This is a genomic window from Arthrobacter sp. YA7-1, from assembly GCF_025960325.1.
Taxonomy (GTDB): domain Bacteria; phylum Actinomycetota; class Actinomycetes; order Actinomycetales; family Micrococcaceae; genus Arthrobacter; species Arthrobacter bambusae_A.
Genome location: NZ_CP110114.1, coordinates 1,257,257 through 1,314,927, shown reverse-complemented (window position 1 = coordinate 1,314,927; position 57,671 = coordinate 1,257,257). Strand labels below are relative to the sequence as shown.

The 57,671-nt window shown below is 64.6% G+C and carries 39 protein-coding genes and 1 tRNA gene (1 of these 40 cut by a window edge); 10 read left to right on the top strand and 30 right to left on the bottom strand.

What is annotated here, in order from left to right:
- Nucleotides 1-57: 57 nt before the first annotated feature.
- Nucleotides 58-2,712 carry a LuxR C-terminal-related transcriptional regulator gene (locus tag OIT41_RS06120; RefSeq protein ID WP_241707968.1) on the bottom strand — a complete coding sequence of 885 codons (2,655 nt, stop codon included), beginning with the start codon at nt 2,710-2,712 and terminating at the stop codon, nt 58-60.
- A 433-nt stretch (nt 2,713-3,145) separates the two neighbouring features.
- Here OIT41_RS06120 and OIT41_RS06115 point away from each other — a divergent pair, with 433 nt between their 5' ends.
- Nucleotides 3,146-4,330 carry a hypothetical protein gene (locus OIT41_RS06115; RefSeq protein WP_241707969.1) on the top strand — a complete coding sequence of 395 codons (1,185 nt, stop codon included), beginning with the start codon at nt 3,146-3,148 and terminating at the stop codon, nt 4,328-4,330.
- A gap of 137 nt (nt 4,331-4,467) precedes the next feature.
- Here OIT41_RS06115 and OIT41_RS06110 read toward each other — a convergent pair whose 3' ends face one another.
- The gene (locus OIT41_RS06110; protein WP_372489635.1) at nt 4,468-5,847 is read right to left on the bottom strand and encodes a glycosyltransferase family 2 protein; all 1,380 of its coding nucleotides are present in this window, start codon (nt 5,845-5,847) and stop codon (nt 4,468-4,470) included.
- The gene (locus OIT41_RS06105; RefSeq protein WP_241707971.1) at nt 5,844-7,235 is read right to left on the bottom strand and encodes a polysaccharide deacetylase family protein; all 1,392 of its coding nucleotides are present in this window, start codon (nt 7,233-7,235) and stop codon (nt 5,844-5,846) included. Before OIT41_RS06105 ends, OIT41_RS06110 begins: the two co-directional genes overlap by 4 nt.
- A 538-nt stretch (nt 7,236-7,773) precedes the next feature.
- On the opposite strand from OIT41_RS06105, the gene OIT41_RS06100 reads away from it, so the two are divergent.
- Complete coding sequence (locus OIT41_RS06100; protein WP_241707972.1) at nt 7,774-8,937, top strand: chitinase; 1,164 nt, start codon at nt 7,774-7,776, stop codon at nt 8,935-8,937.
- Nucleotides 8,938-9,165: 228 nt separating this feature from the next.
- On the opposite strand, the gene OIT41_RS06095 is transcribed toward OIT41_RS06100, so the two are convergent.
- The 13 genes from OIT41_RS06095 to OIT41_RS06035 all read right to left on the bottom strand — a co-directional run bounded on the left by OIT41_RS06095 (nt 9,166) and on the right by OIT41_RS06035 (nt 30,727).
- Complete coding sequence (locus tag OIT41_RS06095) at nt 9,166-9,609, bottom strand: hypothetical protein (RefSeq protein WP_241707973.1); 444 nt, start codon at nt 9,607-9,609, stop codon at nt 9,166-9,168.
- A gap of 449 nt (nt 9,610-10,058) precedes the next feature.
- Nucleotides 10,059-11,906, bottom strand: a complete 1,848-nt coding sequence (locus OIT41_RS06090) for an S-layer homology domain-containing protein (RefSeq protein ID WP_264637581.1) — start codon at nt 11,904-11,906, stop codon at nt 10,059-10,061.
- Between the two features lie 196 nt (nt 11,907-12,102).
- A complete protein-coding gene (locus OIT41_RS06085) occupies nt 12,103-13,107 on the bottom strand; it encodes a dTDP-glucose 4,6-dehydratase (RefSeq protein WP_078105892.1) in 1,005 nt (334 codons plus the stop codon).
- 32 nt (nt 13,108-13,139) lie between these two features.
- A complete protein-coding gene (locus OIT41_RS06080; protein WP_264637580.1) occupies nt 13,140-14,522 on the bottom strand; it encodes a nucleotide sugar dehydrogenase in 1,383 nt (460 codons plus the stop codon).
- 482 nt (nt 14,523-15,004) lie between these two features.
- Nucleotides 15,005-17,686 (bottom strand): helix-turn-helix transcriptional regulator, encoded by a 2,682-nt coding sequence (locus OIT41_RS06075; protein ID WP_264637579.1) that lies wholly within the window; start codon nt 17,684-17,686, stop codon nt 15,005-15,007.
- Complete coding sequence (locus OIT41_RS06070; RefSeq protein WP_264637578.1) at nt 17,683-20,469, bottom strand: helix-turn-helix transcriptional regulator; 2,787 nt, start codon at nt 20,467-20,469, stop codon at nt 17,683-17,685. The genes OIT41_RS06075 and OIT41_RS06070 overlap by 4 nt, the downstream gene beginning before the upstream one ends.
- Before the next feature lie 212 nt (nt 20,470-20,681).
- Nucleotides 20,682-23,435: a LuxR C-terminal-related transcriptional regulator gene (locus OIT41_RS06065; RefSeq protein WP_264637577.1), complete on the bottom strand. Its 2,754-nt coding sequence runs from the start codon at nt 23,433-23,435 to the stop codon at nt 20,682-20,684.
- Entirely contained in the window at nt 23,413-25,977 is a 2,565-nt protein-coding gene (locus OIT41_RS06060) for a helix-turn-helix transcriptional regulator (RefSeq protein WP_264637576.1), read from the bottom strand. The genes OIT41_RS06065 and OIT41_RS06060 overlap by 23 nt, the downstream gene beginning before the upstream one ends.
- Before the next feature lie 434 nt (nt 25,978-26,411).
- On the bottom strand, nt 26,412-26,996 hold the full coding sequence (gene pth / locus OIT41_RS06055; protein ID WP_264637575.1) for an aminoacyl-tRNA hydrolase: 585 nt from the start codon (nt 26,994-26,996) through the stop codon (nt 26,412-26,414).
- Nucleotides 26,997-27,102: 106 nt separating this feature from the next.
- Nucleotides 27,103-27,675, bottom strand: coding sequence for a 50S ribosomal protein L25/general stress protein Ctc (locus OIT41_RS06050; protein ID WP_241707981.1), 573 nt, complete (start codon nt 27,673-27,675; stop codon nt 27,103-27,105).
- Nucleotides 27,676-28,015: 340 nt separating this feature from the next.
- Complete coding sequence (locus OIT41_RS06045) at nt 28,016-28,996, bottom strand: ribose-phosphate diphosphokinase (RefSeq protein ID WP_078105900.1); 981 nt, start codon at nt 28,994-28,996, stop codon at nt 28,016-28,018.
- The gene (gene glmU, locus OIT41_RS06040) at nt 28,993-30,501 is read right to left on the bottom strand and encodes a bifunctional UDP-N-acetylglucosamine diphosphorylase/glucosamine-1-phosphate N-acetyltransferase GlmU (protein ID WP_078105901.1); all 1,509 of its coding nucleotides are present in this window, start codon (nt 30,499-30,501) and stop codon (nt 28,993-28,995) included. Before glmU ends, OIT41_RS06045 begins: the two co-directional genes overlap by 4 nt.
- A gap of 154 nt (nt 30,502-30,655) precedes the next feature.
- Nucleotides 30,656-30,727, bottom strand: a tRNA-Gln gene (locus OIT41_RS06035).
- A gap of 186 nt (nt 30,728-30,913) precedes the next feature.
- Here OIT41_RS06035 and OIT41_RS06030 point away from each other — a divergent pair.
- The gene (locus OIT41_RS06030) at nt 30,914-31,600 is read left to right on the top strand and encodes a TetR/AcrR family transcriptional regulator (protein WP_413542312.1); all 687 of its coding nucleotides are present in this window, start codon (nt 30,914-30,916) and stop codon (nt 31,598-31,600) included.
- A 458-nt stretch (nt 31,601-32,058) separates the two neighbouring features.
- Here OIT41_RS06030 and OIT41_RS06025 read toward each other — a convergent pair whose 3' ends face one another.
- From OIT41_RS06025 to rsmA, 3 genes are read right to left on the bottom strand one after another with little or no spacing between them, the layout of a single operon-like run.
- Nucleotides 32,059-33,906, bottom strand: a complete 1,848-nt coding sequence (locus OIT41_RS06025) for an ABC-F family ATP-binding cassette domain-containing protein (RefSeq protein ID WP_241707982.1) — start codon at nt 33,904-33,906, stop codon at nt 32,059-32,061.
- Between the two features lie 39 nt (nt 33,907-33,945).
- Nucleotides 33,946-34,923 (bottom strand): 4-(cytidine 5'-diphospho)-2-C-methyl-D-erythritol kinase, encoded by a 978-nt coding sequence (locus OIT41_RS06020; protein ID WP_078105903.1) that lies wholly within the window; start codon nt 34,921-34,923, stop codon nt 33,946-33,948.
- Nucleotides 34,920-35,801, bottom strand: coding sequence for a 16S rRNA (adenine(1518)-N(6)/adenine(1519)-N(6))-dimethyltransferase RsmA (gene rsmA / locus OIT41_RS06015; RefSeq protein WP_241707983.1), 882 nt, complete (start codon nt 35,799-35,801; stop codon nt 34,920-34,922). The genes OIT41_RS06020 and rsmA overlap by 4 nt, the downstream gene beginning before the upstream one ends.
- A 137-nt stretch (nt 35,802-35,938) precedes the next feature.
- Between rsmA and OIT41_RS06010 the strand changes: the two genes are divergently transcribed.
- Together OIT41_RS06010 and OIT41_RS06005 are read left to right on the top strand one after the other, a co-directional pair.
- Nucleotides 35,939-36,427, top strand: a complete 489-nt coding sequence (locus OIT41_RS06010; RefSeq protein WP_241711087.1) for a helix-turn-helix domain-containing protein — start codon at nt 35,939-35,941, stop codon at nt 36,425-36,427.
- 44 nt (nt 36,428-36,471) lie between these two features.
- Nucleotides 36,472-37,278, top strand: a complete 807-nt coding sequence (locus OIT41_RS06005) for an IS3 family transposase (RefSeq protein ID WP_241711084.1) — start codon at nt 36,472-36,474, stop codon at nt 37,276-37,278.
- Nucleotides 37,279-37,347: 69 nt separating this feature from the next.
- Here the strand turns inward: OIT41_RS06005 and OIT41_RS06000 are convergent, their stop codons facing one another.
- Both OIT41_RS06000 and OIT41_RS05995 read right to left on the bottom strand, forming a co-directional pair.
- Nucleotides 37,348-38,499, bottom strand: a complete 1,152-nt coding sequence (locus OIT41_RS06000) for a resuscitation-promoting factor (RefSeq protein WP_241709521.1) — start codon at nt 38,497-38,499, stop codon at nt 37,348-37,350.
- Nucleotides 38,500-38,764: 265 nt separating this feature from the next.
- Nucleotides 38,765-39,649 (bottom strand): TatD family hydrolase, encoded by an 885-nt coding sequence (locus OIT41_RS05995; RefSeq protein ID WP_241709520.1) that lies wholly within the window; start codon nt 39,647-39,649, stop codon nt 38,765-38,767.
- A 187-nt stretch (nt 39,650-39,836) separates the two neighbouring features.
- Here OIT41_RS05995 and OIT41_RS05990 point away from each other — a divergent pair, with 187 nt between their 5' ends.
- From OIT41_RS05990 to OIT41_RS05980, 3 genes are all read left to right on the top strand, one after another.
- On the top strand, nt 39,837-40,913 hold the full coding sequence (locus tag OIT41_RS05990) for an AAA family ATPase (protein WP_264637574.1): 1,077 nt from the start codon (nt 39,837-39,839) through the stop codon (nt 40,911-40,913).
- Between the two features lie 22 nt (nt 40,914-40,935).
- Entirely contained in the window at nt 40,936-42,357 is a 1,422-nt protein-coding gene (locus OIT41_RS05985; RefSeq protein WP_264637573.1) for a DUF58 domain-containing protein, read from the top strand.
- 134 nt (nt 42,358-42,491) lie between these two features.
- Entirely contained in the window at nt 42,492-44,846 is a 2,355-nt protein-coding gene (locus tag OIT41_RS05980) for a DUF3488 and DUF4129 domain-containing transglutaminase family protein (RefSeq protein WP_264637572.1), read from the top strand.
- A gap of 166 nt (nt 44,847-45,012) precedes the next feature.
- On the opposite strand, the gene OIT41_RS05975 is transcribed toward OIT41_RS05980, so the two are convergent.
- Both OIT41_RS05975 and rsmI read right to left on the bottom strand, forming a co-directional pair.
- Nucleotides 45,013-46,494 carry an NAD-dependent succinate-semialdehyde dehydrogenase gene (locus tag OIT41_RS05975; RefSeq protein ID WP_241709516.1) on the bottom strand — a complete coding sequence of 494 codons (1,482 nt, stop codon included), beginning with the start codon at nt 46,492-46,494 and terminating at the stop codon, nt 45,013-45,015.
- 210 nt (nt 46,495-46,704) lie between these two features.
- Entirely contained in the window at nt 46,705-47,628 is a 924-nt protein-coding gene (gene rsmI, locus OIT41_RS05970) for a 16S rRNA (cytidine(1402)-2'-O)-methyltransferase (RefSeq protein ID WP_413542311.1), read from the bottom strand.
- Between the two features lie 68 nt (nt 47,629-47,696).
- Between rsmI and OIT41_RS05965 the strand changes: the two genes are divergently transcribed.
- Complete coding sequence (locus OIT41_RS05965) at nt 47,697-49,343, top strand: dolichyl-phosphate-mannose--protein mannosyltransferase (protein WP_264637571.1); 1,647 nt, start codon at nt 47,697-47,699, stop codon at nt 49,341-49,343.
- A 95-nt stretch (nt 49,344-49,438) separates the two neighbouring features.
- Here the strand turns inward: OIT41_RS05965 and OIT41_RS05960 are convergent, their stop codons facing one another.
- Nucleotides 49,439-50,554, bottom strand: a complete 1,116-nt coding sequence (locus tag OIT41_RS05960; protein ID WP_264637570.1) for a TIGR01906 family membrane protein — start codon at nt 50,552-50,554, stop codon at nt 49,439-49,441.
- A gap of 146 nt (nt 50,555-50,700) precedes the next feature.
- Nucleotides 50,701-51,693: a stage II sporulation protein M gene (locus OIT41_RS05955; protein WP_241709513.1), complete on the bottom strand. Its 993-nt coding sequence runs from the start codon at nt 51,691-51,693 to the stop codon at nt 50,701-50,703.
- Between the two features lie 139 nt (nt 51,694-51,832).
- Here OIT41_RS05955 and OIT41_RS05950 point away from each other — a divergent pair, with 139 nt between their 5' ends.
- Complete coding sequence (locus tag OIT41_RS05950; protein WP_241709512.1) at nt 51,833-52,633, top strand: RDD family protein; 801 nt, start codon at nt 51,833-51,835, stop codon at nt 52,631-52,633.
- Nucleotides 52,634-52,697: 64 nt separating this feature from the next.
- On the opposite strand, the gene OIT41_RS05945 is transcribed toward OIT41_RS05950, so the two are convergent.
- The 5 genes from OIT41_RS05945 to OIT41_RS05925 all read right to left on the bottom strand — a co-directional run.
- On the bottom strand, nt 52,698-53,930 hold the full coding sequence (locus OIT41_RS05945) for a L,D-transpeptidase (RefSeq protein ID WP_241709511.1): 1,233 nt from the start codon (nt 53,928-53,930) through the stop codon (nt 52,698-52,700).
- A gap of 116 nt (nt 53,931-54,046) precedes the next feature.
- Nucleotides 54,047-55,378, bottom strand: coding sequence for a L,D-transpeptidase (locus OIT41_RS05940; RefSeq protein ID WP_241709510.1), 1,332 nt, complete (start codon nt 55,376-55,378; stop codon nt 54,047-54,049).
- 119 nt (nt 55,379-55,497) lie between these two features.
- Entirely contained in the window at nt 55,498-56,991 is a 1,494-nt protein-coding gene (gene ahcY / locus OIT41_RS05935) for an adenosylhomocysteinase (RefSeq protein ID WP_264637569.1), read from the bottom strand.
- Nucleotides 56,992-57,033: 42 nt separating this feature from the next.
- Nucleotides 57,034-57,273, bottom strand: a complete 240-nt coding sequence (locus OIT41_RS05930; RefSeq protein WP_264637568.1) for a Trm112 family protein — start codon at nt 57,271-57,273, stop codon at nt 57,034-57,036.
- Between the two features lie 180 nt (nt 57,274-57,453).
- Nucleotides 57,454-57,671, bottom strand: partial view of a DUF3499 domain-containing protein gene (locus tag OIT41_RS05925; protein ID WP_171983396.1) — the 3' portion only. It continues 160 nt past the right edge of the window; only the last 218 of its 378 coding nucleotides appear in the window; its start codon lies beyond the right edge, outside the window; the stop codon is at nt 57,454-57,456.

Sequence of the window (57,671 nt, the reverse complement as noted above, 5' to 3'; positions counted from 1 at the left end):
CACCTTGTAATTGTCCCACCAATCGGCTTCGCTGCCTTCATCCCGGGAGCAACGGCCCTACTCCTCCGGCTTCGCCAACTCGTCCCACAGTTCGGAAAGCTTCTGCCTGCGCGAAACTCCGAGCTTGCCGTAAACCCGCTGCAGATGGGCGTTGACCGTGTTCACGGCGATCCCCAATCGGGCAGCGACTTCCGCACTGCTCAGCCCGGAGGCCACCAACGCAGTCACTTCGCGTTCACGCTGGGAAAGCTTCACGACGCCGGGAAGAACCGAGGATCCGGCCTCCGGGCCCGCCTGGTGGGGCTCGTCAAAAACGAAAGCCTCCTCATGGTCGGTCGCTTGCTGGGCTTCTCCCATGCTTACCTGTCCTGTTCCCATTTCCTGTCCCGCTTCCTGTCCGGACGGCATGCCGGACTCCACACTCCACACCAGCTCGGACACTCCCGCCCCCAGCTGCCGGTATCCCCGGCTGCCGGTGCGGGCGGCCAGGCCGAGATTCAACATTTCAAGCGCCCGGTGTCCCTTCTTGGCCGCGGAACCGGCAAGTTGGAGCAGCTTCCGGTGCGAGTGTTCCGTACCAACCAGCACTGACCGTGCGGCGGACGAATAGCTTTCGGCGAGCTGCGAAGCAAGATAGTTGCCGCCACTGGCCCGCGAATCGTAGGCCGCCAGGGCGCGACGCACCTGGTTGACATCGCCCAGCAACCACGCAGCCGCGGCAAGTCCTCCGAGGGCCGGTGGCAGGAGTCCGTCAGGGTCGGCTTCATCCAGGCGTGCCTTGGCCTGGCGGAACTGTTCGCACGCCAGCTCCAGGCTCCCCTGCCGGGCAAGGACGAGTGCCCTGTAGAGATGCGCAGACCCGCCGAAGTAGCTCATCCGGTTGCTGTAGCTGGAACTGCCGGCGCAGAACATTTCGGGGCCGCCCCATTGCCCGCGCCAGATCAGATTGGACCCGTGGATGGTCAGCACGGTCGAGTGGAAGTCCACGGGGCACCGCGGCAACCGCCCGAGGGACTCGAGGGCCAGCGTCGAGAGCGCGACGGCGTCCGCGAACCGTCCGCTGACGGCCATCCCTTGCGAGACGAGCGCCATCAACAGCACGCCGGCCTGGGTCGGCGGCGGTGGATGGCCCTCCGTACGCAATCCAGGGTCGACCAACTGGCTGTGGCAAAGCCTTTGGAACAGCTCGCCATTGCCTGAAGGCCAGCTGCCGTTCTGGGCGTCCAGATACAGCTGGAGGACGTCCAGTTCGTCCCGGACGGCCGCATAGTCCGCATGGGCCGGCTCGCCCTTCTGGAGGCCGACGGCGGCAGCCTCCAGCCGCCGTCGGGCATCCTGGAGGACCGCCTGCAGCACGTTGGCCCCGGGCGACGTCGGCAAGAGCGCATGCAGGAGAAGCCACACCGCGTGGGCGAAATCCACAGTCAGGACGCCGGGGGTGTTTGCCACCAAGCCCTTGAGGATTGTCACGGCTCCGGGGAAATCCCTGGTCTGGTAGAGCGCCCTTGCCAGTTCCACACCTGCAAGCAGTGCGAGCTCGGGCGCCTTCACGGCCTCGGCGGCCCGCCGCGCCCTTCGGTTGTCGTGAATATCGTTTGCGGCGATGGCCACCGCCAGAAGATCGGCATCGGGGACCGGCATGCCACTTGCCTGTTCGAGATCCACGCGACGGAACAACGCCCAGATCGAGTCCTCGGCGGCGGGTGCGGACGCTGCGTAGATGCTCCGGTGAAGTTCGAGGATCCGCGCGGATCCCAGCTGTTGCCGGGCCAGTCTCCCCTCGATGGCGTGGCTGAGCGTCGCGGTCTCCTGGCTGTCTTTTTGGATACGGATCGTTCCGTCGGCACGCAGCGCGTCGATCGCGCGCTTTTGGACAAGTTGCTCAAGGACCGCCAGCGGTATCGGCTCTCCCACGGCGAGAAGGTCCACTACCTGCCTCTGTGGCACGGAATAGCCCTCAAGGCGGTGGCGGGTCAGTTCGAGCGCCTGCGAACCGTCCAGGCGTATCGGTCCGGACAACATCAAGGAATCGGCCTGCTCCACGATCTCGCCGCGAGCTGCGGCTTCGTCCAAAAGCAATTTCGCGGTCTGCAGGTTGCCGCCGGTGAGGGCATGGATGTCCCGGACGAGGCTGCGGGCGGCGTGGCCGCCGAGGCGATCATCGAGGAATTCGCGAAGTTGCTCCTCTGTGAGATCGTCCAGCGTCACAACGGCCAGCTGCCGCGAAACCACGGACTCCATGAGTTCCATCCTCAGGGGCCGGTCCGAGCGGTGGGTGGCAATCAGGCGGATGTCCGGTTCGACAAGCAGTTGGCTCAAGAGCCAAAGGGACATGTCATCCAGGAAATCGAGGTTGTCCAGCACCAGCAAGGCAGGGGATCCGGGGGTCGCAGCGCCACGCACGGCCTTCCGGCAGGCCGCCACGATGGAACCGGGCCACACTTTGGCCCTGGCCGGCAGGTCCGGAACAAGCGCCATGGCGATTCCGAAAGGAATATCCGCGAAAGACTCCGAGACGTTGTGGGCGATCACGCTGAAGGATCCGCCCAGCACTGAGGCCGCCGCGTCCAAGAGGGTGGTCATTCCTGAGCCGCCCGGTCCCGAGATGATCATCCCGGCCGGTTCCGGCCCTGACAAGCCAACGACAATCTCCTGGAGCTCGGCTGCCCGAATGATCGGGGGCGAGGTGTGGGTCCCTTCGGTATCGTCCATGGTCCTGTCTCATCTTCGGGCCGCCGGACACACGTTCCTGACGGCTGTGGCACGGACCGGTGTCATTTCCACACGTTACCTCCGGGTTTCAGTCCTGGATTGAGTGGTAACTACTTGGTTTTCCGGGGTTACTTGCATGAAATATTCCCGCTCCACGCGGCCCTCGACGACGGCTGCGAGGCCGCTAAACAGAGCCTCCGCGCGGCCTGCCACGGAGCCTCCCGGCGAGCGCCGGCGGAGCCTCCCGGCAGGGTGCCGAAGGAGCCTCCCGGCAGGGTGCCGAAGCATCGTTTCCAGCCCGTGTCTTCCCCCGGATGTGCATCCGCTGTTATCGCCCTGTGATCTGACTGTGTAAGCTGGTGCCGCAAGAGTAAGTTCCGGCTGGCTACTTCTGGGGAGTTGAAGCGCAGCCGATTCCCGTAACAACTCTGTCGTGACACACCATTTGGCCGTGTACGACGCTGCGGCATTTTCGCCTGCAGATCGCCTTATCCATGCCCAGGTCTCGTATGTCTATGTCCCCAACAGATATGTCACCCAAAATATGAAACACCTGATCACAGCACTTGTCGCCGTGGCGCTCCTTGCCTTCGGCGGGTTCGCCACCATCTCCGCTGTCCAGTCCTCGCACAAATCCGCCTACCAGGCCGGAGACCGCTCTTCGAGCACGAGCACGCGGGCAACCCCCGCACCTTCCGCCACCTCCACCCCCAAGGCCACGCCGGCGCCGACGCCGACGCCCAGCAATGTTCCGGCCTCGACGCCGTCGAGCAAGCCCGCCCCGGCGACGCCCGCGCCGGCCACCACAGCCGCGAGCGCGCCCGCCCCGACGGCGGCGCCGCTGCCCGTCACCGGGACCTACCCGCTGCACACCAACATCGTGAGCACCACCTTCTGGGTGGGCGAGATCTTCAATGCCAGCCTTTCGGACGGCTCCCAGGTGTGCTCCACCTACAACGGCCAGTGGGCTTTGCAGCACACCGGCGTCAACATGGGAACCACTCCTTCCAGCGCGAGCGGTTGCCCCGGCAGCACGTACGGCGGTTGTGACGGAGTCAGCTCCGGCACCGGCACGAACTTCACCTGCGCCACGGAACAACGCGTGGCCAGCAATGGATACTTCCCGCTGCACCAGCCCAAGCCTTTGCAGAACCCGTTCTACCTGGATCTGCCATACGACGACGTCAATGACAGCGTCGCGTTCGCCCAGCGTTGCAATGTGATTCCCTGGGCCGCCGCGGACAACGCCAAAACAGGCGTCAACCACTGCGCGGACTCGAGCTACAGCTACATGAAGAACGCTTGGGTCCAGATCACCGGCCCCAATGGCGGCGTGTGCTACGGACAAGTTGAAGATGCCGGTCCCTCCAGCGGCTCCCTGTACCACGATTCCGCCTACGTATTCGGCGCGAACAACGCCCGTCCGGCCAACAAGTCCTTCTCCGGCGACCCGAGCCAGGGTGCGGGCATGGATGTGTCTCCTGCCCTGAACGGTTGCCTGGGCTTCGCTGAGCTGAACGGCGACAATGACCACGTCTCGTGGCGCTTCGTTGACCGCGCCAGTGTCCCGGCTGGTCCGTGGCTCAATGTTGTCACCACGTCCGGAGTCACCAACTAGCGCAACACGCGTTCCCGGGGCCCTTAAGGTCGGCAAGACACTGCGGACTCCGGAAATGTCAGACGCCCATGCCGCACAGCCGCAAAGGCTGTGTGGCATGGGCGTCCGCGTGTCCGCTCACTGGGCGCGGCAGCGTCTTAGCCGGTCCGCACGACGGAAGGCCCCGGCGTCGCGATCTCCTGGGATTGGCGTTGGATTCTCCGGACCGGGCTGACCCAGACTCCCGATGAACTCGACGAGTACGCCCTGGGCAAGACCTGGAGGCAGATCACTGCGTCCAGGATCCGCATCAGCGGAAACAAGGGAGCCATCAACAAAAAGCGCGGGTTGCGCATCGAAACTGCGGCAAGGACCGTCAGGAAAAGATCAGGCAGGAAGACGCCGATCAGGACGTCCTGGGGCCGCAGGACACCCGACAGGAAGACAAAGACGTCCGATCGATTTCCAAAGATCCACACCTCGATGGCCGCGAGGGACGACAGCAGGAAAGCCGGCACCAGAAGCACGAAGAAGAGGCAGCTGGCCACGAGCTCAACAATGTACAGCCCGAGCACAAACCAGAATCTGCTGAATTGCAGGCCGTGCCGGCGGACGGTCTGCCAGAAGCCGAGGATCCATCGACGCACTTGCTTGATGTAGTCCTTCAGGTTGTCCGGATCCTGGGTGTACGCAACGGCGGCAGAGGGATGGAATGCAATCCGTCCCAGTTTTTTTGCATGGATCTCAAACGTCATGTTGAAGTCTTCGATCACCAGTCCGGGCGCCAGGACCTCGATTTTCGCGAGCGCACTGGTTCTGTACATGCTGGCGAATCCAGGCACGATGGAGACGACATTGGCTCCGCGGGCTGCCTGCCCGTATTTGAGCAGCAATTGGACCACGATGTACAAGCGCTCCCGGTAGGCCACCAGGAAGCGGCCGATCGCCGTCGGAGGCGCCGGGCTCATGATCGACTTGGCGCGTCCCGCGACGGCAACCACGGTGGGATCATCAAACAGCGGGAGCCCTGTTTCGAGGTAATCCGGCGTCGGGCGGGTGTCCGCGTCCAGGAGCATGACCACCTTGAACCGCTTGCAGAGATCGAAATGGGCGATGCCCGCTGCGAGCGCGCCAGCCTTGCCACGGTTCGGTTCAAGGTCCAGGACCTTCACCCCGGCGGCCCGGGCAATGGCCGCGGTGTCGTCAGTGGACATGTCCGAAACGACGTGGATGTTGCGTCGGGGAACCAGCGCGGAGGCGGCGAGGATTGTGTCCTTGATGACCAAGGCCTCGTTGTGGGCGGCCACGAGGACCGCGACATTCGACGGGGAGACACGCACTCCCTTCGAACGATGGCGGGCCCGTTGACGTCGAGGGATCGGCGCCTTGCGGCCGCGCAGCATGGCTATCCACCCGAGGATCCGGTAAGTCAAGCCCCGGGCACGCCACGACTCCTCACCCGCCAAACGGATCAGACCGGCAAGCGACCAAAAGATCGTGCTTACCCCCAGAACCAAAAAGATCGAAAGAACTATCACGGCGACGGAGCTCCAACTGTGTCGTACATTTCGTAGTCATCGGTAGCAAGCTGGCCATCGCTGAAGAGGTTCATTCCAAAGCTGATGGCCTCGGCTCCTGCCGGCACGGGCGGCGTTTCCCAGACCGCCTGCTCGTAACTGGTGTTGGCCGCGAACCACGGACTGGCTGTCCAATAGGTCCACGTGCCCAGCTTGTTGCGGTAATACACTTCAAATTGGGTCTTCGCGGTGGACTGGTACCAAGCCCTCAGCGAATAGCTGTGGCCAGTGCTCACGCTCGGAGCGCAGGCGCCGAGGTCGAGGACGGGAAGCAGTTTGGCGTCACCGGAGGAGTATTCGGTCACGTCCAGGCGTCGGGCCACCGCGCCGGTGTGTCCCGGGGTCAAAGTGCTCAGGACCACGGCGTTCCTGCCGTAGGACGACACCTGCCAGCATTGCGGCAAGCCATACTTTCCAGCGATCTCCAGCCCCGGATTCCGAATGGCGTTCTGTCCTGGTGCTGCCGGCGCGGCCACGGGACCGTTCACCACCGGTTTCGCCACGCCGCCGATCACGTCATGTATCGTGCGCACGGCCATGGTCCCTTGTTGGGTCTTGGCCGCCAGCCATGTGGCGAACTGCTCGAACAAAGCCGGGCTGATGGAGCGGGGACTGCCGCTGTTATCGATGTCGTAGAAGGTGAGCTGCAACCAGCCTCCGGCCTTTTCGGCCTGCGCCACGGTCGCCTCAAGGTCTGCCAGCGTCCAGTTGCTGCCGACCTCCGATGTTGCCCGTGTCCGGAAGGGGTCGGCGGGGCGGACGGTTTCTGCTGCCGCGCAACCCACGCAGTCAACGGGGGTGGTGATCTCGCCGAGGCCCCGCGCGCTGTTGTAGCCGCATGCGGCCACCAATTCCTCCGACTTCGGCGTCGACGCCGCAAACGGATAGGCAAAGGAAGTGACCTTGAAGCCCCAGTCGGTAAGGTTCGCCCGATCGTTGCAGATCTGCCTCGACGCTTCGTCCGGTTCCACCGACGTCACATCGGCAAGGGTGACGGTATGGCCGCCGATTTCATTCTGGTCCGCGGCCAGGGTGTGGAGATTGTCTACCGTCATGTAGTCGGGTGCGCCGACAAAGCCCGAATCGATGAAGAAGGTTCCCCGGAGGCCGTGCTCCTTCAGGATCTTGGCCGCATCCATCTGGCTTGCCCGGCCCGCATCGAACGTCAAGCTGACGGACGAGAGCGGGTCGGCAGAAGATGTGGGGCTGCTGTTCGCGGAGCCGCCGGCAGGAACTTTGTTTCCGTTGATCAGCGAGGTGGCGCCCGTCAGCAGGAGCAGTACCGACACCCAGGAGACAGCCCATAAGCCCGCCCGTTTCCTCGACGTGCGAACCGGGCCGGATGCCATGCCCTTCCCCCGGGCACTCATCGCCAACCCGCGCTGCCGGTTTTCCTGAAGGGGCCGGTGGCGACTGGGGGAAGCCTCGGTCTCAAAGGCTTATTCACCACCGGCCCCCGTTCAGGGGCCCTCTCTGCGAGGGCGCACTGCCGTCGGGCAGCTCCATCAATTGGCGCTGGGTCCATGGGAGGATCCGTGATGGTTCCCCCAAAAACAGGCTCGAACTCCAGGCAAACGCCTTCTCGGATTAATCCGCCGTGTCCTGATGCCGCTCGGACCAGAGCGTCCGTTTCCATTGTGAGACCTGTCTTTCCCCCGTTGCCCTCAACCAACTGACAGCATCAGCCTATGAATCAGGGCGACGGCGGACACGAGTAGCCTCTACCCGTCTTTACACTCAACCTTGACGTCCGGACAACGCCACTACTCGTCCGCTACGCGCCGAAACCCACGGGGATAAAAGCCGGGTGGGAGCAGGGGCGAATCCGATCTGTTCGTGGTCAAATGGTGCAATCAGGGCAGTCGGGGTTAAGGATGGCGGGAGAGCGTGTCCAGGAAACAGGCAAGCGGCACGCGTGTTGCGGCCGGGGCGCGCGCCCGGCGGGCGGTTCGTGGCTTGCCCACCCCGGCCAATGGACCCCGCCGCCGGCTGTCGGCTTTCGCCCGGGCCTGCATTGCCGCGGTCCTTGTGGTGGTGGGGATGGGAGGCATCCTCGTGTGGCGGTTTACGACCGACGCAAACGGCTCCCTCGAGCCCCCGTGGTTTTCCGGCTACGTCGACGTCACCGTGGTCCCCCAGTACCCCTTCGAGACACCCGCGGGCGAGGGCACCAAGAATGTCACCCTGGCGTTTGTGGTGGCATTGTCTGGACAGGCGTGCACACCGAGTTGGGGTAGCACCTACAGCCTCGATGCGGCGAAGACCTCGCTCAAGCTCGAGGACCGGATCGCCAAGCTGCGGTCGAATGGCGGCGCCTTCGCCGTGTCCTTTGGCGGCTCAGTGAACAGCGAGCTCGCCAACTCCTGCCAGAACGCAGCAGATTTGGAAAGGGCCTACCGGGCCGTCCTGGAGCGCTACAACCCCGCAACCATCGACTTCGACATCGAGGGCGACAACCTGGCGGACAGCGCAGCATGGCAGCGCCGCGCGTCAGCGATCGCGGCCCTCCAGAAGGAGCGGATCAAGGAAGGACACGCCCTGTCAATTTGGCTGACCCTTCCGGTCACCCCACAAGGACTGACCGACGCCGGAACCTCGGCCGTTGACCAGATGCTCGCCGCCGGGGTCCAGCTGTCCGGCGTCAACATCATGACCATGAACTACGGTTCAAGCCGGAGTCCGTCGCAAAGCATGCTCGATGCCGGAACGTCGGCGGCCCAGTCCACCCACGATCAGCTCAGCATCATCTATCAGCGCGCAGGGACGACCCTCAACAGCGAGCAGATCTGGGGAAAAATGGGATTGACCCCCATGATCGGCCGGAACGACCTCCCTGGCGAAGTGTTTGACCTCGACGCCGCCCGGGGATTGAACTCCTTCGCCATCAGCAAAGGGGTTCAAAGAGTGTCCATGTGGTCCCTCAACCGGGACATGTCGTGCCCGCAGGACATGCCGGAGGACACGGCCAGCCACGTTTGCAGCGGCGTCGATCAAGGCACCCAACGCTTCTCCGATGTGTTGGGGGCGGGATTCCGCGCCAAACTGCCGTGACCCCGCAGATCAACCGGTAGGCGGATCGACCACTCAGGCGGTAGGCCGGCAAGCCGGTCGACCAGGGATCATGCGGGGCCTGGACGTTCCGCCCTGCCCTGGTTCTTGGCCTCGGCCGGCCGGGCGAGGTGCCGGCCATTGCCGTGCTGGAACAGCTTCTTGAGCCACTGCATGGATACCTCCAGTTTTCGAGGGACTGCTTGTATCGGATTGCTTGGACGGCGCGGCCTACTTCACTTGGCTTACCGTGACGATGTTGAGCCATGGTCCCGCCGGAACCTGGTCCCGCGGCACGAACTGCCAGTCGACTTTGTCCGACTCGCCATCGAGCTCGGAGAAACCGAGGCACCCGTTAAGCGCAGGTGAGACATCCATGCCGGCTCCGTTGAAGTTCTTGTTGGCCGGACGCGCATCATTCGAACCAAAAACGTAGTCCTTGTCGTGATACTGGCCCGGACCGGCATCTTCGATCTGTCCATAGCATTCGCGGTTGCCCAGCCGGATCCTGACCCATTGGTTCTTCATGTAGCTGAAGGAACGGTTCTGGGCGTTGCCCGCGAAACCAGGGTCGTTGGCCCAGGGGATGACGCTGGCCCGTTCCGCAAAAGCGACGGGATCGTTGACGTCGTCAAAAGGAAGATCGAGGTAGAACGGGTTCTGTTTCGGAGTCATGCTGGTTGGCGCATATCCTTTGGCCGGCGTTCTCGCCTCGGTCTGGCAGCCGTTCGTCACCACGCCATCACAGCCTCCGTAGCTCTGCATCCATTGGGAGTCGTAGGTCGAAACCACTTGGCTGCCGTCCGCAGCATTGGGATCAAAGATCTCGCCGACCCAAAACGTCGTGGACACAATCCCGGTGTGCCAGGGATATCGGCCGGCTGATTGGCTCGGACTCGGTGCCGGGCTTGGTCCTGTGCAGGCTGCCGTCAGCAGGGCCAGGAAAAATGCACAGCAGACGGCTGGGCGTTTCCAACGCTTGACCGTCGATTTCGCCGTATTCACCATTCACTCCCCTAGAGGCCTTTCTCGGGTGCTTCTCGCAGTGTACGTGGCCTTGGGTGGGGGTTCACCGGAAATTGCCTGGCAAATCCCCGCCCGCCGTCCCTCAGGACGAGCCGCCGTCAGCCTTTCGGGAAATCGATGTTGTAGCGATACAGGAAAGCAGCCATGGCGTCGCGGTTGATCGCCGTGGTTGGCCTGTACGTGCCATCCGGGAAGCCGGTGGTGATGCCTGTGGACGCCAACCACCGGATCTCGTTGTAGAACGGAGCGACTGCCGGTACATCGGAGAAGGTCGGTGCGTTCGCCGGCACGGCCGGACTGCCCTTGAGGCGGTAGAGGAAGGCGGCCATCGCGGCCCGGCTGACGGCTTCACCAGGGTGGTAGGTTCCGTCCGGGTAGCCTTTCGTGATCCCTGTTGAAGCCAGCCACCGGATCTCGTTGTAGAACGGAGCGCCGGGAGGAACGTCGGAGAACGTGGGAGCGTTGGCCGGCACCGCAGGGCTTCCGGAGAACCGGTAAAGGAACGCGGCCATCGCATCGCGGGTGATTGACGTGAGGGGACGGTAGGTATTATCCGGCCAACCCTGCGAAATCAAATTGTTCGACAGCCAACTGATCTCGTCATAGAAGGCCGCGGTAGGAGTGACGTCCGTGAAATGCTTGATGCCTGCACTGTCATAGAGTTCGAAATCATCCGTGGTCAGCGTTCCGTTGCCGAGCAGGTTCAAGCCCAAACTGATGGCCGAGGCACCGGCGGGAAGTGCCGGCGAGGTCCAGGTGGCATGGGCCCAGGAAGTGGATGCCGGGAAATACGGGCTGGCGGTCCAATACGTCCAGGTGCCCAGCCCGGTGCGGTAATACAGTTCGAATTGGGTGGTGGTCGTCGAGGTATACCAGGCCTTCATCTCGTAGGTGTGGCCGGGGGTAGCACTCGGTGCGCACTCGCCCAGGTCGAGGGTAGGCAAGAGCTTGGCGTCCCCGCTGACATAGGCGGACATCACCAGCTGCTCGGCGTGCGTCCCGGTGGTGCCTCCATGGCCTGGAGTCGCGGTAGTGAAGGTCGCGGTGTGGCTGCCATAGCTGCCTTGGGCCCAGCACTGCGGCAGTCCAGAGGCCACCGGCCCGGCGGTTTCCATGCTGGCGTTCTTGACGAGGTTCCCCGCGGTAACGGGAGGCGGTGCGGCCGGCCCCGCGACAACCGGCTTGAACGCGCCGCCCAGTGTCTCTTGCACTGTTTGGACGGCGATCCGCCCGGCGGCCTTCTCCGCGGCCAGCCACTGTACATACTGGGTGAAGAGCGTGGTGGATACCGTCAGCGGATCAGCGATTCCCGACGTTGGATCAATGCCGGTGCCGATGTGGTGGAACGTCACCTGGACCCAGCCGCCGCCCGGCTCGGCCTTGGTGACCAGGTTCTTCAGGTCGGCCAAGGTCCAGGTGTTGTCCACTTCGTCCGGGGCCTTCGTGTCATAGGGATCGGCGGGAGGAAGGGTCTCAGCGAATCCAAGTCCAGCGCTCCCGGGCACAACGCTTTCAAGGTCTCCGAGCCCGCGGGCGCTGTTGTATCCGCAGGCCGCAACAGTGCTCTCCACCGCCGGGGTGAGGGACGCGAAGGGGTACGCGAAGTTGGTGACGGTGAATCCCATGTTGGTGAGATTGACCCGGTCATTGCAGATCTGGCGTTTGACCTCGTCCGGACCCATCTGGGCCAGGTCCGGGTGGGTGACGGTGTGGCCGCCTATCTCGTTGCCGTCCGCCTGCAACGCCAGCGCTTCCTGCGTCGTCATGTAGTTCGGAGCGTTGAGGAAGCCGGACGGCGTAAAAAACGTCCCTTTGAGCCCGTTGCTTTTGAGGATGGCCGCGGCGGGGATCTGGTCCGCGTTGGCGTCGTCGAACGTCAGGGTGATAATGGTGTTCGGCGCCGCGTGCGCGGCCGGTATCGCTATCCCGAAAACAGACGCTGACATCAAGACGCTCAGAACGCCGGCGAGCCAACGCGGTTTTCCGGCAGGGCTCAAACGTTGGGCCCTGTGGCGAGGTTGAGACAAGGACGCCCCCCAAACACGTTGCATTTGCACTCAGCCTTTCCTTTTGTGCTGCTTCTTCAGTTGAACGACTTCAGTTGAATGACGCCGCACGGTCGGCGGCTTCATTGCCCACGCATCACGATGCGAGGGTGATCTTCCATCCCGCGGGATCCAGGACTTTTGCCGGCTTGTAGTCGGCTGCGACGTTGCGGATGATTTCATCCAAGGTGGTCTTCGGGTCGAAGCCGACAAGCCCGAGGGACTTGCTGTTGTCCGGAACCCGCCGGCGCATGTCTTCGTAGCCTTCCGAATACGCCTGCTCATAGGGCACCAAGGTGATGGCGCTGTCGCTGCCGAGGAGTTCGACTATCCTTTGGGCCAGCGTCAGGATGGAAATCTCGTAGCTGCCGCCGAGGTTGTAGGCATTTCCGTAGGCAAGCGGCTCCTCGGAAATGCGGACGATGGCCGGAACGATGTCGCCGACGTAGGAGAAGCACCTCGTCTGGTGGCCGTCTCCATAGACCGTCAGGGGCTCACCGGCGAGCGCCTGGCGGACCAGTCGTGGAACAACCATTCCGTAGCGGCCCGTCTGCCGCGGACCGACTGTGTTGAAGAGCCTCACAATGGCAACCGGCAAGCCGAATTGGCGCCAGTATGCGTGGGCGAATGCTTCGTCAATGCCTTTGGCCGCGGCGTAGGTCCACCGGGATTTGAGCGCAGACCCCAGGATGCGGTCCGCTTCCTCCGAGAGGCTGTCCGAGGTGTTCTTGCCATAGATCTCGCTTGTGGAGGCCAGCAGCAGCGAGGCACCCGATTCCAGGACCGAGTCCAGGACCACTTCGGTGCCATGGATGTTCGTGCGGAGGCTCTCCAACGGGTGGTCGACAATCAGGTTCACGCCAACCGCGGCGGCCAGGTGGAAGACCCTGTCGGAACCCGCCACGACTTTGTCCACCGCGTCGCGGTCGAGAATGGTTCCCTCGATGAAATGGAAGTTCCTGTGGCCGATGACGCCTTTGAGGTTCTCCAAGCGTCCGGTGGACAAGTTGTCCAGCACGGCGACTTCGTCCCCTGCCGCCAACAAGTGCTCAACGAGGTGGCTTCCTATGAACCCGGCACCGCCGGTTATTGCTGTTTTCATTACTCCTGCTTCCGTCGGAAAACCTGGTGGATCTAGAGTCGGGTTACGTTGTCGGCTTTGGGCAAGCGGTACGTCGTGTCCAGGACTGCGGGTGCTTCGGCCAGCCAGTCAAGTTGCATCTGGCTGTGCCTCGTGTGCAGGATCACCAGATCCGCACCCCAGTCCTCCGGCGATTGCTCGGACTCGAGTGTCCCGCCGTGACCGTCCGGAGCTGTCCGGCACCAAGGGTCGGAGAATGCCACTTCCGCACCGTCGGCGATCAGGGCGGCGATGATCTCCAACGCCGGGGATTCCCGGAGATCTTCGACGTCGGGCTTGTACGCAACCCCGAGGACCATGACGCGGGCACCGGCAACACCGTGGTTGCGGTCGGAGAGGATTCGCCGGGCCTTCTCGACCACCTGGTGCGGCCTGCCCGCAATGCCGGCCATTGCTTGTTCGATCACGGGGGCCGTCAAGCGGGCTTTGCGCAATTGCCACAGCAAGTAGTGGGGGTCGCACGGTATGCAGTGCCCGCCGACTCCGGGACCAGGGGTGAACGCCATGAATCCGTAGGGCTTGGTGGAAGCCGCATCGATGACGTCCATCACCTCCATGTTGAGTTCGTGGCAGATGTCGGCGAACTCGTTCGCCAAGGCGATGTTGACGGCCCTGAAGGTGTTTTCCACCAGCTTGGTCATTTCGGCAACGTCCGCCGACGGCACCACGTGAACCAGCTTGGTGCTGGCGCTCAGAAGCCGTTGGGCGACTTCGCCGCAGGCCGGGGTCACGCCGCCGACTACCCGCGGGACGTCTTCGTGGGAGAACGAGTCCACGCCGGGGTTGATGCGCTCGGGCGAGAAGGCCACGAACACATCACGCCCCGGAATGAGTCCCCTGGCAGCCAAGGGCAAAGCCAGAAGGTCCCGGGTGGATCCTACGTACGTTGTCGAGGTCAGCATCAGCAACTGGCCGGTGGTCGCGAAATCGACCACCGAAGCGCACGCGGACCGGAGAATGCCAAGGTCCGGAACCAAGTACTCGTCCACGGGAGTGGGAACGCAGACAACCACTGCCGCCGCGCGGGCAAGCAACGACAAGTCGCTGCTCAGCATGAAGGTCGGGTCCAGCAACGCGTTCCTGAGCCGCTCCTTGTCCGAGTCCAGGAGATCTGCCCGTTGCTCGCGGATCACGGCCAGGCGGGCGTCGGACACGTCGAGGCCAAGAACACGCCGGCCCGAGGCGTTGATCGCCAGTGCGGTGGGCAGGCCGACGTAGCCCATGCCCACGATCGCCACGTCGAAAGTAAAAGCCTGGTCCTGCGTGGTTGCCCGTGTTCCTGCGCCCTCCGGCCATGCCGGCGCCTGTGTGTGCAAGGACTGCGAGCTCCCGCTGGGCTCTGCCTTGAGGGTCTTTACCTTCGTGTTCGGTGCCATGGTCAGTCGACCTCCCGGTGCCTGTTGTCTCCAGTGTGAAAGAAAGCCGGCGACGAAACGGGACGTGCCCTGGTCTCAGAGGGCACATGACCGCCCGCCGCCGGCTCGATTGTGGGGGTACCCGCCGAGTGCGTGCGCCCGGTTGCATTGGAGTTGATTTCTCGCTGGATTACCGGGTGGTTTTCCTGTAGCAAAGAATTCTTCCTGCGTTTCATCTCGAGACCCACTTATCCCCAATTGAGTGGCGGTTGCCATCAGGAAAAGCGTATTAACGAACCCCTAGGGCGGGCGCGAGTGGGCTCTACCCGTCTTTGGATGCGCGGTCCCTTCCGAGGCCATTGACTACCCGTCCGAGCGCTTTTAACCACTCGATTCAGTACTCGCTTTTGGGCCTCGGGCCCTTTACCGCAGCGGACGACGGCGGAAGGAGACTTCGGGGAAGCGCTCACCCATCGCCGGGGCCAGGCCAGTTGCGCCCGCGGCTAGCCCTGGCCCTGCGTGCCGTGGGCGCCGTTCATCAAGTCTTCCCGGTGGCTGATGCCCAGCTTGGCGAACATTCGATACAGGTGACCCTCAACGGTGCGCAATGACAGGCCCAAGCTCAGCGCAATGTCCTTGTTGCTCGATCCCGACTGCACCAGCGTTGCGATTTCCTGTTCGCGCCGGGTCAGTTTCTGGAGATCCGGGGAGCCCCCGTCAACGGCCGGACCGGCCTTGTCGAGGGCGGCCGTGCGGCGCTTGAGGAGCCGCTGGCCCTCGAGCTGGCGTGCCTTGTCGCCCCTGCTTTCAAGGATGCGCAGGGCGTGGCTGGCGCAGTCGGCTGCGGCGAGCTCCAAGCCGTCCCTGGCTGCCGAGTCGCTCAGCTCAATCAGGCGGTCCGCGTCCTTGTGCGCGAGGGCAAGCCCGACGCTCAGGGCAAACTCCGCAGTGCGGCCTTCGCTGCCTTCCGCTACGGCCGTCAGCCGGCGTGCCACACCAGGGTCTCCGAGCCGAAGGACCAACATCAGGATGTCGATCTCAGCGCCGATCGCTCCGTCCGCAGCCGCGGAGTCCGCAAGGGCCATCAGTCTCGCGATCGCCGTTTGCGTTCCGGTATGTTCGGCCCGCGCTACGGCCGCATGGCCTTGCGCCAGGAGCGACGGATGCACGCCTTCCCGGACCAACGCGTCGTATTCGCTTGAGTACGTCATCGCAGTGTCCCGGCGCTTCAGGATCGACGCCGCGTACGCGGCGGCAGCAACGGCGTCGGGCAGGTCGCTTCCCATATCGGAGACCCGCAGCATGCTGACCGCCTGCCGAAGCCTTGGCAGCGCCACCCCCAGGTCTCCCCGGCGCAGGTCAACCATTCCTGCAGCCAGGTGGAACATCCCGCCTGAATAGATCAGGGAGTTCGGTGCTTGGGAAACGTGGTTCTTGAGAAAGGTTTCAAGAGCGCCGAACTCACCGGCCTGTTGCAGGGCAAGGATGTAGCGGCGCATCACCATCCCCGCGTACTGGAGGCTCCAGTCGCCGCTGGTGGCGACCATCTCCTGTATCTCCATCAGAATCTGGATGGCCGAAACCGGCCGTCCCGTGACCGCCATGGCCTCTGCGAGGAGGGTACCCGACACGAGGCGGGACTCGTCGTCGTCCGCTTCTTTCCAGATCTGGCGGAGCTCACGCTCCGTCTCGATGTAGTGGCCTTCGGCTTGGAGGCCTTCCAAGGAGAGGAGCCGGCTTCCCAGCTTCCCGCGTTCCAGTTCATCAGGGTCGATGCCTTGACGGGATTCGGCGAGCCGGGCCAGGGCTGCCTCCCATTCGTATGCTGCCTGTTTGATGGCGTTCGGCCCGACGCCTTGACGTCCGGCAAGCTGGGCCGCCAACATCGATGCCTGACGGACCGTCCGCGGGTCATTTGTCCTGTCCACCACTCCGGCGAGCGAGGACACCGATCCCCTGATGTCGCCCCGGTACCATTTGGCGCGTGCCACCTCCACCTGGGCTGCCAGCCGCAGGGAAGGATCCTTGATTGCGCCGGCTACCCGTTCCACGTAGCTGGGGATGAACAAGCGGTTGGCCAGCTGGGCTGCTTCCAGGATGTCGGAGTCCGGGACCTCGGTGCCCGATTCCAATCCCCAGGAGACATAGCGCAGCAGTCCGTCCATGGTCTGCGGTTTGGCATCCATGAGGTCCACGATGCGCCGCCGGATGGTCATGCTGTGGGCGGTCGGGACCAGCTGGCGGATCACTTCGCCCACCAGCGGCTGGGCCAGCCGGACATGCCGGGCGGGGTCTGATGCGATCTCGATGAAATGCAGCTCCTGCAGTTCGTCCACAGCCGTGGAGTCGCTGGCCTGTTGCACGACGCTCAGCGGGACCGGCTCCGCGAGTGCCACCGTTTCCAGGGTTTCCCGCTGCGCGGCTCCCAGCATCAGGATCTGGTTCCGCACGAGGTCCATGAGGCGCACGCTGGTCCCCCGAAGCTCGCCCGAAAGCATCCAGGCATCGTTGCGGCACACCAACTGGCCCAGCGACTTGGCGTGCTCGATGAGTTCCAGCAGGAACATCGGGTTTCCGCCGGAGTACTTGCAGAGGACCGCGCTGGTGCCCTGCACCACTGGCGCATCCAATGCCTGGGTGCAAAGTTGGTTGACTTCCTGCTCATTGAGTGGCTGCAGGTCGAACCGGTCCACGAGCCCTTCGGACCACATCGAGAAAACCTCGGCTGGCGGGGCAGGATACGGCCGGCACAAGAACACGACTTTGGCGGCTTCCGCTGCCGCCAGCTGTGCCAGGACAGCCACGCTGCTGTCGTCGATGTGGTGCGCGTCCTCCACGATCAGGACGGCTGGTGCCGGATGCGGCTGGCCTGCCGGGTTCAATGCCGCCACCACAGCCCTGAGGACGGACAACGGTTCATTGATCTGGCCGGGGGTCAAGGCCGTCAGCAAGGGTGCCAAGGCAGCAAACGGCACCGAGGCCAGGGTGGGACCGGCAAAGACCCTGAAAGGGCGGACACGCTGCCCCAATTCATGGACCACTTCGTTAATCAGTGCGGTCTTGCCGATACCCGCGTCGCCGAAAAGCAGGACCCCGGGGCCATTGGCATCGAGAAGGCAGTCCACGACGGCTGCCATCACGCTGAATCGACCAACGAGCGCATCTGCTGCGAGAACCTCAGTCATTTCGCACCTCCTTCGACGTTGCCCAAGGCGAAGCTGAGCTCGGAGCGTTCCACGATTTTCAGCTTGCCGAAGATCTGGTAGAGGTGCCCCTCCACCGTGCGTACTGAAACATGGAGCTTCGCGGCGATGCCTTTGTTGCTCTCCCGGTTCGCCGCCAACCGGGCGATCTCCAACTCGCGGGCAGTGAGCCTGAGTCCTTCTTGGTTGCCGCTTTGCGGTGTGCGCAAGCGCTGCCGGCACGTCTCCGCGAGCTGCCGCGCCTTCCTCAGGACCGCCTTGTCCAACTGGATGTGGTCAAGATGCAACACGGTCTCCGCGATATCGAAGGCGAACCTGTCGTTCTGCATGTCTTCGGCCAACCGCGCGGCCTCGAGAAGAAGCTCGGCACTTCCGGATATTGTGGCCCGTGCGTACGCGACGCACAGTTCGGCGAACTGTCCCTGGCACCGCAGGGCCGAGTCCAACAGCCGCGGAGCGGCTGCCACCGCGCCCAGCCGAACGGCCGAACTGAGGCAAAAGATCTCGTGACCCGGGGCACCCTCGTCCCGGTCGGCGTCGGCCAAGCGGAGGAGCTCCCCGACGGCGGCCTCCGGGCCGTCGATTCGATCCCGGGCCATAGCCGCGAGGTACCTCTTCGTCCGTTCCTTCCGCCACGTCGGCCTGCGCAGCTGGATGGATGCTTCCTTGAGGTAATGCCGGGCCTGCTCTTGCCCGCCTTGCAAGGCGGAGGCGTAGGCCGCCGCCGTGCAGGCGACATCCAGCATGCCTTCATTGTCCTGGACCCGCAGCTGGCTGATCACCGGAATAAGCGCTTCCAGGCCGTCTTGGCCACGGCCCTGGATGCACCGGAAGATCGCTTTGGGAAGATCGATGGCAGTCGGGAGGGCCTCGGCGGCGGAAACCAGGAGGTCATCCCCGGGCTGGACCATTTCCCCTTCTATGTCCCAGCGTCCGGCGAGTACGAAGGCGAACCGCAGCCGCGATGTGGCGCGTCGGGCTGCGGCGACGGATACGGACGGATCATGGCAGTCAGCCATCAGCTGTTCTGCCATGTCCGCCGCCTCGGATTGCCGTCCCGTCAGGGCCCATGCCTCGCACAGCCAGCTTCCGGCGAGGAGGCGGAACTCCGTGCCGTGCGATTCAAAGTCTTGAAGTACCTCTTCCAGTCGTGCCGCCATCTCGGCGTACGAACCCGAATAGCTGGCCGCCTGCGATTCGGCCAGGACAAGCTCCTCCCGCAGTGTGGCGAGGCCCGGGCCGTTTGCGGTTCTGGCCGCTTCGTCGTCGAGCCGTCGACGGACATGCGCCAAGGTCTCGCACGCTTGCGCCGTGGTTTCGGGGAGTGCCAGAAGAACCGAAGCCTCCGACAGCTTGAGCCGGACCCATTCGGCAAGGGGGGCTTCGTCACCGGACCCACCAACGCGAGCCCTCAGCACGTCCCGGGCCCCGGCGACGTCGCCGAGTGTCATCAACGCACGGGTTTCCTCGGCTACTGCCCCGGGCAACGTGGAGTGGCCTGGAATGCTCCGGACCAGGCGGAGGGCCAGCCGCGCATCAAGTTGCCGATTCGCCACTGCGGCAGCTTCAAGCGCTTCTTCCCTTCCCAACGTGGCTCCGCAGTCCAATGCCCACGCGGCCATGGACAGCAACATCGAGCGCTGCCCGAGGGCCGGATCCATGGACTCCAGGAGCAAGCCGCGGAGTTCGTTGCTGCGGCCGGGTGGAACATTCGCGCGGACCACGTCACCCACCAGCTGGCTCTGCAGGTGAGCCATCCTGGGCAGCGAATCGTCGACGACGAGGATGCTCCTTTTCTCAAGTGAATCCACATCATCCGCCGATGCGATGGCCAGCAGGGATTCCAGGGGGACGGCCCTGGCCAGGGAAAGGATCTCCAGGACTTTGCGCTCACCGGCCCCCATCCGCCCAAGCCGTGTGGTGATGAGATCGGTGATTGCCCTGCCGTGCAGTTCGCTCCGGGACGTCAGGACCCAGACGCCGTCGCTTTTCAGGAGCGAACCAGACTCGCCGAGCTCCGCCGCGAGCATCTTGAGGTAGTGGGGGTTGCCCCCGCTGGCCGTCCACAAGGCATGGGCGCCGGACGGCGAGACCTGGGCTCCCAGCCCGGCCTCGAGCCAGGCATGCGATTCATGGAAAGTCAGTGCTTTGAGGTCTATCCGGTGCAGGAACCCATCGCCGCAAAGCCGCGTGATCTCGCCGCAGAGCCTCTGCGGGTCGGTGCAGGTGAGGACAAGCTGGGCCGTGCCGTTCCTCGCGAGTTGGGCAACCGTCATGGCCGCCAGCTCGTCAAGCTCGGCCGCGTTTTCAATGACCAGGTACACCGGTTTTCCCTCGGCGCGCTCACGAAGCAAATTGGTGAGTGCCGACAACACCAGGACGGGATGGGCCAGGTATCCCGGGTCAAGATCGCTCAAAAGGATGTTGAGGGCGCCGTAGGGCGATCTGGCCAACGCTGCGCTGCCGCGGATGACGACGACGAATGAGCGCCCGCGTAGTTCGTTCACCGCACGAGTAGTCAAGTAGCTCTTGCCGCTCCCCGACGGGCCTGTGACGAGCACTCCACCTTTGGAGGCCGCGAGTGCCAGCGCAATGTCCTCAACATCGGCCCGGGGCCCGATCGGCGGCCAGAGGGTCGGAATGACCGGCTTGCCTTCGGCTCCGTCATGTTGGTTCGGAGCCGCGGGCGCGTCGAACGCCTGGTACCGGGATCCGCCCCCGGACCGAGGGGCATGGACCGTAGATGCACTGCCTGCTGTCAACATGAGCGAGACCCCCAGTGATCGAGTGGTGACACCCCCCAATTAACCAGCTAGCCGTCAGGCCTACACCAGTAGTGAGTACTCGACTTTCATGTCCCCGGATACTCGTATGCGGGTGTGAGTACCCCTGCCCCGGGCGGCGGGTACTCGTCGGCGGCAGTGGCTGCGGCTCGAACCGACAGTACGCTACTACTGCCCTGCTGCCTCTCCCGGCTTCAGTTTGTGCCCGACGCTCCCTGCGCGACGGCGGCAGCCCCCGCGAGTTCGTCCCTGCCGGTGATCCCCAATTTCGAATAGCACCGGTACAGATGTCCCTCGACGGTGCGCACGGAGATGAGGAGCGTGTCTGCGATCTGCCGGTCGCTGAGGCCCTGGACCGCCAGGTTGACGATGTCCCATTCCCTCCTGGTCAGCTTCGGAGCCATGGAGTCGTGCGGCGTTTCTTCCCTGCCGTGTCCCAGTTCTTCGTTGCAGCGCGCCAGCCCCGCGCGGGCCGCCGCGCTGAGCTCCTTGGTGTGGCCCCGGTCCGATGCTCCCAGCGCCAAACCATAGGCCTTGGCGGCCAGGTGATAGATGGTGGCAGCCTCCAGCTTCTCCGCTGCGGCGAGGTACCGCGCGGCACCCCCGAAATTGAGTGCGAGCCCGTATTCCGCGAGCGCTTGCGCCCATTCGCCTTCGGTGGCGGCTGCGGTTTCACAAAACCGCTCCAGCCTGCTCGCGTCTCCCAGGGCAAGCGCGAGCTCCAGGGCATGAAGTTCAAGGTATGTGGCATTTTCCTTCGCCGCGTTGTCGGCGTTGAGCTGCAACGCTTCCACGCCGGAGCCATCAGCGTTGAGGAGTTCGAGCGCGGCGTCGAAAAAACTCGTTGCCTGTGCCGCGAGAAGGTGGGTGCTGTGTTGTCCCCAGCCCTTGTAGTCCGCCTGGAACCGTTCGGCTTCAGGCAAGCCCGCGCCGGCTGCCGTGTAGAAAGCCATGGCGGCACACAGTCCGAAGAGATTCTGCGGATCGCTGTCCCTCAGGGCTTCGAGGCCCGCAGTCAGCAACGGCAAGGCGTCGCTGGATTTTCCTTGCCTGATGGCGATGTACCCGGCAACCACGTAGGCCGCACCGCCGAAGGACGCCATCGAGACGCCCGATGTTTCGTAGTACCTGTCGAGGAGCTTTTGCGCTTCCGCCCAGTCGCCCACGGCCAAGGCGCAAATGACGAGGCGGGCGGAGATGAACTCCGGGACGAAGAAGACGTCGTTCTCCTGGGGCTGGGCCAGAGCGGCGGCCTCGAGGACCAACTGCTTTGCCTGGCGCCCGCAGCCGAGCGCGCAGAGCATTTCGGACTTCATGGCCAGCGCCAGGGCCTTGAACAGCGGAGGCAAAGAGCCGTCCACGGTTCCCGTCTGGAGGAGCACGCGTTCCAGTTCGGGGCCCATCCTCCGGTAGTCGCCGTCCACGGAGCCGGCCAGCAGCCCGATCACGGTGACGGCGAGCGGCACTGCGGCTTTCGCGTCCGGCGAGCGCTGGCCCTCGAGTCCGGGCTGCTGTCCGCCCCATTCGCGCAGGGCCTCGCCTTCTGCCCGGATCAAGGAAGCGGACTGCCCGACGGCGGCCCGCGTGACCGCGCGAAGAAGGCTGTCGGAAACTACGTTGGAGGCGCCGGCGTCGACTGTTCCTTGTGCCAGGACTGTCGCGGCCTCGTCCCGGCGGCCGAGATTGAAATACGACCTGGCCAAGACCACCTCGGCAATCGATTGCCACTGCGGGTCCCGTACCGCTGTCGCCATGCGCAACGCCGACTCGCTCTGCAGGAGCCTCGCCGAAAGGACAGCCGCCCGGATCAGGAGACGATCGGGCACATCCGCCCCGCAATCCAGTGACCACGTCACCATCCTCAGCAAGGAATCCGGGTTGTCCTCCAAGACATCCATGCGCGAGATCAGCTGCCGGTGCAGTTGAAGGCTCTGCGCTGCCGGGACGATGCTGCGAAGCACCTCTCCGTAGACCGGATTGACGAGCCGAAGCGTTGGCAACCCATTGCCCCCGGGCTTGATCAAATGCTGGTCCACCAACTCCTGCACGGCCGTTTCTCCGGCCACGACGGTAATCAACGTCTCGTCCACCGGTTCCGCCAAGGCAATCAAGTTCAAAGCTTCCCTGCCGGCGGCCGAAATACGCATCAGCTGGAGTTTGACGACAGCCTCGAGCTTCACCGTGTGCACAGGCGTTGCGGCTGCCTTGAGCCACACCCCGTGCCTCTGGACGAGGGTTCCCGAGCTCTCGGCTTCGCGCACAAGGGTCTTCAGAAGCAGGGTGTTACCCCCTGCCTCGGTCCAGAACCCATGGCTTGTGCTGTTCAGGACGATTCCCCCCAAGAGGGCCTCGCACAATTCGTGGCCCTGCTCTGCTGTCAGGGGCTCCAGGTCGAACCACTCGGCAGTTCCTTCGTGCCACAAGCGCAGGAGCGGGCCCGGAACTCCCGGCCGCGGAACGCATGCGGCCACGATTTTGGCCCATCCTGCCTGAACAAGCTCCGTCAGCATCGCGCAGGTTGCATCGTCCAGGTAGTGCGCGTCATCGACGAGCAGCAAAGCCGGTCCGGTACCGACGCGGATGCCCTCGAGGTGATCCCAAAGTGAGCGCAACACAGCGACCCTGGAGGATATGTCGGCAAGGGAGAGGTGGGAAAGAAACGGAGCCAGCACCCCATACGGGACAGCGGACAATGAGGGACTCCCGTGAATCGGGACTACCGCAAGGTCCCCGCCGAAGACGTTGCCTACCTGGGCCAGGAGCGATGACGCGCCGAGACCGGAATCACCCACGATGAAGACGGCCGAACAATCGTCCGCACGGATTGCTGCCGCAATTCCAGGAAGCAAATGCCCATAGTCGATCCACGGTTCGGGCGGTCTTGCGTCGCCTTCTCCGGCATGGCCATGCACCGCCGCAGCGTTGTCATGACTGCGCGGTTCCTTCAAGCTCGCTCCTCGATGAGATGCCCATTTTGGTGAAGATTTGGTACAGGTGGCCTTCTACTGTGCGGACGGAAACTTGCAACTGGTTGGCTACCTCTTTGTTACTCAACCCTTGACTGGCCATCTTTGCAACCTGACGCTCCCTTTCGGTCAGTTCGGGTCCGAAAGTGTGCGGGGCCAGGGGCAGCACAGGCACGGTACCGACCAGCCGGTCCAGCCGCTGCTGGGCCAGCCTGGCGGACGCTGAATCGCCGGCTTCCCGGGCGATGTCCAGGGCCAGGACGGCACAACGGGACTCCACCGCATCCAGGCTCAGTTCCTGGGCAACGGACGCTGCGAGAAGCAGCGTCTTCGGGTCCTTCTTGCGGCTTCCCTCCGCCACCATCCGGTTCACCGCGGCCATCTTGCCTTGGCGGCGGGACGAAACCTGCTCCAGGAGCAACAACTCTTCCTCGGTGCCGTGGACGGTGGCGCCGAAGAGGCTGATGGATGCCGTGGTGATCCGCCCCTTCGCCAAGTCACGGTTGGCCGACTCGATGAGGCTCTGTTTCGCCCCGGGATCCTTCAACCAGCGTCGTGCCATCTTGACGCAGAATTCGGCCATCCACGCGGGGAACCACGCCGTTTCGCCTTGTCCTTTTTCGGCCAACTCGAGGAAAGTCCGGGATTCCTTGACATCGCCGGCCTGGGCGTAGGCAAAGGCGAGCGCGGAATAGGCCAGGACGGGTCCATAGTAGTTGCGCCTGATCTCCAATTGCGCCTGGGCCCCCAGCAGGGTGTCGATCGCAACTGAGGCCCGTCCGGCATAGGTGTAGGAAACACCCAGTGCGAGTTCGGCGGCGCCGCCAAGGTAGTGGATGTTCTTTGGCTGCTGATCGAGGGTAGCCGTCAGCATCCGTGCTAGTTCTTCCCACTGTCCGCTGCAGAGGAGTGCGGCGAACAAGCCTTCGGACAACCAGTTGTGCAACCGCGGGCGGGCTTTGGCGCGCTGTATCTTGTGCTTCAACTCGCGCGCCAGTTCGATGGCCTCCATTTCCCTGCCGAGTACCGCCCAGGCCATGGTCAGCAGGCTCCCGCAGCTCAACCGCTGCTCAAGATCGAGGCCGTCCCTGTACTCCTGCTCCAAGGCTTCGGCAACGTCGGCATACTCTCCCTGATGAACCTGGAGCTCGAAACGCGCGAGCCTGAGCATCCCGCATGCCCGTTCAATTTCCGTACCATCCGCTCCGGCTTCCTGCGACCGGCGGGAAAGATCTTCCTGGGCCTCGGCGATGAGGCCGGGTATCTGGAGGTGCCCGCCTGGAATCCACAACAGCGCACTGCAGAGCTCCTGGACATAGTCCGCATATTCGTACGGCGGAAGGCGCCGGAGCTGCTCGGGCGCCACGTCCTTCAATGCGGCCACCGCGGCCTCGTGCTCGGCCAGAATGACGTGGGAAACGCAGCGTTGCTGGGCTGCAGCCACCCATTCCTTGTCCTCGCGACCGATCTGCCGGGCGCATTCCAAAGCGAACCAAGGATCGAACTGCCTGTTTGCCGCGGTGGCGGCCGCCAGGGCCACTGCCGGTTCAAGTGTTTCGCGGACGTTCAGCGTCGAAGAGGCAAAGCCCAGGAGCGCCTCGGCGTCGAGGTCCCGGGTAATGCTGCCCATCACCCCGGCGGCAAGCTGCCGCAGTTCATTCCGCCGTGGCAGGTCCATCCAGCCTCGAATGACCTCACCCATGTACTCGTCGCGCAGCGCCACCCGGCGGGCACCTGACCGTTCGATGCGGAGATAACCGGACCACTCCATCTCCGCAACCACTTCAGGTTCAAGCACGTCCAACAGTACGGAGAGCGGGGCGGTTCGAATGAGCGCAAGCAGCTCCAGGGCTTCCCGGACCGCGGGACTCTCCCGGGCCAGGCGCGACCGGACGAGGTCTGTCAGGACTTCCGCGGAAGAAAGGTGGATTTCGCCTTTCATTGCCCAAACCTGGCCGGCCAGGTGCAGGTTGCCTGAGCGGAGCTGCTCGGTGACGATCGCTTGGAGAACCAAGGGATTTCCACCACTGGATGCGTGCAAAGCGCTTGCTGCCGTTGCGGTCACCCGTTTTCCCAGGACGCCGCCCAGCAATTTGGCAACTTCCGCGCGGGAAAAGACCTGAAGTTCGACCTCGTCGAGGAGGCCGTCTTTCAAAAGCCTGATCAGGTCTTCCGGCATGTCCGTGGCTTGGCGGACAGTGACGAGGACTTTTGCGGTCCCGCTAATTAACAAGTGCACCAGGAGGGCTGTGCTCATGCTGTCCAGCGCAGGAAGTTCCGAGAGAACCAACAGCACTTTGCGTCCCGCGGCATCCGAACTGATCAAGTGCGAGATGCCGTAGATGATCGCGCCGGGGGAATCTGCGGCCTCTGCCGGCAGCCTCGCGACCAGATGGGCGAGCGCCCCGAACGGGGTGTTGACGTCCGTGGAGCCATGGAGGTGCAGTACGTGCGTCCTTGGAGTGAGCCGGGCCTCCACCGAACGGGCAAAGGTCGCTTTGCCCACGCCCGGTGCGCCAACCACCACCACTCCGTACGAAGACGGTTCGTCGAGCGCTTCAATAACCGTGTTCTGAAGATCCTGCCGGACCAGCGACGACCATTTTCGACGTTCTGCAGCCCCCAGTGGCTGCCGCTCCGTTGCGGATCGCCCTGTTTCTGATTCCGGTGTTGCTCGCAATTTAGATCACGCTACCTTCGCAGCTCTGGCGGACGTGACGTTCAGCGGGTCGTTTGCCTTGGGATTTCCTCTTCACCCCCAGCAGTGATTTGCAAAGTATCATAGCGACCGGTCCGAATCAATTAGTCAGGCGACTAACGATCAGGGTACTTGTTAACCACTGAAATGAGTGCACGTGGGCCGCGTCGCCCCGGCCCACGCGATCGAGGGGCCCGAGACGAGCGTGCGGGTGTGGAGAGCTAGCGGGGAGGGTTCCCTGGCCGAGCCGAGCGGGTGGGTCAGGCCTTGACCGCGTGGAACTTCTGCTGGGCGGCAAGCAAGCCTTCGGTCATCAGGACCTCAACAGCATCCGCCGCTTCATCCAAAAGAAACGGAAGTTCCTTCTTTTCGGAGGCCCCGAAATCCCTCAGGACATAGTCGGCGGTGTCCATCCTCCCTGGTGGCCTGCCGACGCCCACGCGAACCCGCAAATAGTCCTTGGTACCCAAAGCCTTCGAAATATCCCGCAGGCCGTTATGGCCGCCCTCTCCGCCGCCGATCTTCAACTTGACGGTATTGAAGGGAATATCAATTTCGTCGTGGACGGCAATCACGTGATCCGGTGCAATGTCGAAAAACCGGGCCAGGCCGGAAACAGGTCCCCCGGAGACATTCATATAGCTCATCGGTTTCGCCAAAACCACGCGCGGGCCCCCGATCCCGAGCCTGCCCTCGACCACCTGGGCCCGGGCTTTGTGGGCCTTGAAGCTTCCGCCCATGCGCGAGGCAAGTTCGTCCAGGACCATCTGGCCGACGTTGTGGCGGTTGTGGCTGTATTCAGCGCCGGGATTGCCAAGGCCTACGATCAGCCAGGTGTCTGTCATGGAGTCATCCTAGGGAATCAGGAGGGTGGAATGAAAAAGAAGTGGCCGGGACCCCTCAGGGACCCGGCCACTCTCGAAGGCTTCTGCCGACTACTAGGCAGAAAGACTACTCGGCAGCAGGAGCTGCCTCTTCCTCGGCCTCGGACGTGGCCTCGGAGATGTTGATGATGAGGGTCTCGGGGTCGGTGAGCAGTGCCGAACCGCTCGGCAGGACGATGTCCGAGGCGTGGACGTGCTCGCCGGCCTTGCGGCCTTCGATGCTGATCTCGACGAAGGTCGGCAGGTGCGTCGCTTCGGCTTCGAGGGAAACCGTGGTGGCTTCCTGGTTGGCGACTGCGCCGATGGCAGCATCGCCAATGACGTGGACGGCCACGTCCACGGTGACCTTCTCGCCCTTGCGGACGGTCAGGAGGTCGATGTGCTCGATGATCTGCTTGATCGGGTCGCGCTGGATGTCCTTGACCAGGGCCAGGTGCTCTTCGCCGTTGACGTCCAGAGCCAAAAGCGCGTTGGACACGCGGACGGCCAGGGTGGTGGCGCGGCCCGGCAGGTTGATGTGGATGGGCTCAGCGCCGTGACCGTAGATGACGGCCGGGATCTGGCCGGCTGCACGGGCGCGGCGGGCGAAACCCTTGCCGAATTCGGTGCGCAGTTCTGCTGCGAGCTTCTGCTCAGACATGTGTACTCCTTGATTACTGTGGCGCCGGCAAATTGCCGGCAAGTCGATCAGCAAGGGCGGAGGTCTGTGGTGACCTTCCACGCCCGGCAGAATGCCCGCCGCTGAGCAGCAGGTTCAGTCCACCTTCGTTGAAGGAGATTCAGACCCAGTCGATAACGGAGACCCGCAATCCGGTTTTAACCCGGATGTGCTCTCCCTCGCCAAGGTATCCCCAAGAGTTTAGCAGCCGCGTCCCGCCTAAGGGAAAACGGCCCCGGCTTTGCCCAACTCACTCGCATTAGGTGTCGTTATCAGGCCCCAAAACGACAACAAATGCGAGTCAGTTGGGTGCCGGCGGGGCTTAGGCGTTGCCGTCGAAGAGGCTCGTGACGGAACCGTCGTCGAACACTTCACGGATGGCGCGCGCAATCAACGGCGCGATCGACAGCACCGTGAGCTGCGGGAAGCGCTTGTCGGCCGGAATCGGCAGGGTGTTGGTGACGACGACCTCGCGGGCACCGGAATCGGCGAGTCGCTGCGCCGCGGGCTCGGAGAACACAGCGTGGGTGCACGCGATGATGACGTCTTTGGCACCGGCGTTCTTGAGGACCTGGACAGCGCCGGAGATGGTTCCACCGGTATCGATCATGTCGTCGATCAGGACGCAGGTGCGGCCTTCGATCTGCCCGACGACGGTCTTCGAGACAGCCTGGTTCGGCACCGTGAGGTCGCGGCTCTTGTGGACGAACGCCAGCGGCGCACCGCCGAGGCGCTCGGCCCACTGTTCCGCGACCCGGACACGGCCGGTGTCCGGCGAGACAACGGTGATGTTGTCTGCCTCGACCTTGGTGCGGATGTAGTCGGCAAGCAGCGGGATGGCCATGAGGTGATCCACCGGGCCGTCAAAGAAGCCCTGGATCTGGGACGTGTGCAGGTCCACGGACATGATGCGGTCCGCGCCGGCGGTCTTGTAGAGGTCCGCCACCAAGCGGGCCGAAATCGGCTCGCGGCCGCGGCCCTTCTTGTCCTGGCGGGCATACGGGTAGAACGGCGAGACGACGGTGATCCGCTTCGCCGAAGCGCGCTTCAGGGAATCGATCATGATCAACTGCTCCATGAGCCAGTTGTTCAACGGGGCCGGGTGCGCCTGGATGACGAACGCATCGGTGCCACGGACGCTCTCCCCCGAGCGCACATAGATTTCCCCGTTCGCGAAGTCGTAGGCGTCGATAGGCAGGAGTTCGGTGTCCAGCTCCTTGGCGATTTCCTGCGCCAGCTCGGGGTGCGCCCGTCCGGCGGCGAGAACTAGTTTCTTCTCGCCGTGTGCGGTAATTTCGCTCATGCCTGTGTGCCCTCTTCTGTGGTTGCCGGAGTACTTGAGGAATCGGGGGTGGCAGTGGAACCATGCGCGGCTTGCGCAGCCTGCGCCAGCCGGGCCGAGTTGCTGCCCTGCCGGTTGGCGATGACCCAGCCTTCGGCGTTGCGTTGCGGAGCGACGCTCAGGGTGAGGGCTCCGGCGGGAACGTCCTTGCGGATGATGGCGCCGGCGCCACTGTATGCACCGTCGCCAATAGTTACGGGGGCCACGAAGACGGTGTTGGAACCGGTCCGTACACCCGAGCCGATCACCGTGCGGTGCTTCTTCTCGCCGTCGTAGTTCGCCGTGATGTTGCCGCAGCCGATGTTGGTGTCCTCGCCGATCTCGGCGTCGCCCGCATAGCCGAGGTGGGACAGCTTCGAACCGCGGCCGATCGTCACGTTCTTGGTTTCGTAGAAGGCGCCGATCTTGCCGGTCTCCCCGAGGACAGTGCCCGGGCGCAGGTAAGTGAACGGGCCCACGCTCGCCTTGGCCCCGATAGTGGATCCCGAGCCGTGGGTGCGGGTCACCTTCGCGCCTTCGCCCACCGAAACATCGGTGAGGGTCGTGTCGGGGCCGACGACGGCGTCCCGCGCCACCGTGGTGGCGCCGTGGAGCTGCGTGTTGGGCAGGAGGCGGACGTCTTCGTCCAGGGTCACGGTGGAATCGATCCACGTGGTGGCCGGGTCGACGACCGTGACGCCGGCACGCATCCAGGCCTCGACGATGCGGCGGTTGTGTTCGGCCCCGAGGGCGGCGAGCTGGACGCGGTCGTTGGCGCCCTCCACCTGCCAGCGGTCCTCGGTGACGACGGCGGAAACCCGGCCTCCGGCGTCGCGCGTCAGTCCGAGCACGTCGGTGAGGTACTTCTCGCGCTGAATGTTGTCGGTTGTCACTTTGTGCAGCTGCTCACGGAGCACCTTTGCGTCAAAAGCGTAGATACCGGAGTTCACCTCGCGGATGGAGCGCTCGGCGTCGCTCGCGTCCTTGTGTTCGCGGATGCCCAGCACGGTGCCGTCCTCGGCCCGAAGGATACGGCCATAACCATTGGCGTCGTCGAGGACCGCGGTCAGGACCGTCACGGCGTTGCCTTCGGATTCGTGCGTGGCGACCAGCTCGGAGAGAAGGGAACCGGTCAGCAACGGCACATCGCCATACGTGACAACCACCGTGCCGCTGAGTTCGGCTTTCGCGTCCAAGGCGTCAAGGGCGACTTCCACCGCACGTCCGGTTCCAGGAACATCGTCCTGGTCCACGATGACGGCGTCGGGATCGATCAATTCGATGTGCCCGGCGACCAAGTCCCGTTCATGGCGAACCACGAGGGCCAGCTGCTGAGGATCGATGGACCGGGCTGCAAGGATGGCGTGCGCCACCATGGAGCGTCCGCCGATTTCGTGAAGGATCTTGGGAGTCCGCGACTTCATGCGCGTACCGGCTCCGGCAGCTAGGACAATTACAGCGGCGGGGCCAGTAGTATCGGGGCTCACGAAGTCGCTCTCCTTGCTCGGTTACGTCCGGGCGAACCCGGCTGCGGCATCTGCTCTATCCTACTCTTGCCGATTCACAGCCCTCCGCGCAGCCAGTGGACAGCTTCGGGAGAGGCAGTGCTTTCAGAGGCGGTGCCGGCAGACCACCGACAAGTTCCGCCCATAGGATTCGAACCTATACTCCACGGCTCCAAAGGCCGGGGTGCTGCCATTACACCAGAGCGGACCGCGCGCACGTACCCTTGCGGACGCAGGATCCGCGGGGTTCCCGTTGACCGGGTCGCACACACAAGAATCTAGTTTGCCATGACCATTGCGGTGTTCGCGACTTGGCGCATCCCCGAGTCCCTTTCAGCACTATTGGCAGGCCCTTCGAGGCCGCTTCACGCTTGACATAAGGCATGATGGATGGGTGAGCAACAGCACAGGACTTCCCCGGCAGGCTGCGGGTTCCAGGGTGATCAACCACCCGCCCGCGGGCCAGGTCGTCCGTGCCCGGATGACGGGCTCCCAACGTCGCTCCCAGCTCATCGACATAGGCCGGCGCCTCTTCGCCGCCCGCGGCCTGGACGCCACGACCATCGACGAAATCGCGGCCGCCGCAGGAGTGTCCAAGCCGGTGATCTACGAACACTTCGGCTCGAAGGAAGGCCTCTACACCCGGGTCGTGGAGTTCGAATTCCGGATCCTCCTCGACGCCATCAACGAGTCCCTCGCCGCCGAAGCCAAACCACGCGTGCTCGTCGAACAGGCGGCCCTCGCCTTGCTCGGCTACATCGAAGAGCGGAGCGACGGCTTCCGGATCCTCATGCGGGACGCACCGCCATCCCAGCCCGAAGGCGCCCTCTCCACGTTGCTCTCCCACGTGGCCGACCGTGTGGAAGACCTGCTCGCCGACGAATTTTCCCGGCGCGGATTCAGCACCGCCGACGGCGCGATGTACGCCCAGATGCTGGTAGGCATGGTGGCCATGACCGGCCAATGGTGGCTCGACCACCGCGAGCCCGACAAGCGCGCAGTCGCAGCCCACCTGGTCAACCTGGCATGGAACGGCCTGACGGGCCTGCAAAAGGAGCCGGAACTCCGGAGCGAGGGCTAGGGCGTCTGGTTGCCTCCGCGGCGCAACCGCCCGACGCCGGGTGCCCCGTCGACGCGCTAAATTCCTGTCGACACCGGAATCCGCGCATCGAATTCCACGTCCCGAGTCGCCAGAACATTTGGGTGTCGAGAATCGAAGGAGTTTCACCGCCTTGTGTTCCACGGACCCCGTCCCCACCCCACGTCTGGCGGACGACGCCGGCAGGCCACCCGTGCGAGGCGACTTTCCCCGCCGGGGGCGGTTCTTCGGAAAGGAGCGCATCGCGACGCAACGGGCTAGGAGCTCGCTCAGCGAGCGAGTAGCCCCTTTGCGTTGAAGCGGCGTTCCGAGGGCCCCGAAGCGAGCTTGCGAGCTTTGGGAAGGAACCTCTGCGCTAAGCGACGCCGAAGGACCGTTGCCCGGCCCCGGCACCCAAGGTGACCGCGGGAATCCGGCTGAAGGCCCCGTCCCACCCACGCCTACTCCCCCAGGATCTCCGCCGCCTCGAGCCATTCGAGCTCCAGGCCTTCTTTTTCTTCGAGGAGCTCCTGCAGCTTGGCGTTCAATTCGCCGAGGGCGTCGAAGTCGCCGGATTGGGACTTCGCGGCCATTTGGACGTGGAGCTTCTCTTCCTGCTGCGCGATCTTGCCCAGCTGCCGATCGATCCTGTTCAGGTCCTTGCGGGCTTCACGCTTTTCCGCTTCGCTCGGTCCGGAAACCACGGCACTCGAGCCGCTTGCCGCCGTCGGCCTTGCGCTCCCGCTCGAAGCGCCGCCGGTCACTGCGCCGCTCGCGAGGGCCGCTTCGCGCAATTCCAGGTACTGGTCCACGCCACCGGGAAGTCCGCGGAGTTTGCCGTCGCCGAGGAGAGCCATTTGGGAATCCGTGACACGTTCCAGCAGGTAGCGGTCGTGGCTGACAACAACGAGCGTGCCGGGCCAGCCGTCCAGGACGTCTTCGACGGCGGCAAGGGTGTCGGTATCGAGGTCGTTGGTGGGCTCGTCGAGCATCAGGACGTTCGGTTCGCCCACGAGCAGGCGCAGAAGTTGCAGGCGGCGCCGTTCACCACCGGACAGGTCGGTGACGGGTGTCCACTGCTTTTCCTTCGTGAACCCGAGTTGCTCCACGAGCTGACCGGCAGTGAACTCCTTGCCCCCAACGCTGAAGGAGCGCTTCTCTCGTTCGATGACTTCGATCACGCGAAGGTCGGAGACATCGTCGAGCTCCTTGACGTCCTGGCTGAGCACCGCCGTGACCACGGTCTTGCCGCGCTTGACCTTACCGGAACTCGGCGTGATCTCGCCGTTGAGGAGCCTCAGAAGCGTGGACTTCCCGGCGCCGTTGACGCCCACCAGCCCGAGCCGCTGCCCCGGTGCCAAGCGCAAGGTGACGTCGTCGAAGAGCTTCTGCTTTGTGCGGCTGGCAGAGTCGCCACCCTTGAAATCCAGGGAGACTCCTTCAAGGTCCAGCACGTCCTTGCCGAGCCGGGCGGTTGCCATCTTGCTGAGCGCCACCGAGTCGCGCGGATCGGGAACATCGGCGATCAGCTCGTTGGCGGCTTCGATGCGGAACTTCGGCTTCGAAGTGCGCGCCGGGGCGCCCCGGCGCAGCCACGCCAGTTCCTTCTTGACGAGCTGCTGCCGCTTGCTTTCGACGACGGACGCGGAGCGGTCACGCTCGGCGCGGGCCAACACGTAGGCCGCGTACCCGCCATCGAACGGGTCCACCATGGCGTCGTGCACTTCCCAGGTCCGGTTGCAGACTTCGTCCAGGAACCACCGATCGTGGGTCACCACGAGGAACGCGCCCTGATTGGCCCGCCAGCGGGTCTTCAGGTGCCGGGAAAGCCAGGCGACGCCTTCGACGTCGAGGTGGTTGGTGGGCTCGTCGAGCATGATCACGTCGTGGTCCTCGATGAGCAGCTTGGCCAAGGCGACCCTGCGCTTTTGGCCGCCGGAGAGGGCATGCACGTTGGCGTGCCAATCGACGTCGGCCACAAGTCCGCCCATGATCTCCCGGATCTTGGGGTTCGCGGCCCATTCGTGGTCGGCCTGGTCGCCGACGATCGCGGCGCCGACCGTGAGGTCGCCGTCGAGCACGTCGGACTGGTCGAGGTAGCCGACGTTGACGTCGCCGCGTTTGGTCACACGGCCGGAGTCCGGCGTCGAGCGCAATGCCAGCAAGCGCATCAGCGTCGATTTGCCGTCACCGTTGCGCCCGACCATGCCGATCCTGTCGCCGTCCTCCAAACCAAGGGTTACGCCGTCGAGGATGGTGCGGGTTGCGAACGAAACGGTGAGGTTTTCACCGCCAAGCAGGTGGGCCACTAGGTACTACTTTCTGGTGTGAACAGTCAGAGCGACGTGTCATAGGAGGGTATCGGAGATGATCCGGGCACCGGGAACCGGGCCGTGCACGGCAAGGGCGTTGTGGCCAAGGTGCCGAAGGTCCTCGGCGAGCCCCTCGGCCGCCCGGGGGTTGTGGGCGAGCAAAGCCACCGTGGGGCCGGAACCGGATACAATCCCGGCGAGTGCGCCGTTCGACTCCCCCGTCCCGATCGTGTCGCGCAATTGCGGAGCCAGCGCGATCGAGGCGCGCTGGAGGTCGTTGATGAGGACTTTGCTCAGGGCGTCCGGATCTCCGTTGCGCAGCGCCTGCAGGATCTTGGCGTCGACCTCGATCGGCTCGGGGATGTCGAGTCCCTCGGTGTTCCGGAGCCTGTCCAAGGTGTGGAAAACCTCGGGCGTGGAGAGTCCGTAGTCGGCGCAGACCAGGACCCAGTCCATCTGGGCTTTCGCGAGCGCCGGCGAGAGTTCGTCGCCGACGCCAAGACCGACGGCGGTGCCCCCAAGCAACGAGAACGGCACGTCCGCGCCCAACTCGGCGGCAAGGTGGGCCAGTTCTTCGCGTGACAAACCGCTGTTCCAGAGCGCATCGCAGGCAAGGAGTGTCGCCGCGGCATCGGCCGAGCCGCCGCCCATGCCACCGGCAACGGGAACCCGCTTGGTGATTTCCAAGTGCACGCCCGTGGCGTTCTCCGAGACATCCCTCATGATGGCGGCGGCCTTGTAAGCCAGGTTCCGCTCGTCGAGCGGAATGTCGACGCCGTCGAGGTCCAAGGTGCTGGCGGGCCCGATGCTGACAGTGATCCCCGGCCCCTCCGTGCTCGTGGCGGCTACTTCCTCGTACAGGGACACCGCGAGATACACGCTGGCCACCGAGTGGTAGCCGTCGGGCCGCAAGGGGCCGACGTTGAGGGAAACGTTCACCTTGCCGGGTGCCCGGACGCGGACGGTCCGTGCGAGGAAGCGCCCGCGGTTCGCACCGCTGATTGCCGGACTCATGCGTCCAGGGGGTGGCGTGCCTCGGCGATTCGGACAAACGCGTTGATATCGAGCACTTCACCGCGGGCAGTCGGATCTACGCCGGCAGCCACAATGAATCGTTCGGCTTCGGCGGCGCTCCCGGCCCAGGTTGCGAGGGCCGCGCGGAGCGTCTTGCGGCGTTGGGCAAATGCGGCGTCGATGACCGCGAACACCTGTTCGCGGGTGGCGTGGGTTTCCGGCGGCGCGCCGCGCGTGAAGGACACGAGCCCTGAGTGGATCTTCGGGGCCGGCCAGAAGACATTCATGCCGATCACGCCGGCCTTGCGCATGTGGCCGTACCACGCGGCCTTGACCGAGGGGACCCCGTAGATCTTGGAGCCCGGCCCCGCGGCCAAACGGTCCGCCACCTCGTCCTGGACCATGACCAGCCCGTGTTGCAGGCTCGGGAAGTGCTGGAGCAGGTGAAGGACCACGGGAACCGCGACGTTGTACGGCAGGTTGGCCACAAGGGCGGTGGGCTGTACTGGAAGTTCGGTGACCTTCATGGCGTCGGAAAGGACCAAGTGGAAATCGTCCGCTGCCTGCGGGCGCCAGGTGCGCACCGTTTCCGGCAACCTGCCGGCCAGCACGGGATCGATTTCGACGGCGACGACTGTTTTGGCGGCGTCGAGCAAGCCGAGCGTCAACGAACCGAGCCCCGGCCCGACCTCAAGCACGGTTTCCCCGGGATCAATACCGGCGGCGGAGACGATCCTCCGGATCGTGTTTCCGTCGATGACGAAGTTCTGCCCCAGGGTTTTGGTTGGGCGGACACCGATCTCCTCGGCGAGCCGTCGGATGTCAGCAGCTCCCAGAAGGGGTGCGACGGCGGCATGTTCGGAATTCGGTTCAGTCACCTAGGTATCGTATCGTCTGAGCGGCCGGCGGGGGCGCCCGCCCGCCTTATCGAGGACGCGAAAAGGCCGGGCCCGGAGTGAACTGCTCCCCGAAAGTTGGACTGAGAATTCAGTTCTGACTTACGGGGAGCAGTTTCATGTTAAAAAGCAGTTCGTTGTCCGAGGAGCAGCGCGCGGCCGCGGTAGCGTTGTTTGAGACCGGTTGGGGCGCGAAGTCCGTTGCCACAAAGCTCGGGGTGAGCAAGCGGGCCATAGGCCGGTTATATGACCGGTGGAGAGTTCGCGGAGGTACAACGCTAGTGGCCAAGCCAACCAAGCGGCAGTTTTCGTTTGAGTTCAAACTCGCTGTTGTGCAGCGGTTTCTGGCTGGAGAGACCCAGGTGGCCTTGGCGCAGGAGTTCCAGCTGTCGTCCCCGCTTCTGATCAAGAAGTGGGCAAGCCTGTATCGGAATGAAGGCGAAGACGGACTGCGTCCGAAGCCCAGGGGCCGCCCGAAGTCGCCTTTCGAGGCGCCGTCGCAGCCTGAGTCAGAACTGCAAAGGTTGCGCCGTGAGAACGAGCGCTTGCGGGCAGAGGTGGCGTTCCTGGGAAAAGTGCAGGCCTTGAGGGACGAGGATCCGCGGTAAAGGTCCGCGCCGTCATCGCTCTCAAGGCCCAACATCGCCTGGAATTGCTCCTGGACATCGCTGGCATTGCCCGCTCGACGTTCTTCTATCACCAGGCCCGGCTCCAGGCCCCCGATCCGCAAGAGGCTCTCAAGAGCGCGGTCACGGAGATCTTTAAGAAGAACCATGGCAGGTACGGGCACCGACGCGTCCACATCGAGCTGGCCAAGCAAGGCTGGAGGACCGCGAAGAAGACCGTGCTGAAGCTGATGCGGACACTCGGGCTGGTCTGCAAGGTCCGGCGGAAGAAGCGCTACAACTCCTACCGCGGCGAACAAGGCGCCGTCGCTCCGAACGTGCTCAACCGGGATTTCGAAGCGACCGCCCCGAACCAGAAGTGGGTGACGGACGTGACCGAATTCAGCGTCAGCGATCGCAAGCTCTACCTCTCACCGGTCATGGACCTCTTCGACCGGCAGATCATCTCGTACACCCTGGGCATCTCGCCGAACCTGGAGCTCACCAACACATCGCTGAGTAAGGCGCTGACGACCCTCAAGGACGGTGAGAAACCGCTGGTGCATTCCGACCAGGGATTCCAGTACCAGCATCACTCCTGGCGGACTCTCCTCAGCGTTGCCGGAGCGGTCCAATCAATGTCACGCAAGGCCAACTGCTACGACAATGCCGTGATGGAAAACTTCTTCGGTCATCTCAAAGAAGAACTCTTCCATCGTGTCCGGTTCATCAGCACCGACGCACTGACAGCGGCACTGCACGAGTACATCCGCTGGTACAACACCGAACGGATCTCGACAAAGCTCGAGGGCCTGAGCCCGGCGCAATACCGTGCCCAGGCCCTCGCGGCTTAGGATCTTACTTAGCCAGTCCAACTTTCGGGGACCAGTTCAGAGATTCCGGACCCGGCCAATTTCACGTGCCTAGCTGGAAGCTGCCCATCCGCAGCCCCACGGCGACAGGCCGCGCTGAGCGTAGACGCGGTTGGCGATGTCGATCTGCTGGGCCTTGCTGGCGGCGGCGGCGTTGGGAGCGTAGGCGCCACCGCCGTTGCCGACCCAGGTCTGGATGTCGAACTGCAGGCCACCGTAGTAACCGTTGCCGGTGTTGATGGCCCAGTTCCCACCGGACTCACACTGTGCGACTTTGTCCCACATTGCCTCGTTCGGCGCCCCGGTGGGTCCGGAGGCCACAGCAGCGGCGGGGGCAGGCTGGGGACGCGCCTTGGTTCCGACCGTCACCTTCGCAGGGACGGGCTGGACCGTGACGTCAGAGGAGACCAGGGTCCTGGAAGCCTCTCGGCCATCCACCAGGACGAGTTTGAACGTCTTGCTGAGCAGCCCGAGGACACCTTCCTGGGTTACCGTCTTCTGGTCGCTGAACTGGGTGGGGTCCTGGGTGGTGACCGTGTCGAAGGGAACGTTCTCCGTCTCGGTGGCGGTCTTGCTCGTGTCCACCCGGGAAACCTTGATCACCATGTTGGGGACAACGGGGGCCGAGTTCGGCTGCGAAACCCGGTCGTTCGCGCCGAGCGAGACGCCGGCATCACTGAGCACGGTGCCTACGTCGGGCGCCGTCGTTGTCTTCGAAGAGCTCTGGCCATCAACGATCAGGCTGATCGTCTTGGGGGTCAGGATCGAAACGTAGGATCCGGAAACGGCCAGCTGGGTGTCCTTCGGCTGGGACACAGCCGAAGCGCTCGCGACGCCGAGCTCGGAGACGAGGCCTTCGACGTTGGGAGCCGTGGTGTTGACCGTCCGTTGGGCGCCATCGAGGCTGACGGTGACGGCCTTGGCCAGGTTGACGTTGATGATGGAGCCGTTCTGCACCGAGGTATTCAAAGCCGGTGAAACCCGGTCTTCGGCCTTCAGGTCGACCTTGGCTGCCTTGACCACCTGGTCAACGGTATTGCCGAAGGTCTGGACGGAACTCACTTTGCCGTCGACGTTGAGGGTGACTGATTTGTTGTTGCCCGTAAAGGCAACCACTCCCAGTACCAGCGCCGAAAGAACCAGCAGCTGCGCACCGACCTTGACGAAACTGAACTTGCCGCCCGTGGTGAAGAACTTGACCATGTTTGCCCGTAACTTTTGGACCATCCGGGCACGGGGAAAAGCGCACAGGGGCCTCCTGCCGCGGTCCCGAAGCAGGCAGAAGCATGCTGGAGGACTGCAGCGGAGCTGGGCGCCGCCACACTCAATTCAACTAAAAACACCAATTGCGAACGGAGTAAGTTGTCCGAAGGCCTTCCCCGACCCCGGCTACTGGTTACCCACTGTAACCGAAGCGTTATAAAGTGACCAAGATTTTTACATACCGGGTATGTAGTGCGACTTCTGCTCAGTCCCAGGATCCATATGTCGCCACGGTGTTTTGGGCCAGTTGCGAGCACAGCGCCGAAAGCTCGGTTCCCGTCACTTCAGCCATGGAACGGACCGTGTACGGGACCATGTAGCTTGCGTTCGGACGGCCCCGGTAAGGGTGCGGAGTGAGGAACGGGGAATCGGTTTCGACGAGCAGCAGTTCCGGATCCGCGATGGCCAAGGCGTCCCTCAGGTTCGCCGCATTCTTGAACGTCATGGTGCCGGCAAAGGACATGTACCAGCCGTTCATGTTACAAATCCGTGCCAGTTCTTCATCGCCCGAGAAGCAATGGAATACCACCCGCTCCGGGGCCCCCTCCTCCCGCAGGACCTGGACGACGTCGTCATGGGCGTCGCGGTCGTGGATCTGGAGGGTGAGGTCCAGCCTCTTTGCGATATCGATGTGGCGGCGGAAAGACTGGCGCTGGTGCACTAGGCCCTCGCCGTGGGTGCGGAAGAAATCAAGCCCGGTTTCGCCGATCGCGCGCACCCGTGGGTGGGCAGCCAGCTCTTCGATTTCCGCGAGAGCCGATTCCAGCTCTCCGCGGCCCGCGTACACGGGGGCGTCGTTGGGGTGGATGGCGACAGCTCCGAGGAGCCGCCGGTCGGCGTCGAGCGCCTGGACCGTGAACCGCGACGACTCCAGGTCGCAACCCACCTGCACCGCGCCCTGGACGCCCACGGCTTCGGCCGCGTCCAGGGCATCCGCCACCGCGACGTCGATCAAGCCGTGCCGGAAATCGAGGTGCGTGTGGTTGTCCATCACGGGGACCGGCAGAGGCTCGGGCGCAGGTGGGTACTCCTTGCGGGAATCGCCGGTATCCGGCGCGCGGTAGGAAGCCGGTGGGAGGGAATTGCACATGGATCCACCCTATCTTTCCCTGCTGATGCCTCCCTGACCGTTGCCGCATCCCACCCATGCCACTTGCTTCGGAAAGCTGCCCCTGTCTGCGGCGGGCCTTGGCTGGGTAGTCTGGTACAAAGGCGGTATATCCCGGCCAGGGCACCGCCGCCCGGCCGGGGTGCCGTCATGGCTGAGGGGATAGTCCATGGACTCAAAGCGACACGGCACCGTTGATGAACAGTTGGTACGGGACGAGGCCGTGGTTGCCCTGCCGCCTGAGCGCGAGTCCTTCAACGGGCACAAGCAGACGGTCATGGACCCTGAGCAATTCCACGCTGCCAGTGAGAAGATCCTGGCGGCCATCAACAAAGTCATCGACGGCAAAGCCGAGGCCGCAAAACTTGCCCTCACCGTGCTCCTCGCCCAAGGCCACCTGCTGGTGGAGGACGTCCCGGGTGTCGGCAAGACGCTGCTCGCCAAAACCCTCGCCCGCACCATCGATTGCAGGGTCAGCCGTATCCAGTTCACCCCGGACCTGCTTCCCTCGGACGTCACGGGGGTCTCGATCTACAACCAGTCCTCGCGCCAGTTCGAGTTCCGGATGGGCGCGGTGTTCGCCAACATCGTGATCGGAGACGAAATCAATCGCGCCTCCGCGAAGACGCAGTCAGCCCTCCTTGAATGCATGGAGGAACATCAAGTGACGGTGGACGGCCATTCGTACCAGCTGGGCGAACCGTTCATGGTTGTCGCGACGCAGAACCCCATCGAGATGGAAGGCACGTATCCGCTTCCGGAGGCACAGCGGGACCGTTTCATGGCCCGCATCTCGATGGGCTACCCGGACAAGCTCTCCGAAATCGAGATGCTCGAGACCCATCAGGCGGTCTCGCCCCTCGCCAAAGTCACCCCGGTGGTCACCTCCGCCGACGTGGCCGCGATGATCGCCACGGTGCAGCAGGTCTACGTCTCCCAATCCGTCAAGGAATATACGGTTGCCTTGGGCCGGGCCACCCGGGACAGCGCCCGGCTGCGCCTCGGAGCCAGCCCCCGCTCCCTGCTGCAACTACTGCGGGCGGCCAAAGCGACCGCCGCCCTGGACGGAAGGGACTTCGTCCTCCCTGACGACGTCATTTCCGTAGCCGAGTCCGTCCTGGCACACCGCATCATCCTGGACCGCAAGGCCGCGAGTTCCGGTGACACCCCGCAAAGCATCATCCGGGCCATCCTGGCCTCCCTCCCCGTCAGCCAAGACGCTGGCGCGGAACGCCGCGGCGCCTAGGGCAGCGAAGAAGGGGGCAGGCATGGCGCTGATCGATCTACTTCCGAAGCATCTGTTCACGAACCGGGGCTGGGGCTTGCTTGCCAGCGGCGTAGGTTCCTTGCTGCTGGCCCAGATCATGGGCAGGCGCGATCTGCTGGCCCTCGGGATCCTGCTGTTGGTGCTGCCGCTGGTATCGCTTGCCGGCGTCCGTATCCTCAAACCGCGCTTCCAGGTATTCCGCGAATTCCATCCCGCGTCCGTGGAGACTTCCTCCACGGCCACCGTGCGGCTGGCCGTGGCACGAACCGGCGCCGCCGTCGGGCCGGTGATCATGGAGGAGCAATTGCCGCCACGTTTCGGCGAACCTCCGGCCTTCCGCTTTCCTGCCCGTGCCGCGTCCGGCGGCACCAGCCGCTACGAATACCATTTGCGCTCCGGCAAGCGCGGCCAGTTCAGGATCGGCCCGGTGACGGCCGAGTTCTGCGATCCCTTCGGCTTGTCGCTGCATCGCCACGAGATCGACAACGGCGACATCCTCACCGTGACGCCGGCCGCCGTCGAACTCCCCGCCACCGGGCTGGCCGGCGCACGCGGAAACGACGGCGTGACGGCCACCCGGATCCGGGCCAATCCCAGCGACGACGACGTGATGACCCGCGAATACCGGCACGGAGACCCCATGAGGCGAGTCCACTGGGCCGCGACAGCGCGGCACGGCGAACTCATGGTGCGGCAGGAGGAATCCGTCACCACGCCCGAGGCGACCATCATCCTGGACCAGCGCTATTCCGCTTTCGTGTCCGGCTCCGCCGCGGTCTTCGGTCCTACCCACGAGGACGCTTTCGAACTGGTGAGCAGCGAAAACTTCGAATGGGTGGTGACGGCAGCGATGTCGATCAGTGCCCACCTCGCCGACCGCAACTATTCGCTGCGTTTCCTCGATGCTGCAGGACACCCCGCGTTCCGCGCATCCCGCTCCGCACCGTATCCCGAAACCGAGGAATTCAGTGGTCTGGGAGGCCTGCAGTCCATCGCCGAAAGCCTGGCCGCCATCCAGCTAAGCGGCCCGCGGCATGTCCACGGCGAGCGCAGCCACAAAGAGGCCGCCGGCGTCGCCGATGGTGCCGAAGCGCCTTTCGACGACCATCTGATGGATAAGCTCGCGGCACACCGCCTGCGTGGTCCCGTCCTCGCGCTGCTCGGCAACATGCCGCTCTCGGAGGCCCGTGCGTTGGCGCCGGCCGCAGGCTACGGGGCCAACGCTTTTGCCCTCGTGGTGACCGACCACCCGCACCATGTCCAGCCGGTCATCGAAGCCTTGAAACTGGGCGGCTGGCGGGCCGTCGCCGTGAGTTCGAGGACAGACCTTCCCGCTGCATGGGCCGGTTTCGACCAAGGAGAGATCGTCGCCGCCGCTGCGGCAGCGATGGACGTCCGCCGTGGCGCGGCGGTGCCGCGATGACCACTACCTCCAGGAACGGCGCTCCGGGACGTTCCCCGCTCCCGGCGCCGGCAACGGCAGGCAACACCCCGTCGCGCGGCCCGGGAAGGTGGCTCCGCCCGCGAAAGGCAGGGCCGGGAGCCTACCCTTGGGCAATGTCCGCGGCCATCGCCGTCGCCGTCCTCGGAGCGTCACTCTCACTCAATGGGGTCTTCAGGGGCTGGGTGTGGCTGGTTCCCGCGATCACCACGGTGTTCATCGTCGGATTGACCCTGGCTGTCCTCCGTGCCCTGGGGGTCCACCCGGTGCTCACTACCGTGGGCGGCTTGGTCGCGTTGGTCTTCATCCTCGACTTCACGTTCTTCCGGCCGGAAAGCATCGCGGGCTTCATTCCCTCCGGCGCTACCCTGGACACGCTGGGCCAGTTCCTGAAACGGGCCGGCGAAACCGTGGTGTCGGAGACCGCCCCCGTCTCCCCGAACGCCGGAATAGTGTTTGTCGCCTGCGCGGGCCTGGGCTTGGCGGTTGTCCTGGTCGATGCCCTGGCGGTCCCGCTCGGCATGCCTGCGACGAGTGGCCTGGGCCTGCTGGTTGTCCTCGTTTTCCCGGCGACCATCAAGCCGCAAAGCGTCGGGCTCGCCGGGTTCCTCGCCGCCGCCGTCGGCTTCATTCTGATCCTGGGTTGCAGCCAGTGGTTCGCACCGGACTCGCGGCTGCAGAACGACACCGCCCACGGCACGGGGCAGCTCAAGCGGTCCATGGTGATCGGTGGCGTGGCCTTGGTTCTGGGGTTGCTGTTGCCGTTGGCGGTTCCGGGATTCGAGCGCGGGACGTTTCCCGTGGGTTCCCGGCTGAACCCGTGGGGCGTCTCCAACGGCCTGAATCCCATGATTACGCTCGGCAACAGCCTGCGGAATCCTACCGGCGACGGCAGCATCACCTATGCCACGAGTTCCACGGCCCCGGTGTACCTGCGCTCCGTCACCATTGACAAGTTCGACGGCGATACCTGGGCACCGGACGACCGGGAGGCCTCCCGGCGCATCGGACCGGGCCGGATGGCGCCGGACTACCCGCTCCCCTCCGAGTTGGTGCGCCAGGTGACGGTGATCGATACGGGGCAGTTCACCAGCCCGTATCTCCCGGTCCCCTATGCCCCGACAGCCGTCAACGGCCTGAGCGGACGCTGGTCGTGGGATCCTGAGACGCTCAGCATCCGTGGCGAGGACGACACGACGAGGAACCAGCAGTACACGGTGTATTCAGCGCTGCCGGCCCTGACATCGGCAACGTTGAGCCAGGACAACGCCAAGCCCACTTCCATCTCGCAGGATTTCATCCAGTTGCCGGGCAACGTTCCGGACATCGTGAAGAACACCGCCAAGACGGTGACGGCCGGCGCCAACGGCAATTATGCGAAGGCGATGGCGATCCAGGACTACCTGCGCTCGTCCCAGTTCACCTACTCACTGCAGGCTCCCGTGCAAGGCGGTTACGACGGCAACGGGATGTCCGTGCTGGCGGACTTCCTGCAACAGAAGAGCGGCTATTGCGTTCACTTCGCCTCCGCGATGGCGGTCATGGCGCGGCTCGAGGGAATCCCCAGCCGCATCGCCGTGGGCTACGCGCCGGGCCACTCCACAGGCGCCACGGTTGCCGTGGCTGGACAGGAACCCCTGCCGGAGTTCCAAGTGGATTCCCGTGACGCCCATGCCTGGCCTGAGCTCTACTTCGAAGGAGCCGGCTGGGTCGCCTTCGAGCCAACGCCTTCCCGTGGCGTGGTCCCGGCCTACGCGAGCGAGCCTGTGGCAGCGGGCGGCCCGAGCACCAACCTGCATGACGAGAACCTGGTGCCGGGTTCCTCGACTCCCGCGCCGAGCACCGCCGCTGTGCCTCCGCTTGCGGCTCCGGGGGTCGGAGCGGGCACGGCCACGGGCTCGGGAACCGTTCTTTACGTCACCGCGGCCGCGCTCCTTTTGGCGGTGTTAGTGGCCTCCCCGCGGTTGGTCCGCTCCGGCATCCGGGCGCGGCGCTTGAGGCCCGCGCGGGCACGACAGCGCGGTTCGGGACACGCGGCCGGCCCGGGCCCGCCCCGGGACGGCCCGGTCCTGGCATGGGCTGAGCTCCAGGACCTCGCCACGGATTACGGCGTACCGCCGGTGCCCAGCGAAACGCCGCGGCATTTCGCGGCCCGATTGGGCACCTCGGCTGCGCTCGGAGCACCGGTGGCGGCAGCGTCGCCGTCGGGCGCTTCCGACGACGCCGGGCGGCGCGCGCTTGCGTCACTCACGGGCGACTTCGAACGGCAGCGTTACGGTCCCCCGGCGGGAATCCCCGCGATTGCGGCAGCGGAGCAAGCGAACTCGGCCGCGGCCCGGATCGCGGCTGTCCGTGCCGCGTTCCGGCGCAATGCCTCCTGGATTGCCGTCTTGCGGGCGGACTGGTTCCCGCCGTCCTTGATGTCCAGGTGGTTCCAACTCCTGTGGTCGCCCTTCCGCTGGCGGCCCTGACCCAACTAGCTCGCATTAGATGTCGTTATGGGCCTCGAAAACGACAACAAATGCGAGTCAGTTGGGCTTGGAACGGCAAAGGCAGGGCACCGGAACCCAAATGTTCCAGTGCCCTGCCCTTCACTCAACGGCAGTTCCCCGTTGCGAGAGGTCCGCCGAAGTTGTACTAGTCGGCGTACGGATCCGCGATGCCGACGTACTGCGTGGTGAGGTATTCCTCGATGCCTTCGAATCCGCCTTCACGGCCCAGCCCGGACTGCTTCACGCCGCCGAACGGTGCTGCGGCGTTGGAGATGACGCCGGCGTTGAGGCCGAGCATGCCGGTCTCGATCCTTTCGCTGACGCGCAGTCCACGGTTCAGGTCCTTGGTGTAGACATAGGCGACCAGCCCGTACTCGGTGTTGTTGGCCAGGTTGATTGCCTCGTCTTCGCTCTTGAACGTGATGATCGGGGCAACAGGTCCGAAGATCTCTTCCTTCAGGATGCGGGCGTCCGCGGACACGTTCTTGAGCACGGTGGGCTGGTAGAAGTAGCCCGGGCCGTCCACCGGGGCGCCGCCGGTGACGGCAATCGCGCCGTTGGCGACGGCGTCGGACACGAGTGCATGCACCCCGTTGCGGGCCTTGCCGTCGATCAGCGGGCCGACCGTTGAGTCCGGCTCGGTGCCGCGCGCGGTGTTGAGTGCCGAGATCTTGGCAGCGAACTTGTCGGCGAAGGCGTCAGCGATGGAGTCGTGCACAATGAAGCGGTTGGCTGCAGTGCAAGCCTCGCCCATGTTGCGCATCTTGGCCGCGACGGCGCCTTCGACGGCCTTGTCCAGGTCGGCGTCCTCGAAGACCACGAACGGCGCGTTGCCGCCGAGCTCCATGGAGCTGCGCAGGACCTTGTCCGCGGCTTCGCGCATGAGGGACTGCCCGACGGCGGTGGAGCCCGTGAAGGAGATCTTGCGCAGGCGGTCGTCCTTGATGAGGGGCCCGGTGACTGCGCCTGCCGTGGAGGTCTGGATGACGTTGAGCACACCTGCGGGGAGGCCGGCTTCCTGCATGACCTGCGCGAAGAGCAGGCTGGTCAGCGGGGTCAGGTTGGCGGGCTTGAGGACCATGGTGCAGCCGGCAGCCACCGCGGGGGCGATCTTGCGGGTAGCCATGGCCAGCGGGAAGTTCCACGGGGTGATCAGCAGGCAGGGACCAACGGGCTTCTTCTGGACCAGGATGCGGTTCTTGCCGTCCGGAGCCGCGGAATAGCGGCCGCTGACGCGGACGGCTTCCTCGGAGAACCAGCGCAGGAACTCGGCACCATAAGCTACTTCGCCGCGGGCTTCGGCCAAGGGCTTGCCCATTTCCAGGGTCATGAGCAGCGCGAAGTCTTCTGCGCGTGCCGTGACCAGCTCGAATGCGCGGCGCAGGATTTCGCCACGCTCGCGGGGAGCCGTACGGGCCCAGGAGGCCTGGGCGGCTGCGGCGGCGTCCATCGCCGCGGCGCCGTCTTCCACTCCGGCGTCGGAAATGCTCACGAGCACCTTGCCGGTGGAGGGATCCTCGACGTCGAACGTCTTGCCGGATGCCGCAGGCAGCCACTGGCCGTTGATGAGCAGCCCCGTGGGAACGGATGCGAGAAGTTCGCTTTCGCGATCGGCGGTAACAGTCACAGTGACTCCTTCGTCAGTCAGCGCAGCTTGTAGGGATGCGCCAACACTTGATTATTGTGGAATTACTGTCACGGTACTGCCCGCCGCGAAGCAGTGTCTACGCCTTCGCGCACTGCCGCGGGAGCAAGAGTTTGTGCAATTGCACAGCCCCTGTTGAGGCGGAAGCCACCGCACCCGTCAGAACGGCACTACCGCGCCGCGAGCACGGCCTTAACGCGCCGCGAGCACAGCGGAGTAGAGCTCGCGCTTGCTGATGCGGGCCTCCTCGGCCACCGCCGCCACGGCTTCCTTGAGCCTGATGCCTTGTGCAATGAGTTCATTGACCGCGGCAACATGGTCTTCGGGCTTGCCTGGGGCCTGTTCGGGGGCGCCCGCCACGACGACGGCGATCTCGCCACGGACCTCGTTGTTCTCGGCCCACTCCAGCAATTCCCGGACGGTTCCCCTGATGACCTCCTCGTAGGTCTTCGTCAATTCACGGCAGACCGCGATGCGGCGGTCAGAGCCGAACCGCTCGTGCAGGGCGCGGAGCATGGGCTCAAGCCGGTGCGGCGCCTCGAAAAACACCATCGTCCGCCGTTCGTCGGCCAGGTCCGCAAGCCGGGAGCTGCGTTCTCCGGCTTTGCGCGGCAGGAATCCCTCGAAACAGAAACGGTCCGTGGGCAGCCCCGAGAGCGCCAGCGCCGTCAAGACGGCGGACGGGCCCGGGAAGGCTGTGACGAAGAGCCCGGCCGCCACGGCTCCCTCCACGAGGCGGAAGCCGGGGTCGGACACCGCGGGCATGCCGGCGTCGCTCACCATGATGATGGTCTTGCCGGCCCGCACGTGATCCAGCAGTTCCTCGGTCTTGGCGGCCTCGTTGTGCTCGTGGTAGCTGATGACGCGGCCGGACACTGTGATGCCAAGCGAGTGGACCAGCCGGTGCAGTCGCCGGGTGTCTTCCGCGGCGACGATGTCGGCCGTCTGCAACAACTCGATGAGCCGGCTGGAGGCATCGCCGACGTTGCCGATGGGGGTGGCGGCCAGCACGATCCGGCCTACGCCGTCGGGCAGCGCGGGAAGAGCCTGCTCCTCGAGGGGCTCCGCCGGGTCGGGAACGGTGGTTTCATCCGGGGAGCTCAGCTGTTCAGTCACCCAACAAGCCTAATGCCCCGGCTGCGGCTTTCAGTGAGCTACCGGAGCCGAAAGGTAGCATGGGCTGAGTGACCGATACCTCCGTGCGCCCCGCCCCGCAAACCTGGTTGATACGGCCCCGGGAGGCTTTTACGGCCGAGGCCCTGCGGACGCGGCTCATTGGCAGCATCCAAAGCTGGCGGGATTATCCGCCGTCGTTGAGGCTGTGGTTCTGGCTGATCCCCACGATCACGGCCGTGATCGGCGGAATCCTGCGCTTCGTCCGCCTCGATGATCCGCACAGCCTGGTCTTCGACGAGACCTACTACGTCAAGGATGCCTACTCGCTCCTGGTCAGCGGATACGAGCGCAGCTGGCCGGACAAGGCCAACGACGCCTTCAATGCGGGCAACCCCAACGTCCTGCTCAACTCCCCCGAGTACGTGGTCCATCCCCCGGTGGGGAAATGGATGATCGCCTTCGGGATGTGGCTCTTCGGTTCGGACAACTCCTTCGGCTGGCGGTTCTCCGCAGCCCTGACGGGCACCCTCTCCATCTTCCTGATCGCCTTGATCGCCTTGAAGCTGTTCCGTTCCCACATCCTGGGCGCGGTCGCGGGGCTGCTGCTCGCCGTCGACGGCCACCACCTGGTCATGTCGCGGACGTCCCTGCTGGACATCTTCCTGATGTTTTGGCTGCTCGCAGCCTTTGGCGCCCTGCTGATGGATCGCGACGACGGCCGGCGGCGCCTGGCGGCACGGCTTGCCGCGCTGGCAGCCGCTTCCAAGGACGGACGGCCGACGGCGTTGCACCTCGCCTCGGGCCCGTCGCTCGGATTCCGGTGGTGGCGGCTGGCGGCCGGCGTCTGCCTCGGCTTGGCGGTCGGCACGAAGTGGTCGGCCCTGTTCTTCGTTGCCGGTTTCGGCCTGATGACCGTGTTCTGGGACATGAGCGCCCGGCGCATCGCGGGCATCCGGAGCTGGCCCAGCGCGGGAATCATCAAGGACGGCATTCCCGCATTCCTCACCATGATCCCGGTGGCCGGGGCCGTGTATTTGTCGACGTGGACCGGCTGGTTCCTCTCCAAGGACGCCTATTACCGGCACTGGGCGGACACGAATCCCTCCGCCACCTGGGGCTGGATTCCGGGACCGTTGCGTTCCCTTGCCTATTACCATGTGCAGGCCTACAACTTCCACCAGGGCCTGAGCTCGCCGCACCCGTATTCGGCCAGTCCATGGACCTGGCTCGTCATGGGGCGCCCCACGTCGTTCTACTACGAGTCCCCCAAGCCGGGAACGCCCGGCTGCGACCTGCCCAACTGCACCTCGGCAATTCTGTCCGTCGGCAACCCCGTGGTCTGGTGGGGTGCCACGATCGCGCTCTTTGTGGTCCTGTTCTGGTGGGCCGGACGCCGCGACTGGCGGGCGGGGGCCATCCTGGCGGGCGTCGCCGCGGGGTACCTGCCCTGGTTCATGTACCCGGAGCGCACCATGTTCTACTTCTATGCGCTCTCCTTCGAGCCTTTCCTGGTCCTGGCCCTCGTCTATGGGTTGGGCCTGGTGCTGGGCAGGAGTGACGCTCCTCCGTGGCGCCGCCGGTCCGGCCTGTACCTGGTGGGCCTTGTGGTTGTCCTTGCCGTGCTGTTGTCGGCGTTCTTCTATCCGGTCTGGACGGCGGAAGTGATCAGCTACCAGGACTGGCACATCCGCATGTGGATGCCTTCCTGGATCTAAGGGGGCTGCTCCGAAGGGCGGGCACACACAAAGGAGCGGCCCGCCCGGGATTGGAGATTCCCGGGCGGTACGCTTCTTTCGTTGGTGGCGAAGTGTTACTTCTCCGGCACGCCGGTTTCCACGGGAGCCTCCGCGTCAGTGTTCGCGGCGTCTTCCGCAGCGGCTTCATTCCTGGGAGGAAGTCCGCGACGACGGCGGGTAGGCCAGGTGAAGATGAGGGTCAGCAGCGCCGTGAGGAAGACCAAAGCGCCGATCGCGATTCCGGAGTCCATCCAGTACTGCCCCGGGAACAAGCGGATCAACGTGTCGTCGAGCGCAAAGGTCCAGGTGCCGTTGGCGAAGAAGATGTGGTGGAAGTCCGTGAAGAACTGCTGCCAGCCCAAGGCCGCTAGCGTGCCCAGTCCGATGATGAGCACCAAGGTGACGATCGAACCGGCAAACAGTCCGCGGCGGATCCCGCCGGTGCTCCGCTTGCGCAGATAGATCATTGCGATGATGCCAATGATGATCATGAGGGCACCGGCGCCGAAGGCGGAGAGAATCACGGTCTTGACGTCGGCCATGTGGGCAACTTCGCCCTCCTTGAACAGCTTCTCGCCGTTCTGGTTGACGAGGTCGCCCAAGTATCGTGGCCCGGACCAGTTGGTCAGGTAGTCCACCGCATAGGAACCATAGGTCATGCGGTCATCGGCGTTGAAGCCGTAGCCGTCGCCGGGGAATCCCGGCCGGTAATACTCCACCCACAGGAACAGCGGGCTCGCCACGGCGCGGATTGCGAGTATCAGCAGGACCACGGGGTAGAAGACAGCCAGCAGGACCTGGAAAATGCGCGGCGCCAGCGGCTTGGCGTTGGCAGCCTGCTCCCGCTCGTGGTTGCGGCGTTCCACCTCGGCTTCCGGGGGACGGACCTGAAGGGCCGACGTCGGCAGCGGCTCTGCGAAGAGGGCCGGTTCCGGCCCGGTCTCCGCAGCCTCTGCGGCTTTGCGGTCGGCCCGGCTCTCCGGCTGTTGTCCTGCCAGGGGCTCGGCTGGCGCATTTCCTTCCTTGGGCGCCCGCTTCGAAGAGTCCCGGGGTGCGTCAACAGCACCTGCCGGGCGCGCATCAGCGGCCGTGGACTTGGGGGCGGGCTTCATCCATTCGAAGGCCGGCTCATCGCCGCCGTCGTGGATATCCGCGTCCGGGTCGTTGGGGATCGGGCTCTTCTCGGTCACTTGGATTTCACTTCCGTAGGATTCACATGCCGGAGCAGGAACGGTCCGCTGGCAATCTTCTCTGCCTTTGAGCCTACCGTCAGCCCTCGCGGAGAGACGATGAGCCACCCCGGCGGACGTCGGATTGCGGCCGGACCCGGGCGCCGTCAGGCGGCTATCTCACGGTAACCGGCGTCGTTTGCGTCCAGGTCGCCTGTGGCGCCGGCGCGGAATGCCCGTCCGCCCAGAACCAAGGCATAGACCCAGTATGCCGCGAGAACGAGCGAACCGATCAGGATCTTGGCCCACACTGGAAGCGGGCTGGGCGTCACAAAGGCCTCGACGAGTCCCGAAACGAACAGGACAAGCACCAAGCCAAGTGCCACCGTGATCAGGGAGCGCCCCTCGTCCGCCACTGCCTGCATCCTGCGCCGCGGTCCCGGGGCAACCATGGCCCAGAATATGCGTAGTCCGCCCGCGGAGGCGATGAACACGGCTGTCAGCTCCATGAGGCCGTGCGGCAGGATGTAGCTGAAAAACACGTCCATCTTGCCGGTGGCGGCAAACACACCCGCAGCAATCCCCAGCCCCTGTGCATTTGCGAACAGCGTGTACGGCACCCAGAATCCGGTGATGCCCAGGGCCACGGCCTGCGCGCCGATCCATGCATTGTTCGTCCAGACGGCGCCGGCGAAGGACGCAGCAGGGTTCTCGGAGTAGTAGCCGACGAAGTCATGGTCGACGTATTGCTTCACGGCATCGCTGCTTCCCAGGGCCCGCAAAGCGTCCGGCGACGTTCCGATCCAGAGCGTGTAGGCCGCGGCAACAAGGCAGAAGAACGTCCCGCACCCTACCGTGAGCCACCGCAGGCGGTAGAACGCGGCCGGCAGGGAGACCACGAAAAAGCGGGCGAGGTCTTCCATGAAGTTCGATCTCGCCCCGGTGAAGCGGGTTCGGGCCTGCGCGAGGGCCGCCGACAAGGACGCCGAGAGTGCGCTTTCCGGCGCCACGGATCGAATGAGGGACAAGTGTGATGACACCACTTGGTACAAACGCAGGAGCTCGTCGGCTTCGCCGCCGTCGAGGCGCCGTTTGTGCGCGAGCTCATGCAAACGGGACCATTTGGTCCCGTTCACGACAGAGAAGGCATCCATGTCCACGGCTCCACCCTAATCCCAACCTTCGCCAAACAGTCCCACATCCCAGCAAACCCTGCTCCACGGCCGTTGCCGCCGCTAGACTCGATCCAGCGGGAGCCGTCCGGTCCTGCGGACATCGTGGCAAGGCTTGGGGGCGGGCTTGAGTTCGATCATTACCGGCGAGGCCGTGGTCCTCGAACTGCGGCCGGCGTCATTCGGGGCAAGGGCGCTCGGGCTTATGCTCGACGTCCTGGTTCAGGTTGTTTTGTTGCTCGGCCTGTTGTTCCTGCTCGGTATGGTGGCGCCGGATGTGGACGCGGCAGCGGGCCGTGCCATGGCCTTGTCCAGCGTGGTGCTGTGCCTCGTGGTCGTCCCCGTTGCGGTGGAAACGCTGAGCCGCGGCCGCTCGCTGGGCAAGTTGGCCACGGGGCTCCGGATCGTGCGCGACGACGGCGGATCCATCCGTTTCCGGCACGCGGTGATCCGCGGGTTGATTGGTTTCCTGGAGATCTACGCAACGTTCGGCGGATTGGCGATCGCCGTCGCGCTGTTCAACGGCAAGTCGAAGAGGCTGGGAGACGTTGTGGCCGGTACGTATTCGCTCAGGCAGCGCGTTCCTTCCGAACCCAAAATCCTTGCCTACGCGCCCCCGTACTTGCAGGCGTGGGTGGGACTCGCGGACATCGGCAGGGTTCCGGACGGCACGGCGCGGCGGGCTTCGCAGTTCATCCAGCAGGCTTCCCGGATGGCTCCGCGCTCGCGTGCCAGCCTGGCGGCAGCCCTCGCAACGGAACTGGCGGCGTACGTCGCCCCGCCTCCCCCGCCCGGAACAACGCCGGAGGGCTACTTGCACGCAGTACTGGGCGAGCGGCGAAACCGGGACCTGGAACGGCTGCGCCGCGCAGAACAACGCAGCGCCGTCGTCGGGGATCGACTCAACAAGCTCCCGTTCACGGGCTAGTGCAGACGCGCGCACCCACGGTGCGCACCGCCGTCGGGCCATCTGCGGCACGTTCCGGAAGCGCTCAGCGCTTTGCGTAGCGTGTCCAGTCAATGTTCCAGTCGCCGAAGCCTTCAAGCGGTTCCACTGCGGGGGCGCCGGTGTTCAGCACCTGCACCACGTCCCCTGTCCGCATGTTATTGAAGAACCAGGCGGCGTCGTCAGGGAGCAGACCAACACAGCCGTGCGAGACGTTGTCCACGCCAACGGCCCCGTACGCCGAGGGCAGCGCTTGGTGCACATACACCCCTGAGTTCGTGAGCCGGTTGGCGTGCTCGACGACGAGCGGCGCGTAATAGCCCTTGTCACCGGGTTTGAGGCCGATGCTGCCCGCATTGAACCTGGAATGGCGTTCCTGCTCCATGATCACGGCGTAGCCGGTGGGCGAAAGCCAGTCCGGGCTTCCGAGGGTGACAGGAGCAGTCTTGACGAGTGCGCCGTCGAAATACACTTTCATGGCCTTGGTGGCGTCATCCACGACCGCTATCCGCTGCGGACCGGTCGTGAACGTGGACCTGACGTTGGAATTGCCGATCATTCCGCTGCCGAAGTCCCTGCCGAACAAGGGCAAGTCCACGGCGACCCTCGTGTCGGCCGCCCAGAATGCTTCAGGGCGGATCCGCACTTTCCGGTCCGAGTACCAGCGCCAGGCCACTTCCTGGCCCGAGGAAACACTGATCTTCACGGCCTCTTCCATGGCGGCTTTATCCGCCACGGGCTCGCTGAAGTTGATTTCGATGGGCTGCCCTGAACCCATGATGGAGCCATCGCGGGGGAACACCACCGCATTGGCCTCGTTGGCCGTGGATACCGTGGTGAAGGACTGGGTCTTCCGGGTTTCCCGGCCCGCGCCGTCAACAACGGTAAACCCGTAGCGGTATTCGGTGTTGAACTCCAGGGGATCCAGCGTGGACCACGTGCTGCCGTCGGCGCTGATGGTTCCCCTGACGGCTTTGCCACCCGCGGCCGGCACCAGTTCAACGTCTTTCAGGGTGCCGTGCACCGCCTTCACGGAAGGCCCGACGGCGGGATTCACTTCGCGGGCACCGTCAAGGGGCGTGATTCCCAACTCCACTGCCGTCACGACTGCGGATCCGAGCCCGGCGTCGGTGCGCTGGGGCGTTCCCGCTTCCGATTCAACCGCTGTTTGCAGCCAATCAGGGGCGGTTGCAACACCGAGTCCTCCGGCCGCAACGCCGGCACACATTCCGATGATTCCGAGAATCTTCCCGGTCTTGCGTTTCCTTTGCGTCCCCACGGCAACCCCACATCCCCCGGCAGAAAGCCAGCCCCCAAGACTGACCCGCCCAGTCTACCGGGGGTGCCGATCCGTCCTGGACGGTGCCCGGAGGTCGCCGTCGGTTGGCGTACTGCCTAGTTGGCGTATTGGGCCCAGGGGATGTTCCAGTCGCCGAAACCGTCGTCGAAGTTGGCGTAGTCACCCTGCGTATTGACCACTTGGACGACGTCTCCGGTGGTCATGTTGTCGAACACCCATTTCGCCCCGTCAGGTCCCAGACCGATGCAACCGTGGGACAGGTTCGTGACGCCGATGTACGGCAACGCCGAGTCGGTGGCCTGGTGGATGAACTCGCCGCTGGGTGTCAGGCGCGTGGCGTAGTTGACGTCAAGCTGTCCGTAGTAGGCCGGATCCCCCGGTTTGAGGCCGATGGTGGAGGCATCCATGTGCTCCACCCGGTACTTTTCCATGAGCACCAGGTAGCCGCGCGCGGAAGGGAACCTGGTGTCTCCCATGGTGTCCTGCCACTGGCCCACTTGCTGGTCGTTGACGCTGACCGTGAACGTGTGGGCAACTGCGTCGGCAACCGCCACCTTCTTGTCGCCGATCTTGAACGTGTTGGTCTTGTTGAAGTTGCCGATCTGGCCGTTGCCGAAGTCCACCCCGAACAGCTTGAGGTCCACGGTGACGGTACTGTTCGCTGCCCAGAAGTTCTCCGGGCGGTAGCGCACCATGGTGTCGCTGAACCAGTGGAAGGCCCCGGCCTGGCCTGAGGTGGACGTGACCTTGATGGCCTTCTCGACGGCGGCTTTGTTGACCACGGGTTCACTGAACGTGAGCTGGAGGGGCTGCGCCACGCCTACCTTGGACCCGTCCAGGGGGTACATGGCGGCGTCTGCCTCGTTCTGGGTGGATACCGTCGTGAACGATCCGGTCTTCGACGTTGCTCGGCCGACAGAATCCGCAACCGTGTAGTTGAAGGTGTAGGAGGAGTTGAACTCGAGGGGCGTGGAGGCAGTCCAGCTCAGTCCATCCGGAGTCAACGCACCATCGACGGTCTTTCCCTGGGAGCTCGTCAAGGAGACCCTGTCCAGCGTTCCGTCTTTGACGCTGATCGTGACGGGAGCAGCCGGATTCACTTGTTTGGCACCGCTCGCAGGCGAGGCGACCACCGTGGCAGGCTTCACGACGGGCAACACGGCTGCCGCTTCGCTGCGTTCGCCTGATGACCCCTCGGATTCGATTGCCGCACTGGCCGCGTGCGGGGCCACTGCCGCGAACGTGCCGCTGAGCGCGGCGATGAGGCAGACCACCACGATCCAGGCGACCTTCCGGAACCTGCTTCGCTTCGTTGGCGCAGTGTCCAAGAGACCGGCGTTGCCGCTGCCCTGTTCATTATCGAAGAGCCGCGCGGCGTCCACATGCTCGAAAGTGTCCGCTTGCTCGCCGTCGGGATTAAGACCCATTCCTGTTTTCTCCAAAACTCACGCCCCCCAAAAAACCCACGCCCCACAACCGCATCCTAAACGGCGCGGCTTGATATTGGCTGGGAGCGCGCCCGCGGGCTTGCTCCCAGCCGGTGTTCTCAGTACCGGTAGTGCTCCGGCTTGTACGGACCCGCGACGTCAAGGTCCAGGTATTCCGCCTGCTCCTTGCTGAGTTCGGTCAGTTCCACGCCCAAGGCATCCAGGTGCAGCCGGGCGACCTTCTCGTCGAGGATCTTGGGCAGCACGTAGACCTGGTTCGAATATTCGCGCTCGGCCCCTGGGCCAGAGCCGGTCTGGTCCTTCTTGGTCCACAGCTCGATCTGCGCGATCGTCTGGTTGGCGAAGGAGTTGCTCATGACGAACGAGGGGTGGCCGGTCGCGTTGCCCAGGTTCAGGAGGCGGCCTTCGGAAAGCACAATGATCGATCGCTCTTCGCGGCCGTCGGCCGCGGCGAACACCCACTCGTGCACCTGCGGCTTGATTTCGACCTTCTGGACGCCGGGGACCTTCGCCAGTCCGGCCATGTCGATCTCGTTGTCGAAGTGGCCGATGTTGCCCACGATCGCCTTGTTCTTCATCCGGAGCATGTCGGAGGCCATGATGACGTCCTTGTTGCCGGTCGTCGTGACGAAGATGTCGCCCTGTTCCACCACCGAGTCCAGCTTGGCCACCTGGTAGCCGTCCATGGCTGCCTGGAGTGCGCAGATGGGATCGATCTCCGTCACGATCACGCGCGAGCCCTGGCCACGGAGCGCCTCGGCCGCGCCCTTGCCGACGTCGCCATAGCCGCAGACGACGGCGACCTTACCGCCCATGAGGACATCCGTGGCGCGGTTGATGCCGTCAGGCAGGGAGTGGCGGATACCGTATTTGTTGTCGAATTTGCTCTTGGTCACCGAGTCGTTGACATTGATGGCCGGGAACAGGAGCTTGCCCTGTTCGGCGAGCTGGTAAAGACGGTGCACGCCCGTGGTGGTTTCCTCGCTCACGCCACGGATGCCGGCGGCGACGCGGGTCCACTTCTTCGGGTCGGCGGCGAGGCTCTTCCGCAGCACGTCGAGGACGAGTGCGTACTCTTCGGGATCGCTTTCCGTCGCGGCCGGAACCGCACCCGCAGCTTCGAACTCGACGCCCTTGTGGACCAGCAACGTGGCGTCGCCGCCGTCGTCGAGGATCATGTTGGGGCCGAGGTCCGGGTTGGCGTCCGCGCCCGGCCAGCTGAGAATCTGCTCGGCGGTCCACCAGTATTCGTCGAGGGTCTCGCCCTTCCACGCGAACACGGGGACACCGTGCGGATCCTCGACGGTTCCCTGGCCGACCACGACGGCGGCAGCGGCCTCGTCCTGCGTGGAGAAGATGTTGCAGGAGGCCCAGCGGACCTCGGCGCCGAGGGCTGTCAACGTCTCGATGAGCACCGCGGTCTGCACGGTCATGTGCAGGGATCCCGCAATGCGCGCACCCTTGAGCGGCTGGCTCGGACCGAATTCGGCGCGCAGCGACATGAGGCCCGGCATTTCGTGCTCGGCGAGGCGGATCTGGTGGCGTCCGGCTTCAGCCAGGGAGATGTCTGCAACCTTGTAGTCGAAAGTCATGGAAGTCCTTTGGAAGTACCGAATGGTCAGGTCAGGTGGAGCTCAGGCGTGCCGGAGACCGTCGTGCAGTCCTGCGTCGTGTTGGTCCGAGGCCGCGGCGTTGGCGGCTGCCAGCAGCTCCGGCGGCAGCAGCAACGGGATGCCGTCCTGGATGGCATAGCGGATCTTTTCACCCGAGGCGGCCGCGACCGTCGAGACGAGATCATCGCCGTCCTGCTCCAGCGGGGACCCGGTGACAGGGCACCGCAGGATGGACAACAATTCAGGACTGACCTTTGGCATGGTTGGAGCTCCCTGGATGGCATCTCACGGACGCCGCTATGGACAGATATGGCAGCTTCCAGAGTACAACCCGGCGGCGCTGAGCACGTTGTCACAAAAGCCCGTCCCGCGGGAACAGCGACACACTGCGTCAGACGACGGCCAGTTCCCGTCGCGCCGGACTTCAGGAGGGATCGCGGTTCAGGAGGGATCGCGCAGGATGCGCAGGTGCCTCCTGGTTCCCTCCACAGGGGCCGGCCCGTCAAAAGGGGTGCGGACGCTGCGAAGCTCGGGTGCGGGTGCCGGGGCCGATGCGGCCTCGCGCACGGCGTTAGCCAGGGCAAGGAGATCGTCCGGTCCGGGCTGGGGCGGGGAGGACGGCATGGCCAGCCGCATGACTTCCCAACCCCTCGGTACGG

Excerpts from the sequence above, each read along its gene's own strand:
- OIT41_RS06045 (WP_078105900.1), bottom strand. The coding sequence starts at position 28,996 with ATGAGCGAAATTACCGCACACGGCGAGAAGAAACTAGTTCTCGCCGCC.
- OIT41_RS05990 (WP_264637574.1), top strand. The coding sequence starts at position 39,837 with ATGGACTCAAAGCGACACGGCACCGTTGATGAACAGTTGGTACGGGAC.
- OIT41_RS05985 (WP_264637573.1), top strand. The coding sequence starts at position 40,936 with ATGGCGCTGATCGATCTACTTCCGAAGCATCTGTTCACGAACCGGGGC.
- OIT41_RS06080 (WP_264637580.1), bottom strand. The coding sequence starts at position 14,522 with ATGGCACCGAACACGAAGGTAAAGACCCTCAAGGCAGAGCCCAGCGGG.
- OIT41_RS06105 (WP_241707971.1), bottom strand. The coding sequence starts at position 7,235 with ATGGCATCCGGCCCGGTTCGCACGTCGAGGAAACGGGCGGGCTTATGG.
- OIT41_RS06070 (WP_264637578.1), bottom strand. The coding sequence starts at position 20,469 with ATGTTGACAGCAGGCAGTGCATCTACGGTCCATGCCCCTCGGTCCGGG.
- pth (WP_264637575.1), bottom strand. The coding sequence starts at position 26,996 with ATGACAGACACCTGGCTGATCGTAGGCCTTGGCAATCCCGGCGCTGAA.
- OIT41_RS06095 (WP_241707973.1), bottom strand. The coding sequence starts at position 9,609 with ATGACTCCGAAACAGAACCCGTTCTACCTCGATCTTCCTTTTGACGAC.
- OIT41_RS06000 (WP_241709521.1), bottom strand. The coding sequence starts at position 38,499 with ATGGTCAAGTTCTTCACCACGGGCGGCAAGTTCAGTTTCGTCAAGGTC.
- OIT41_RS05930 (WP_264637568.1), bottom strand. The coding sequence starts at position 57,273 with ATGCCAAAGGTCAGTCCTGAATTGTTGTCCATCCTGCGGTGCCCTGTC.
- OIT41_RS05940 (WP_241709510.1), bottom strand. The coding sequence starts at position 55,378 with ATGGGTCTTAATCCCGACGGCGAGCAAGCGGACACTTTCGAGCATGTG.
- OIT41_RS06010 (WP_241711087.1), top strand. The coding sequence starts at position 35,939 with ATGTTAAAAAGCAGTTCGTTGTCCGAGGAGCAGCGCGCGGCCGCGGTA.
- OIT41_RS06075 (WP_264637579.1), bottom strand. The coding sequence starts at position 17,686 with ATGACTGAGGTTCTCGCAGCAGATGCGCTCGTTGGTCGATTCAGCGTG.
- OIT41_RS06090 (WP_264637581.1), bottom strand. The coding sequence starts at position 11,906 with ATGTCAGCGTCTGTTTTCGGGATAGCGATACCGGCCGCGCACGCGGCG.
- OIT41_RS05980 (WP_264637572.1), top strand. The coding sequence starts at position 42,492 with ATGTCCGCGGCCATCGCCGTCGCCGTCCTCGGAGCGTCACTCTCACTC.
- OIT41_RS06050 (WP_241707981.1), bottom strand. The coding sequence starts at position 27,675 with ATGTCTGAGCAGAAGCTCGCAGCAGAACTGCGCACCGAATTCGGCAAG.
- OIT41_RS06120 (WP_241707968.1), bottom strand. The coding sequence starts at position 2,712 with ATGGACGATACCGAAGGGACCCACACCTCGCCCCCGATCATTCGGGCA.
- OIT41_RS06020 (WP_078105903.1), bottom strand. The coding sequence starts at position 34,923 with ATGAGTCCGGCAATCAGCGGTGCGAACCGCGGGCGCTTCCTCGCACGG.
- OIT41_RS05995 (WP_241709520.1), bottom strand. The coding sequence starts at position 39,649 with ATGTGCAATTCCCTCCCACCGGCTTCCTACCGCGCGCCGGATACCGGC.
- ahcY (WP_264637569.1), bottom strand. The coding sequence starts at position 56,991 with ATGACTTTCGACTACAAGGTTGCAGACATCTCCCTGGCTGAAGCCGGA.
- OIT41_RS06085 (WP_078105892.1), bottom strand. The coding sequence starts at position 13,107 with ATGAAAACAGCAATAACCGGCGGTGCCGGGTTCATAGGAAGCCACCTC.